Raw genomic sequence first — 57,671 nt, forward strand, 5'->3', positions numbered from 1 at the left:
CGCCTATAGAGCCTAAAAACCTGTGCCTAACGCCCAATTCAGCCCAAGGCCTGTTATCCATGCCCAAATCTGTTGAACGTACGCCGCCGATGCCGCGAATTCAGGCACTTGATCCAAAACGGTCCGAGCAGAGCTGGGAAAGCGCCCCGCAGTTGCTGGCGGCCCTCAACGGTGCTCGGCTCGGCGCCTGGTATTGGGACATCGAGCGCGGGCAAATCAGTTGGTCCCGGGGCACTCAGGCGCTGTTCGGCTTCGATCCCCGCCAGCCGTTGCCCGAAGACCTGGAATACCTCGACCTGCTGCCCCAGGAAGATCGGGCGAAAGCCATTCGCGCCTTCCACGCGGTAATCGCCGGCGCGCCGCTGGAACAGGCGATGCACCACCGCATCCGCTGGCCCGACGGCAGCCTGCACTGGCTGGAAATCAACGGCAGCCTGTTGCCGGACAAAAACGGCCGGCCGCGAATGATCGGGGTCATTCGTGAAATCACCCATCAGCGCCAGCGCGAACAGGCGCTGAGCAGCTCGGAAAAACGCTTCGCCACGCTGTTTCACTTGTGCCCGAACATGGTGCTGCTGACCCGCCAGGAGGACGGTCTGATCACTGAAGCCAACCAGTATTTCGAAAGCCTGTTCGGCTGGCCGGTGCAAGACGCCATCGGCCGAACCACGCTCGAGCTGGGCCTTTGGGTCAACCCGGAACAACGCACGCAGTTGGTCAAGGCCACCAAGGCCAAAGGTGAGCTGATCAACATGGAGGTGCAGTTTCGCGCCAGCAATGGGCAGGTTCACGACGGCATCCTCAGCGCGCAAAAGGTCGAACTCGAAGGCCAGCCCTATCTGCTGAGCACGTTCCTCGACACCACCGAACGCAAAATCGCCGAGCACGCCCTCAAAGACAGCCAGGAACGCCTCGACCTGGCCCTTGACTCGGCGCAACTCGGCACCTGGGACTGGCACATTCCCAGCGGCATGCTTTACGGTTCGGCGCGGGCCGCTCAACTGCATGGGCTGGAGCCCAAACCCTTCCATGAGTCCTTCGAGGCGTTTTTCGAAGGCGTGCCCGGCGATGAACGCGACACCATGCGCGACGCCTACCGCAGTTTGCGTGAAGGCCCGGCCGGCAATTATCAACTGACGTACCGCGTGCAATTGCAGGACGGCAGCTCGCGCTATCTGGAAAGCCGCGCCAGACTCTACCGCGACGAACAGGGCAACCCACTGCGCATGGCCGGCACACTGCTGGACATCACTGATCAGGTGGAACGCGAACAGCAACTGGTGGCCTCGGAAGAAAAATTCGCCACCTTGTTCCAGGTCAGCCCGGACCCGATCTGTGTCACGCGCCAGGACACCGGCCATTTCATCGAGATCAACTCCAGTTTCACTCAGACCTTCGGCTGGAGCGCCGCCGACGTGATTGGCCGCAGCGCCGACGAAATCGGCCTGTGGGACGCTTCGGCGAAAAGCCTGCAAAGGATCGAGCGGGTCATCCGCGAACAGGGCCTGAACAATGTGGCGATCATCGTTCAACACAAGGACGGGCAGTCCCTGACCTGCGTGATTTCCAGCCGCCAGATCAGCGTCGGCGACCAACCCTGCATCGTCACCACCCTGCGCGACATCACCCAGCAGCAACGCTCCGAAGCGGCGCTCAAGGCCAGCGAGGAGAAGTTCGCCAAGGCGTTCCACTCGAGCCCCGACGCCATCACCATTACCGAACGCGACACCGGGCGCTATCTGGAGGTCAACGATGGTTTCTGTCGCCTGACCGGCTACCGCGCCGACGAAGTGATCGGCCGCACGGTGTATCAGGTCGGCATCTGGGCCGAAGAGAAACAACGCTCGGCGCTGCTGGCGGAGCTAAAGATCAAGGGGCGGGTTCACCATCAGGAAATGCTCGGGCGCAATAAACGGGGCGAGTTGCTGACCGTCGAAGTGTCGGTGGAGCCCATTACCCTCAACGAAACCGCCTGCCTGCTGCTGACCGCCCGGGACGTCAGCCTGCTGAAAAACGCCGAAGCACAGATCCGTCACTTGGCCTACCACGACCCGTTGACCAACCTGCCCAACCGCGCCCTGCTGATGGATCGCCTGAGCCAGCAAATCGCCCTGCTCAAGCGCCACAGCCTGCGCGGCGCCCTGATGTTCCTCGATCTCGACCATTTCAAGCACATCAACGACTCCCTCGGCCACCCGGTGGGCGATACCGTGCTGAAGATCATCACCGCGCGCCTTGAAGCCAGCGTGCGCATGGAAGACACCGTCGCACGCCTGGGCGGCGATGAGTTCGTGGTGCTGCTCAGCGGCCTGGAAGGCTCGCGCAGCGACGTCAGCCTTCAAGTGCGGGAAGTGGCGGACACCTTGCGCGAACTGCTGTCCGAGCCGATGTTCCTCGACGGACAGCGCCTGCAAGTGACGCCGAGCATCGGCATTGCGCTGATCCCCGACCACGGCTCGACCCCGACCGACCTGCTCAAACGCGCCGACATCGCTCTCTATCGCGCCAAGGACTCGGGCCGCAACACCACGCAGATGTATCACAACACCATGCAGAAGGCCGCCAGCGAACGCCTGCGCATGGAAACCGACCTGCGCCTGGCCCTTTCCCGGGGTGAATTCAGCGTGCAATACCAACCTCAGGTGGACGCCCGCGACAACCGCATTACCGGTGCCGAAGCCCTGGTACGCTGGCAGCATCCAGAATTTGGCGCGCAATCGCCCACCGAGTTCATCAAGGTCCTGGAAGACAGCGGGCTGATTCTGGAAGTCGGTACGTGGATCCTCGACGAAGCCTGCGCGGCCTTCAAACACCTGATCGCCAAGGGCCTGATCGACCCGCTCGATTTCAGCCTGTGCGTGAACATCAGCCCACGGCAATTTCGCCAGAACGATTTCGTCGAACGTATCGAATACAGCCTCAGCAGCCACGGCCTGCCCTGTTCGTTGCTGAAACTGGAAATCACCGAAGGCATCGTCATCCAGAACCTGGACGACACCATCAACAAAATGCGTCGCCTGAAAAAACTCGGCGTGAGCTTTGCCATGGACGATTTCGGTACCGGTTATTCCTCACTGACCTACCTCAAGCGCCTGCCGGTAGACACCCTGAAAATCGACCAGTCGTTCATCCGCGACGCCACCACCGACCCCAACGACGCCGAAATCATTCGCGCCATCGTCGCCATGGCTCGCAGCCTGGCGCTGAACGTGATCGCCGAAGGGGTGGAAACCGCAGAGCAACTGGAGTTTTTGCAGGGGCTGGACTGCCATTTGTATCAGGGGTATTTGCACAGCCGACCGTTGCCGGTGGAGGAGTTTCAGAAGCTGCTTAAATAGTCGGTGTCACTGATGCACTGAGGGGGAGACGTTCCGTAACAGGCACTCCAATTGCCAGTTTTTCTCTCAACCTGTAGGGTCGCGTTTTTTTGCACTGCCTCAAAGAGATCAACCATGCAGGATGCAACCCTCCCCCGCCCGGCCTTGCTGGGTATCGACCTTGGGACCACCAATAGCCTGATCGCCGTTTGGCAGGAAGGTCGGGCACAGTTGATTCCCAATGCCCTTGGCGATGTCCTCACCCCCTCAGTGGTCAGCCTCGATGAGGATGACAGCATTCTGGTGGGCAAGGCCGCCCGCGCTCGCCTGACCACCCATCCGGAACGCACGGTGGCGGCGTTCAAGCGTTTTATGGGCAGCGACAAACAGTTCGAACTGGGCGCACGGCAATTCAGCCCGGAAGAACTGTCAGCGCTGGTGATCGGTTCACTCAAACAGGATGCCGAAGCCTGGCTGGGCCATCCGGTGCATGAGGCGGTGATTTCGGTGCCCGCCTACTTCAGTGACGAGCAACGCAAACGCACGCTGTTTGCCGCCGAACTGGCAGGCCTCACGGTGTCGCGGCTGATCAACGAGCCGACCGCCGCCGCCATGGCGTACGGGCTGCACGAGCAGAAGTTCGAGCGCACGCTGATTTTCGACCTCGGCGGCGGCACCTTCGATGTCACGGTACTGGAATACGCACTGCCGCTGATTGAAGTGCATGCCTCCACCGGCGACAACTTCCTCGGTGGTGAAGACTTCACCGCTGCGCTGTTACAGGCCTGCCTGAAAGACTGGCAACTCACTCCGCAGCTGATCGACGGCCAGGGGCTGGCCAGCCTGGGCGATGCTCTGGAGCAACTCAAATGCAAACTCAGTGAAGGCACTCAGCATCTGAACTGGAACGGCGCCGGCGTCTTGCGCGAGTGGTCGCTGGATGAGGCCGCCGCGCTGAAAATCTGGGAGCCGCTACTGGCCCGGTTGCGCGCTCCCATCGAACAAGCCCTGCGCGATGCACGGCTCAAGCCCCGGGATCTCGACAGCCTGGTGCTGGTCGGCGGTGCTACGCGGATGCCAGCCGTGCAGCAGATGGTCGCCACACTGTTCGGGCGCCTGCCCTATCGCCACCTCGACCCGGACACGATTGTCGCACTGGGCGCCGCCACCCAGGCGGCGTGCAAGGCCCGAGACAGCGCAATCGAGGAGCTGATCCTGACCGACGTCTGCCCATATACGCTGGGCATCTCGACCAGTCGCGGTGAAGACGTCAGCGGCGCCTTCTCGCCGATCATCGAACGCAACACCGTGATCCCGACCTCTCGGGTGCAACGCTTTTACACCACCCATCCGCAGCAAGACCACATCCGGATCGCGGTCTATCAGGGTGAACGGCCGTGGGTACGGGACAATATTTTCATCGATGCCTTCGACGTCGCGGTGACACCCGGCGACCAGACACAGGCTCTGGATGTGCGCTTCAGCTACGATATCAACGGCTTGCTTGAAGTTGACGTCACTCTGCTGGCCAGCGGCGAACGCCACAGCCACAGCATTGATCGCAGCCCCACCGGGCTCGACCCGCAGTCACGGCAAAACAGCCATGAACGGCTCAGCGCCCTGAAAATCCATCCACGGGATGCGCTGCCCAATCGCACCCTGCTGGCACGACTGGAGCGTGCGTGGACGCAAAGCCTGGGCGATGAGCGCGAACAAATTGCCGATTGGCTGGATGCCTTTACCGCCGTGCTCGGTGGCCAGCAATCGGTGGAGATTGCCAGCCATCGGTCACAACTCAATAAAGCGCTGGATCAACTGCGCCTTTAGCCGTTAAGCCGCCGCAGGGTCGCCTGCAAACCACCGGGCAGCGCGGCCTCGCCGGCGCTGTCCGGCGGCACACCATAGCGGTTAGGCAGCTTGTCGCCGGGAAAGCCGAACAACACCAGAGGCAGGAACGGCAATACCGGCGTCAGGCAGGCGATAATCAGCAGTGTGGGAATCCCGCGGCCGATATCATGCAGCCGGCGCAGAATTGCACTGAGCAACAATGCGATGCCCAGTAGCAGCATGACAATCCCCGAGATGGTGGTGCCGCTGAGCAGCGCCACGATCGGGGTGATCACCACACACCCCAGTACCTGCCCGATAAACGCCTTGCGCCCCAATCGCGTGCCCAAGCGCCAGACCGCAGCAGACGGCACCGGGCGAGTGTCGCTTTTAGCCAGGAGCAGGCGTTCACTCCAGGACAGCAAGGCAGTCAATGCCAGACGCAAGCCCACACTGTTCGCGGCGTCATCCTTGCCGCGCTGCAACTGTTGCAGCACCTTGGTCCTCGGCACTCCTGCCGCGCCATAACGAATCAGGCTTCTCAGCGTATCGAGGACTTCATAGACCAGCAGCTTGTCGACGTCGAAATCCGTCAGCACTTTGCGCGGTGGCCAAACAGGATCCCCCTTGATCAAACCATTACGGAACGCTTCGAACCAGTCATCTTCACAACTGATAGCGGCGATGGATTGCAACAGTGCGCGATGCTGCTCCGCGTCAAGGCTCGGATCGTGATACAGCACACCCCAGAGCAGCATCAACCCCAACAAATCCTCGCCACACGCATCAGGATCACTTTCAATGCAGGTATAGAGCTGCGCATTACCGGGCAGCGCTGCGCTGTCGAGGGCCTGTTGCACATTGAACAGCTGCTGCACGAGCAAGCCATGGACCGGATCGGTACCTTGCAGCCACCCCAGCAAACCGGTGCAGTTACCTTGCTCACGCTGCAAACGTCGCAACAACGGCTGGAGCCGACTCAGGGGATGAGCCGGGTTGACCTCCAGTCGCTCCAGGCATTGCGTATCGATCAACGTCAGCCAACGCTCAGGCTGTTCAAGCAATGCCAGCAGGAAGACCGTTTGAGCGTGCCATTGCCATGCTGCCTCGCCTTGGGCAATGTCCGGCAGGACTGCACCTCGCTGTCCCAATTGAACCAGCAGGCTCAAGCTCCGCAAGTTCGCGTCCGCTTCTGCGTCCAGCAAGTCAAATGCCTGATCGATCCGCACCAGGGCAGACGGGTCGTAAGCCCGCAGCCTGCCCAGCCATAGGCGACAAATCTTGTGCGGTTCGCCTTTTGTCAGTTCCTCGGCGAGTTGCGGCTCAGCTGAACGACTGTTGAGAAAGGCCTTCATTGCCAACGGAATCGGCGCCTGATTCAACCAACAGAGTTGCTGCTCTGCCTGATACTTGAACCCGCTCAGCACCAACCCCTCAAGGGCATCGAACGGATGCGGCTCCTCCAGTATTTGTTGCAACAACCCTGCATCGCCACGATGCAAGGCCCATGCATGCCGGTACAGACGCTGCAAGCGGGAATCCGCATGCTCCCCTAGAAGCAATGCCAGCAGAGGCAGTTCATCCCCCGTCATCCGCCAATCGACAAATGAGGCTGCCAAACCCTGCAGATTGAGTTGCCCGACCCCAAGCCAGCGAGCCAGCGTTTCGGGCCGCTGTGAAGGGCTGCCATATTCTTGAGTGACATCGTCGAGGTCATGGGACCAGTCACGGAAATTTTCCAGACGGTCAAATGCCTGAATCAGCAGCGGGAGGAAATCCGGCTGACGCTTGGCGCAAAGCTCCAGCAAGCAGCTCTCAGCCTTCGGGTGACGATGCTCCAGCCAAAGCCGGATCCAGCAGGGCAACGCCTGATCCTCAAGCCCCAACAAGTCGTTTTGACAAGCCAACAAATAAAGCCAATCGACATCGTCTGGCGCTTGGCTCTGTTGTTCGACACACAGCTGCTGCAGACCTGGACCACCGATACCCGCCTGAGTGAACTGCACCAGCAAACGCTCGATGAATGCTTCGTCCGCCGGCAGCGGCAAACAGGTGTGATGGCTGGCGAAGTCTTCAAACTCATGGAGCGGACGATGTTTGAAGAGGTAGTCGAGGCTGCGGGCATGCCACAGCGTTTCTATCTGCGCAGGCTCGGACCAGCCGCTCATCAGTGTCGTGTCGAACGGGTCTGGCGCCTTGATGCGTTGCAGGAACTGTTCGACTTTATTCGCCTGCTCGAACCCCAGATCCAACAGCTGGTGCTCCCACCCCATCCGTTGCGCCAGCAGATTTGCGCAGCGGTAAGACAGCGATCCGGCATTGGCCAATGCATGGAACAGCCCCCAACCGAGGTCATCAAAAGCGTCCAGAGGCAGTTGATCCAACGCTTTAACGAACGCTTGCCAGGCCTCTGGATTGAAGCGCCGGGCCGGATCTTCGAGCAACGCGTAAAAATCCACCAAGGTCTGCGGAACCTCGGGGGCACCAGCACCTTCATCTTCGATTTCGTCCTCTTCCTGACGAGCGAAGCGGGTGGCACTTTCATAGGCCTCACGCAGTGCCTGAAAGCCCTCAGGATCACTCTCCGGATGGTGCTCCGGCAGACGCGCGCGGTAGGCATTTCGAATGATTGTCTGGTCTTTGGTGGGTTCTATACCCAGGCGTATCCAGCAACTCATGACCAGTCGAACTCCTCAAGGGACGCCGGGCGTGGCGGTGGGTTGAGGTCCGTGTGCCAGGGCAGGTCTACCAGGAAAGAAGGGATGTCGCGCGAAAGACCACGCGCAATGAAAGCGCTACGGGAAAACTCCCCTTGCCGATCAAGCTCGTGAGCCATCTGTTCGTCACTGTTACCCAGACAGCTCCAGAACGCATGACCGGCCAGGAAACCATTGAAATAGGAGAACCAACTGCCGTAATGGTATTGCGCTCTTACGGCGAGTCGGCCATGTAGCCAAAGACTTTCAGTTAAATTGATCCACTCATTGCGCAAGCCGCAGCGCAAGAGAAACCCCATTCGCCCGAGATCCCAGGCCCTGATGCCACCCGGCCCGCATCCACCGAAGGTACGCCCGGCGAATTCGTGCAAGTCGCGTTCGCGGGGCGACAGTGCTTCAAGCAGTGCCTGCCATTCGCTCGGCAAGCAACGCTGCCACGACCGATATGCCCCATCGAGATGAGAGGCATGACCGTCGTCCGCCATCCCTTCGAGCATGCTTAATAGCTGCGGCCGGTCGCTGATGCCCCAGCTGCATTGCAGGTCGATAAATTGCGGATCGGAGTAGAAAGCAGGCTCGTCATAATGGGCGCGAGGATTGAGGGCCACCATCGGCGCAGAAAGACCGCACAGCCAACGCTGTTGTATCTCTTCCATGAAAAAAAGCTCCGGGCCGACCAGGCAGGATGGGGGTCGGCAAACTGGCGCGGATTGTAGAGAAACCGTCGCAGGGCGGCAAAGCTTGCATTGCTGTTTTTTGCCTGGAAACAAAAAGGCCCCGACAAGTCGGGGCCTTCATTCAGCGGGTTACAGACTGTTCAAACGAATGTATTTCTTCGAATGACTCAATGCTGCAGAGCCGGCTTCTGCGTCCCGTTGATCGGGATGCGTTTGGCTTTCGCTTCTTCCGGTATCACGCGCAGCAGGTCGATACTCAACAAACCGTTGCGCAGTTCGGCGGCCTTGATTTCGATATGGTCCGCCAGACGGAACGACAGTTTGAAGGCGCGTTGCGCGATGCCTTGGTACAGGTAAGTGACGCTTTCGTCCGCGTCACGTTTGCCGCCACTGATGGTCAGCACACCTTTCTCCACTTGCAGGTCCAGGTCTTCTTCCTGGAAACCGGCGGCCGCTACGACGATGCGGTATTGGTCATCACCGTATTTTTCAACGTTGTAGGGTGGATAGGTGCTGCCTGGCTCATTGCGCAGGGCGGTTTCGAACAGGTCGTTGAAACGGTCGAAACCTACCGAGGAACGGAACAGTGGGGCCAGGGAAAATGCAGTACTCATGATTCAAATCTCCTGAACATAATCAGCAAGTTTTTTGTCTCCGCGACCCGAATTCGGCATCGCGTAATCCTTAGATAAGGATCGCTGATTACTTTTCAAGAGATTATTTTCAGATTTTTTTCAAGCAGATTCAGGCTGTTTCAGACACCTGCAAACCCAGTAAACGCGAGACCTGATCCAGCTCGGTTTCTCGACGCAGGACGGTGAACAACTCTACCGCTTCGGGATAACTACGGGTCAGCATCGCCAGCCACTGCTTCAAGCGACCTGGCGATTGGCGTGGCGTCATCTGTGCCTTGGCTTGCAGCCAGAAGTCCTGAATCAGCGGCAGCAGCTCGACCCAGGTCATCTCGACGACCTCTTCACCGGCGCGGGCAGCGGCGATCTGCCGGGCCAGATCCGGGCGCGATACCAGACCACGACCCAGCATGATGTCCTCGACGCCGCTGATCTCGCGGCAGCGGCGCCAGTCCTCGACGCTCCAGATGTCGCCGTTGGCGAACACCGGCACCTTGACCACGTCCTGCACCCGCGGGATCCATTCCCAGTGAGCCGGCGGCTTGTAGCCATCAGTCTTGGTCCGTGCGTGAACCACAATGTGCGCCGCGCCGCCTTCGGCCAAGGCCGTGGCGCAGACCAGCGCACCGTCCGGGCTGTCGAAGCCCAGGCGCATCTTGGCAGTCACCGGAATGTGCGCGGGGACGGCACGGCGGACGTGTTCGACGATTTCGTTGAGCAGTTCAGGTTCTTTGAGCAGCACCGCGCCGCCACGGGACTTGTTCACGGTCTTGGCCGGGCAACCGAAGTTCAGGTCGATGACCTCGGAACCCAACTCGCAGGCCAGCGCAGCGTTTTCCGCCAGGCACACCGGATCGGAGCCGAGCAGTTGCACCCGCAGCGGAACGCCGGACGCGGTTCGGGCGCCGGTCAACAGTTCCGGGCCGAACTTGTGGTAATAGGCAGGCGTGAGCAGCTGATCGTTGATCCGAATGAACTCGGTCACGCACCAATCGATACCGCCCACGCGGGTCAGCACGTCCCGCAGGATGTTGTCGACCAACCCCTCCATGGGCGCCAAAGCAATTTGCATGAAAAACACACTCAACGAAAAACGTGCGGCAGTTTACTGGATTGCGCGAGGAATCTGCAGAACATCGCAGATTCCCTTGTGGGAGCCTGCCTGCTCGCGAAAGCGGTGTGTCAGTCGAAACATAAGTTGTTTGATACGCCGCCTTCGCGAGCAGGCTCGCTCCCACATTAGATTTTGGTCGTATCCAACATCTGCAACGCAGGGCCGTAGCCCTCGATGAACTCCGCCGGCATGCGCCTGGGCTTGCCAGTGGACAGTTCGATGCACACGAAAGTGGTCTGCGCCCGCAGCAACGTGGTGTTGTCGCTGGGGCGCGTCAACTGAAAGTGTCGGGTCATTTTCAGGCGTTGGTCCCAATCGACGATCCAGGTCGCCAACTGCAGCTCATCGCCTTCGTAGGCTGCCGCCAGATAATCGATCTCGTGCCGCACCACCGCCATCGCCCGGTCCAGCCGACGGTACTCGACCAGATCCAGACCAAGCCGTTGCGAGTGGCGCCAGGCGCAGCGCTCGAGCCAGGTCACATACACCGCGTTGTTCGCATGCCCCAGCCCGTCGATGTCCTCGGCGCCTACTTCCAGATCAATGATAAACGGCGTTGCCCGATCCCAGCCCATGCCCCACTCCCGGTCAGATGATTTCGACCGGGGCAGTGTAACGGATGCTCAGGCCGATTGGCGCGATTGCAGGCTTCGACCGGCCAGCAGCGAAAGAACGCCTTCGATCACCTGCGGATCAGCCAGCACCCGCTGATGACCGCCCTCTTCCAGGCGCAACAGACGACTGTCGAACCAGGCTTCGTGGATCAACTGCGATTCCTTGACCGAGACATAGTTGTCGTCTTCGGCATGGACAATCAGGCCGGGCATGTCGAGTTGATAGTGCGCGACATCCAGCAACGAAGCGCGCATGCCGACATCTTTCTCGACCTGACGAATGAACGCCGAACGGGCTTTGGGCGGCAACCGCACATAGCGCGCGAAACCGCGCAGCACTCCAAGAATTCGCGCTGGGGCGGCGATCGTGACCAGGGTTTCGGTACGCAGGCCCAACTGAACCGCAAGCATGGCGCTGGCGCCACCCATGGAGTGACCGATCACCGCTTGCAGCGGCGGTAATTCAGCGGCGGCCTCGAGCATGGCCCGAGCGAACAGCACCACATTGGCCTCGCGCCCAGGCGAGCGACCGTGAGCCGGACCGTCCAGGGCAACCACGGTGTAGCCGGCATCGACCAGCGCCGTAATCAGCGCGGCAAACTGCGTAGGCCGGCCTTCCCAGCCGTGCATCAACAACACCGCCGGACCCTGCCCCCAACGCAGTGCCGAGAGACCGAAGCGCAAGGTGATTCGTTCGGACTTAGCCAGCAGCGGCAATTCCCAGTCACGCGGTGGCAATTCCCGGGGGGTCATGAATGCCAGGCGCATCTTGCTCGCCACCAGCTTCGGTGCGAACCAGCCCAAGGTGCCATTAACGCCACGAACCCAGCTCAACGTGTTCATCGCTCATTTCCTCAGGCTGGATGCCTTTAGGTCACAGCACCGCCGATTTGGCGGCGCGCAGCAATCGATCGGACAACTCTCCAGGCCCCAGCGCCCGCGCCAGAGCCAAACCACCGACCATCAAGGCGATGTCGGCCAAGACTTTGTCGGTGTCTTCCGGGCTGGCCGCCAGCTGCGCGACCATCAACTCAACATGCTCATTCAACGCCACACGAAATTCGTCCGGCAGACGGCCCAACTCACCGACCGACGCCGGAATCGGACACGCCTGCTCGGTGGAATCACGGTGTTTACGCGACAGATAGAACGCAGCGACCAACGCGCGACGCTCTTCGCCGGTCAACTGCGCATCCATGTCGGCGATCAAGCCACGACGATGGCTGAGCAGCTGCTTGAACGCCTCCAGCATCAATGCGTCCTTGCTTTCGAAATGCGCGTAGAAGCCGCCGACCGTCAGGCCGGCCGCCCCCATCACTTCGCCCACGCTCGGCTCGGCCGGGCCGCGCTGGATCAGCGCTGCGCTGGCAGCCTTGAGGATGCGTTCGCGGGTTTGAGCTTTTTTATCGTTCATCGTTGCCTCCGAATATTACGACTAGAATATTATTCTCATAATAATTTTTCGCAAGTCGTGGATGTGACCGCTGGTCTGAAGAACAGTTTTGAGGAAAAAGGAGATTTGGCCAAACGCCAGACAAACAAAAGGGCCATTCAATAATTGAATGACCCTTAAAAATCCCGCAAAGCGGGTAATCGTGGCGTCCCCTAGGGGACTCGAACCCCTGTTACCGCCGTGAAAGGGCGGTGTCCTAGGCCACTAGACGAAGGGGACACAAACCCTTCTATACAACTGATCAGTGCTGAGAGCTGATCGATTCAAGGCCGGTGTGGCCAGACCTTGAACTGTAAAATTGGTGGAGCTAGACGGGATCGAACCGTCGACCTCTTGCATGCCATGCAAGCGCTCTCCCAGCTGAGCTATAGCCCCAGATTTTTCGCCTCGCGGCGGAGCGACATTTTGCAACATCACTTCTGTAAAACTGGCGTCCCCTAGGGGACTCGAACCCCTGTTACCGCCGTGAAAGGGCGGTGTCCTAGGCCACTAGACGAAGGGGACGCAAACCCTTCTATACAACTGATCAACGCTGAGTGTTGATCGCTTCAAGGCCGGTGTGGCCAGACCTTGAAGTGTAAATTGGTGGAGCTAGACGGGATCGAACCGTCGACCTCTTGCATGCCATGCAAGCGCTCTCCCAGCTGAGCTATAGCCCCTCATCGCTGAGGACGGGGCGAATCTTAATGGCGCATCGGAAAGCTGTCAAACTTATTTTTCAAAAAATTTAAAATTTTTTGCCGACATAACAAACACTTACCGCCCTCCCCCCGTAAATTCGGGAGAAGCGCCGAAGATCAGGATCAAAAGATCGCAGCCTTCGGCAGCTCCTACAGAGTCAAACGCAGTCAGGCAATCGCGCCTAGGAGCTTTTCCCACTCCTTGTTTTCCTTCTTCGACACGCCGCCCAACAGGTCGATGGCCTGGCGCAGACGGAAACGGGTCAGGTCCGGACCGAGAATTTCCATCGCGTCGAGCACCGATACCGAACTGGCCTGGCCCGTGATCGCGGCGAACATCAGCGGCATGGCGTCACGCAGCTTCAGCTCCAGGGATTCGACCACCGCCTGAATGGTCGCGGTGATGCTGTCCTTTTCCCACTGGCGCAGGCTTTCCAGCTTCCACAGGATCAACTGCATCAACTGACGAACCTGATCAGCCGAGAGCTTCTTGGATTCGAACAGCTTGGCGTCCGGGTTCACGCCACCGGCGAAGAAGAAACCGGCCAGCGGTGCGACCTGACTGAAGGTTTCAACCCGGCCCTGCACGTGCGGCGCGATCTTCATCATGTATTCAGGGTTCAGTGCCCACTTCTGCACGCGAGCGGCGAACTCCTCCACCGGCAGGTCACGCAGCCACTGGCCGTTGAGCCACGACAGTTTCTCGATGTCGAAAATCGGCCCGCCGAGGGAGACGCGACTCAGGTCGAAGTTGTCGACCATCTCCTGCAGGGAGAACTTCTCGCGCTCGTCCGGCATCGACCAGCCCATGCGACCCAAGTAGTTGAGCATCGCTTCCGGCATGAAGCCCATGCGCTCGTAGAACGTCACCGAGGTCGGGTTCTTGCGCTTGGACAGCTTGCTCTTGTCCGGGTTACGCAGCAGCGGCATGTAGCACAGCTGCGGCTGTTCCCAGCCGAAGTATTCGTACAAAAGGATCAGCTTCGGCGCCGAGGGCAGCCATTCTTCACCGCGCAAAACGTGGGTGATACCCATCAGGTGGTCATCGACCACGTTGGCCAGGAAGTACGTCGGCAGGCCGTCGGTCTTCATCAGCACTTGCATGTCCATGCGATCCCACGGGATCTCGACGTCGCCACGCAGCATGTCCGGCACCACGCACACGCCTTCGCTCGGCACTTTCATGCGGATGACGTGTGGCTCGCCAGCGGCCAGGCGGCGCGCGACCTCTTCCTTGGAGAGCAACAGCGCACGGCCGTCGTAACGCGGGGTTTCGCCGCGGGCCATTTGCTCGGCGCGCATCTGGTCCAGTTCTTCGGCCGTGCAGAAGCACGGGAAGGCATGGCCCAGTTCGACCAGTTGCTGGCAGTACTTCTGATAGATGTCGCCGCGCTCGCTCTGACGATAAGGACCGTGCGGGCCGCCAACGTCCGGGCCCTCGCTCCAGTCGATACCCAACCAGCGCAGGGCGTCGAAAATCTGCTGTTCGGACTCGCGGGTCGAACGCAGTTGGTCGGTGTCTTCGATCCGCAGGATGAACTCACCGCCATGCTGCTTGGCAAAGCAGTAGTTGAACAAAGCGATGTAAGCGGTACCTACGTGGGGGTCCCCGGTAGGCGATGGCGCGATGCGAGTGCGGACGGTGGTCATGGCATGTCTCGAAAAGAATAAAAGCGGAAATCAAACAAGAGGCGAATGGTAACAGGCGATAGCCGCCCGGCTCCAGTGAGTGGGGCATAGTAAGCCAGTATTGCATTGGGGGATCAGCTTGGTGGCGGTGCTGCCTACCAGAAGGTTGCAGGCAGGGCTGAAGGCCAGGGAAGCACGCTAATTGATATTTGTAGTGTTCCGACGGGCCTCATCGCGGGCAAGCCCGCTCCCACAGGATCCGTAGGTGGCCACATATTGTGTGAATACCCTCAATCCTTGTGGGTGCGGGCTTGCCCGCGATGAGGCCCGCCCATTCACTGCGCATCTCAAACCGTGATCAACCGCTCCCGCAATTTGCCGATTTCGTCGCGAAGCTGCGCCGCGGCTTCGAATTCCAGGTCGCGGGCAAGCTGGTACATCTTCTCTTCCAGCGCACGAATGCGTTTGGCGATCTCGCCCGGCGAGCGCAACTCCGCTTCGTATTTGGCACTTTCCTCGGCGGCCTTGGCCATGCCTTTGCGCTTCTTGCTGCGCGAGCCCGGCACGGTTGCGCCTTCCATGATATCGGCGACGTCCTTGAACACACCCTTCGGCGTGATGCCGTTGGCCAGGTTGAAGGCGATCTGCTTGTCGCGACGACGCTCGGTTTCGCCGATCGCCCGTTCCATCGAGCCGGTGATGCGATCCGCATACAGAATCGCCCGGCCGTTGAGGTTGCGCGCCGCCCGGCCGATCGTCTGGATCAGCGAGCGCTCGGAACGCAGGAAACCCTCCTTGTCCGCATCGAGAATCGCCACCAGCGAGACTTCCGGCATGTCCAGACCTTCACGCAGCAGGTTGATCCCCACCAGCACATCGAAGGTGCCAAGACGCAAATCACGGATGATTTCGACCCGCTCCACGGTGTCGATGTCCGAGTGCAGATAACGCACGCGAACGCCGTGGTCGGCCAGGTAATCGGTCAAGTCTTCGGACATGCGCTTGGTCAGCGTGGTGACCAGCACCCGCTCCTCCAGGGCCACACGCTTGGTGATTTCCGAGAGCAGGTCGTCGACCTGGGTCAACGCCGGGCGGATTTCGATTTGCGGGTCCACCAGGCCGGTCGGGCGCACCACTTGCTCGACCACGCGCCCTGCGTGTTCCGCCTCATAATTGCCCGGCGTGGCCGAGACAAAAATCGTCTGTGGGCTGATGTTTTCGAACTCGTCGAAACGCATTGGCCGGTTATCCAGCGCCGATGGCAGGCGGAAGCCGTATTCCACCAGCGTTTCCTTACGGGACCGGTCGCCCTTATACATGGCACCGACCTGGGGCACGCTGACGTGGGATTCGTCGATCACCAGCAAGGCGTCGGCCGGCAGATAGTCAAACAAGGTAGGCGGTGCCTCGCCGGAGGCACGGCCCGACAGGTAACGCGAGTAGTTTTCAATGCCATTGCAGTAACCCAGCTCGAGAATCATCTCCAGATCGAAACGGGTACGCTGTTCCAGTCGCTGGGCTTCCACCAGTTTGTTGTTGGAGCGCAGGTATTCCAGGCGCTCCTGCAACTCGACCTTGATCCCTTCGACGGCGTCGAGCAGGGTTTCCCGTGGTGTCACGTAGTGGCTCTTCGGGTAGAAGGTGAAACGCGGCAGTTTGCGGATGACTTCGCCGGTCAGCGGGTCAAAGGCGGACAGGCTCTCCACTTCGTCATCGAACAGCTCGATGCGGATCGCTTCAAAATCGGATTCTGCCGGATGGATATCAATCACATCACCGCGCACCCGGAAGGTCGCCCGGGCGAAGTCCATGTCGTTGCGGGTGTATTGCAGGTCAGCCAGGCGACGCAGCAGCGCACGCTGGTCGAGCTTGTCGCCGCGATCCACGTGCAACACCATCTTCAAATAGGTTTCCGGACTGCCCAGACCGTAAATGCACGACACCGTGGTGACGATGATCGCGTCCTTGCGCTCCAGCAGCGCTTTGGTGGCTGACAGGCGCATTTGCTCAATGTGGTCGTTGATCGAGGCGTCCTTCTCGATGAAGGTGTCCGACGACGGCACGTAGGCTTCAGGCTGGTAGTAGTCGTAGTAGGAAACGAAGTATTCAACGGCGTTATTCGGGAAGAACGCCTTGAACTCGCCATATAACTGCGCGGCCAGGGTCTTGTTCGGCGCCAGCACCAGGGTCGGGCGCTGTATCTGGGCGATCACGTTGGCGATGCTGAAGGTCTTGCCCGAGCCGGTCACACCGAGCAGCGTCTGGTGCGCCAGCCCGGCTTCAATGCCCTCGACCATCAGGCGGATGGCTTCCGGCTGATCGCCGGCGGGCTCGAAGCGGGTGACTAGCTGGAATTCAGACATACATACCTCTGGTTCACTCTTGCCCGGTTACACCGGACAGGAACGAGAAAGACCGCAAACGACCGATGTCGCCCGAGGAAAAAACTGGATTGTGCTCAATGTGGAGCCGATTGCCATCGCTTTCAAGGCAAACGTCCTACATCGGGTAAAACCTTTGACGACGTCACTTGACCAACGATCGAAAAATAATTGGAAAAACTTACCGTAAAAGCCGAATCGCCTGTCGCCATCAATCGCTGATGGCCTCTATACTAGCTCCCCGTTTGTGCACCGCTCTAGTGCATTCGGCTGGAGCGCGACACGTCCCTCCACACTCCATTCAGAGCCGCCGTAATAATGAGCCTGTTCTCCGCTGTCGAAATGGCACCACGCGATCCAATCCTGGGCCTCAACGAAGCATTCAATGCCGATACCCGTACCAACAAGGTCAACCTGGGGGTTGGTGTTTACTGCAACGAGGAGGGGCGAATTCCACTCCTGCGCGCCGTTGTCGAAGCCGAGACGATTCGCGCCGCTCAACACGCTTCCCGTGGTTACTTGCCGATCGACGGCATTGCCGCCTACGACCAGGCGGTGCAAAAACTGCTGTTCGGCAATGATTCACCGCTGATCGCTGCTGGCCGGGTCATCACCACCCAAGCCGTCGGCGGTACCGGCGCGCTGAAAATCGGTGCCGACTTCCTCAAGCAACTGCTGCCGAATGCCGTTGTGGCGATCAGCGACCCGAGCTGGGAAAACCACCGCGCACTGTTCGAAACCGCCGGCTTCCCGGTGCAGAACTATCGCTACTACGACGCCGCGACCCACGACGTTAACCGTGCAGGCCTGCTGGAAGACCTGAACGCCTTGCCGTCCGGCTCCATCGTTGTACTGCACGCTTGCTGCCACAACCCGACCGGCGTGGATCTGAGCCCGGCGGACTGGAAAAACGTCCTGGAAGTGGTGAAAGCCAAAGGTCACGTACCGTTCCTCGACATGGCCTACCAGGGCTTTGGCGACGGTATCGATGAAGACGCCGCTGCCGTGCGCCTGTTCGCCGAATCGGGCCTGACCTTCTTCGTCTCGAGCTCGTTCTCCAAATCCTTCTCGCTGTACGGCGAGCGCGTTGGCGCCCTGTCGATCGTCAGCGAGTCGAAAGAAGAAAGCGCGCGCGTGCTGTCGCAAGTCAAACGCGTGATCCGCACCAACTACTCCAACCCGCCGACCCACGGCGCTAGCATCGTCGCCGCCGTGCTGAACAGCCCGGTATTGCGTGCGCAGTGGGAAGAGGAACTGGCAGAAATGCGCCTGCGGATTCGCGGCATGCGCACCCAGATGGTCGACCTGCTGGCGAAAAACGCTCCGCAACGCGATTTCAGCTTCGTCGGTCGCCAGCGCGGCATGTTCTCCTACTCCGGCCTGACGGTTGAGCAAGTGACCCGTCTGCGCAACGAGTTCGGCATCTACGCCCTGGACACCGGCCGCATCTGCGTTGCCGCGCTGAACCAGAACAACATCGACGCCGTGACCAAGGCCATCATTCAGGTGATCTGAGTCTTTGTGTGATATGAAAACGGGAAGCCACATGGCTTCCCGTTTTTTATTTGTCTTCGATAATTCCCAGTTCGACGACCGGTCGCTCTAGACTGCACGCAGATCAAAAATGTGGGAGCGGCGGTGCGGCGATCCGACTTGCTCGCGAAAGCGGTCTATCTGTCACATTGATGCTGAATTTGCCGCTGCCTTCGCGAGCAAGCCCGCCCCCCCAAGTTATGAGTACACCCGAGAATTCTTGAGAGCCCACATGAAAAACGATGACCTACGCGCTGACCGCGACGAGCTGGACCACTTCGTGCCCCGCTCCTCGGCCAAACGCGGTAACAACCTGGTGCTGCAAGTGGCTGCAGGCGTGTTCCTTGGCGGCCTGGCATTGTGGCTGGTGCAACTGGCCGCCACGATGTTGTACGCCAAGCTGATGCTCGGCACCATTACCTTCGGCGGTTAGGCCAGTTCGGTCGCGCGCTGGCTGGCCGCGTCGTCGTAGGCGACGTAAAGCGACTCGGCCACCTGGCTTTTGATCGCCTTGGTGCTTTCCAGGCCCAGGACAAAACCTTCAGCCTTGCCGCCCGCGCGGTTCAATTCGTCAGCGGTGCTGGCCTGAGTGATTGCGTCGAACAGCTTCTCGGCGTGCGGGCCCACACCTTTGGGCAGGCTTATCTGAGCGATGCTCATACGAACACCTCGTTGTTTTGAGGTGTGAGGGTTGGATGATTCATGGCGCGTACCTTTTCGGCTGAGGGCCGGCAGCGCGTGTCACCACTTCCGGGCGGCCATGGTAGACCTCTACCGCAATTCTGGTAACCGCCAATAGCCGATAAACCACCCTCTGATCCGATGAAAATACCAAACTACCAACAGAGGCTTGACTTCTCTTTTTGAATCAGTAACATACACGTCATTCCGCGATAGCTCAGTTGGTAGAGCAAGTGACTGTTAATCACTGGGTCCCTGGTTCGAGTCCAGGTCGTGGAGCCAGACAGCAAAACCGAAAAGCCCCTGAATCGAAAGGTTCAGGGGCTTTTTTGTGCTTGCCATAAAGTCAAAAGATCGCAGCCTGCGGCAGCCCCTACAGAGGATCGCATCACACACGAATCATCTGTAGGAGCCGCCAAAGGCTGCGATCTCTTGATCTTCCGGCTATAAGCCGTCAGACATGCTCACTGCTTTTCGCATGCACCGCCCGCGGCTCGGCATGCCCATGATCCATCTCCACCACCGGGATCTCATTCCCGTCGCAGTCATGCAGCTTACCTTCGCTGAAGTAATCCCCTTCCCGCAACGCCGCCAGGTCCTGATAACGCAGGACTCGCTCGGTACCGGCTGCAAACACCGATTGCTGATCCGAGTTGCCGGCGGTGAGGTGGTTGAAAGTCAGGTTCAGCACGATGGCCATGATCGCCGAAGAACTGATGCCCGAGTGGAAAATCGTCGCAAACCAGCTGGGGAAGTGTTCGTAGAAGTTCGGTGCGGCGATGGGGATCATGCCAAAACCGATCGAAGTGGCGACGATGATCAGGTTGACGTTGTTGCGGTAGTCGACCTTGGACAGCGTCCGAATGCCGCTGGCCGCCACGGTGCCGAACAACACGATGCCGGCGCCGCCGAGTACGGAGGTCGGCACGGCGGCGATGACCCGCCCCATGAACGGCAGCAATCCGAGCACCACCAGGAACACACCGCCGGTGGCCACCACGAAACGGCTCTTGATCCCGGTCACCGCCACCAACCCGACGTTCTGGGCGAAGGCGCTCTGGGTGAAGGAGCCGAAGATTGGCGCGACCATGCTCGACAGCATGTCGGCGCGCAGACCATTGCCCAAGCGCTTGGAATCGACTTTGGTGCCGATGATTTCACCGACGGCGAGGATATCGGCCGAGGTTTCCACCAGAGTCACCATGATCACGATACACATCGACAGAATCGCGGCGAAGTGGAAGGTGGGCATGCCGAAATGAAATGGTGTCGGGAAGCCGAACATCGGGCCTTGGGTGACAGACGAGAAATCCGCCATGCCGAGGAACACCGCGATGACTGTGCCGATGACCATGGCCAAGAGGATCGACAAACGGGAGATGGTCGCACTGCCGATCTTGCTCAGTAGCAGGACCAGCACCAGCGTCACCGCCGCCAGACCAATGTTTGCCATGCTGCCGAAGTCCGGAGCATGGCTGTTGCCGCCCATGGCCCAGCGCGCGGCCACCGGCATCAGCGTCAGGCCGATCGTGGTGATCACAATGCCCGTCACCAGCGGCGGAAAGAACTTGGTGATTCGCGAGAACACCGGCGTGATCAGCAAGCCGATCAGCGACGCGGCAATCACCGCTCCGAGAATCGACTGAAAGCCGCCCTCCCCACCACTGCTGACAATCGCCACCATGGTCGCAACGCCGGAGAACGACACGCCCTGTACCAGCGGCAACTGACAACCGAAAAACGGCAAACCCAGGGTTTGCAGCAATGTCGCCAGCCCCCCTGAAAACAACGAAGCAGCAATCAACAAACCGATGTCCGCCGGTGAGAGCCCGGCCGCCTGGCCGATGATCAAAGGCACCGCGACGATACCGCCGTACATGGTCAGAACGTGTTGCAGTCCGTAAGCCATATTCGCGCCGATCCCGAGATTTTCATCCTCGGGCCGTTGGTGTGAAACATGGGGTGTTTTCATGGCTGGGGGATTCCCTGGTTTTTTGTTGTGCGCACACTGTATTCAACACTCAGGACAAATGTCCATATAATTGTATACAGTTATTCATCAAGACAAAGAACCAAATAGTCCAGAAATCGTCCGCAGAACCTTAAAGCCCCACCAACTCAGAAAGCTCTGGACGGTCAGATTTTGCGCGTGGGGATTCGGAAATCACAGGCGTCAGAGGAAGTCCATGACTCTCCCCGCACTTGCAACAGGTCGTCACCCCCTTGATTACAGACGTCGAACTCGTAGCACGATCATCCACACGCTCAGCGATGACATCCCAGATTTGTCGAAGCCTTTTCACATGCAGATCGTCCCTGATGATAGACACCAATGCTTCAGCATGGTCGGAGTGCCTCAGGTCAACCTCGCTATTGGAAAAAAGCCGAAAACGCTCGATGCCTACGTCATTACCCGGATCCGCTGACTCACCGAGCGCCAACACCGTCATCAACCGGTTCTTCAATGCAGGGTTATAGATCATTCTTTCCAGATCAAAGATCGTGCGGATGTTCATCTCGCGCAACTTCAACGCCTTTTCGGGGCCTACGGCGAGAATAAGCTGGGCCTGAGCGACCCAGTCAATCACCTCATAGAGCCCGTAAGGTGTCTCTACAAAAATCTGAATGGGGTTGATCGTCGCAAGGTTTTGTACGTCCTCGATTTCAAACTCGGCAAGTCGGAACTTCATGAACGCGTCGATCCCCAGAATGACGTCCAGCGGCAATTCTTCCTGAAGTGCCTTGCTGTAACGCGAAACACGCTTCAACCTGGCCCATGGGAATTTGGCGATAATGACATTCATGCATAGCGATGGGTACAACCCGACCAGCAATGCGACCGCTGCGATTCGGCGATCCATCGCCAAGAACAAGCCACTGTAATAAATAGCGAACATGACAAACAAACCAAATAAAATATGCATTAACGAACGATAAAAGGACACTGGAGACAGATCAAAATTTGCCACCCTACGCAGGAGATATTGAACACTCCACAAATAACCGCCCAAAAATGTAAAAGAGAATACCGCCAGAAAGTTCAGATTTTGCGGCGTCTTTTCTATACCGACAGCCCATCCAAAAGCGCCATCTGATTCTATTCCACCAATCGTCAATAAAACGGCCAAAAAACCGACCGTCGACATCAAGGCGTAGAGAAACACCGGAATCATGTAATAGAGAACCGAATGGGCTTGATCAGCTCGACTCTGGATCTCCGAAGCGGGCCTGTATTTATATTTCACCAATTCAAAGGAAGGGATTATCAGCGGCGTTCCGCCCGCTTTCGTTGCGAATCCGAACAGTTTTTCCAGGTCTGCCACAATTTCGTATCGACTTGCTCGAATATTACTTCTTCCGACAAAAATACCTATCGGAAAAATCACGCCAAAAACCACCGCAACAAAGTACGACACATAATTCAGATTGGCCATGACGCGAACCTCCCAGTCTAACTTCCTACCCCGTCCCTATTGCAACATTGCTGGCCTGACTATGTTACGGCATGACTGCTCGACCCCGCTTGTGACAAACGCACCATTGACTGCATCTATAAAAGCGCCCCAACTTAAACGTGCCTGACTTAACTTGTAGTTGAACGCGCGAGGACCGCCAAACAAAACGAAAACTCTTTTATAATATAAATAACCGACATTATGGCAATTTGACATAAGCGCAAACGAAAGCAACTACGCAGGGACAATACAATCGTTTCACCCGATGTTCGCTTCAGCGACATCGGGTCGCGATGGCTATTATTTTCGACTGGTAATTAATTGATTTATAACGCGCTCCAACTCTGGGTGCTGTGGTACGCGTATATCAAACTCACTTTTCAGCAACCCGATCAACTCATCCACATCCACCACCTGCCGCCGCTCGCTCTCACTGCCCATGCGATGAATGGCAAAACTGCCGTTGTTCAGCGTGCGTCGCCATCCCTCCCCCGTCCGCGCCACCATCAGTTGCGTCACGAAGGGTGATTCGGGATGAGTCGAGACGTACCAGTTGCCGAGGTCATAGTCGATGTCCTCCTGACGTTGCAGGTCGAAGATGTACATCGCTCGCCATTCACCGCAAACGTTGGCACGCAGGGTATAGCCGTCCGCATGCTGTTCGATGCGATAGGGTTCGTGGGGGGTGAGCTGTTCGGCTTCGGTGTCGAGCATCAACGGTGCGGTGGGCACCATGCCGCCGAAGCCGACGTCGGTGATGTAGCGCACGCCATCAAGGGTCACCAGGCTCAAACGGTGAGTGCGTGCGGTCCACGCGCCTTCGGGCTGGTTCATGACCACGCGGCCGGTGATGCCGCGCGCCTCGAAACCCAGCGTCTGAAGCAAGGCCAGGAACAGGTTGTTGAGTTCGTAGCAGTAACCGCCGCGACCGTCGTGCAGGACTTTCTGCTCGATGGACGGCAGGTCGATGAGCACCGGCTGCCCCAACAGCGTGGCGAGGTTTTCGAACGCAAAGGCACCGGTGTGGCGCAGCTGCAATTGCCGCAGGGTTTCCAGGGTTGGCGCCGGCGGGGCGTCGATGCCCAGGCGTTGCAGGTACAGGGCAAGATTCGTCAGTCGTGGCTCGCTCATCGCTCAATCCTTATGCAAACCTTCATCATGCAAATCTCAGTGATCAAAATTGACAGGATGGCGTATCCCGATCCGATCTATCCAGAAATTCATCACTGATCCGCTTGGATAGTGTGACCTCACTCCATCCCGCAAGTGAGAGGTGTGCGCTGACGCCAGCACTAAAATCATTCGCCCACTGCCTCCCAACGCCACCATTTTGCGGCTATTGTCGAGACTCCTCACGGAAGACAAAACAATATGCCGACGCGCGATGCTTCATCAGCACTCTTTGAGCACGAGTCGCGGTAGGGATGGCAGTAACCTGCCCCCCCCACACAGGTCCGTACGTGCGGAACTACCGCATACGGCTCCAGCCTCAGGTACGTGATGCGAAGCGTTCCTCTGGGTAAGGACGAACGGTTCTGGGCCTTGGTATATAGAGGTCGGCAGGCTTTTACCTACTCGCCGGATCGCAAGGGGCAGCATCCCCGCGCTCATCTCAATAGTTTCAGCGGCATCTTGCAGGCGGACGGCTACGCCGGTTTTGCTCAGCTGTATGCCACGGACAGCATTCAGGAAGCCGCGTGCTGGGCTCACGCCCGGCGCAAGTTCTACAACGTCTATAAAGACCAGGCTTCACCGCTCGCCGCCGAGGAGGCTGCTGACCCATGGCCAAAAATGTACGTTTGCTAAAACCCGAGCCTGATTTGTTGCTGTTACACATTGAGTTGAAGTGGGTCGAACCCACCATCTGGCGCCGCATAGCAGTACCCGAAAACATCACGTTGGGCACATTGCATACGGTGATCCAGTTCGCGATGGGCTGGGAGGGCGGGCATATGCATGAGTTTGAAATTGCCGGTGAAAACTACGGCATTCCCGATTCCGATGGATGGGGCCCACGCGTCAACTCGGAAACCCGCCAAACCCTGATCAAAGCGTTGTACGGGAAAAAGACGTTTAGCTATCTCTACGACTTTGGCGACGGCTGGGATCACCGGATCGAAGTCGAAAAGAAACTGCCTGCTGGGGCCTGCCCTCAGGTGCCGTACTGCGTCGACGGCGCCAATGCTTGTCCGCCGGAAGATATCGGCGATGCGCCGGGGTATGCCGAATTTCTTGAAGCGATTGCTGATCCCGATCATCCAGAGCACGACAACATGGTGGAGTGGCATGGGGATAGCTTCGACCCAACGGTTTTCGAGTGGGAGCGCGCCAATGAGCGGCTGAAGGACATTAAGGTCTGAGTTTCAAGGCGGTGTAGTTCGGACGATTACGGTACTACAACAGTGTATGAAGCCCAGGAAGTCAAATGTCTCCGGTTTCCCTAACCCTCGCCTCCTACGATTTCTCGCAGCAAAACGCTCGCACAAAAACAAACGTCCCGTACAAGTCGGGGCGTTTGTTGGGCTGGCCTTCAGTGCGTTTTCATATGGTCTGCAAAGCAGCCTTTCGAGTGGGTGGCCCCATCCAATACTTGAGCGTTCCAAAAGGATGTTCAACGGTCTGTCGACGACCCCTCATCATCGCTGGATCATCTTCTAGCCGAACCTGCCATCGCGTCGAATATCGCTTCATGCTCCCAGCGCCTCACACGGCGCTCCTTGCCCGTCGTACACGGCCTCTGCATTGCGCAGGACTGGCAGCCCCATCGTCGGCGACTCAGCGCCGATCTCTTTACGCGCCTGGTTCGCCATATTGCTGAGCTGCGTCTGGTCATGACCAACATTGGTCACCTCATGGGCAATGATCATGCTCCGTAAATGTGTCGGCGCTTCGTAGCGAGCGATCAGGTAGCGGCCCTGGTGACGCGGCCTCGCTCAACCAGTTGAAGGTAATTGGCTAACATCGCCAGGCCTTGTTGCGTCATCAATGACTCTGGATGAAATTGCACTCCATAGATCGGCAATTCTCGGTGCCGCAGCGCCATGATCTCCCCCGGCATGCCGTCTTCGTCCAGAACATGCGCCGTGGCAACTAATTGGCTGGGTAAGACACCGGCCACTAACGAGTGATACCGTGCTACTTGCAATCCGTCAGGCAGGCCGTCGAACAAGTCACGTCTGTCGTGACGGATACGTGAAACTTTTCCATGAAGCACCTCACGGGCCCTGCGCACCTCACCGCCAAAAGCGGCGGTTATGCACTGATGACCAAGACAGATGCCTAATATAGGCAAACGGCCCGCAAAATGATTGATTGCTGCGAGGGAAATACCCGCTTCGGCTGGAGAACACGGCCCAGGAGAGACAATCAAGGACTCTGGCGCCAGTTCGTCTATTTCTGCCAAGGTAATTTCGTCATTACGACGCACTTCAATATCAGCCCCTAGAACTCCCAGGTACTGCACGATGTTGTAGGTAAACGAGTCGTAGTTATCGATCATTAAATGCATACGCCACCTCCTGGCGTTGCGCGACAGTTCTACACCGGCTGGCTGCAACCCAAACCAACTGGCTTTTCTCTATCGTTTCCTGCCACTCGCGATCTGCTACCGAGTCCTGCACCACTCCGGCGCCTGCCTGAACGTAGAGACGAGCGTCTTGAAGCAGTCCGGTTCGAATGGCGATAGCCAAGTCGGCACGGCCGCTCCAATCCAAATAGCCGATGGCACCGCCATAAACCCCGCGAGAATGGGGTTCCAGTTCGGCAATAATCTCAAGCGCACGCACCTTCGACGCCCCACTCAGCGTGCCTGCAGGGAACATGCTTTTGAGCAGCTCCAAACCACTGACGTGGTCAGGTATCTGGCCGGTAACAGTAGAGACGATGTGCATGACATGGGAAAAATATTCCACATTCAGCAATTGGGTCACTTGCACACTTCCAACGTTGGCCAACCGACCGAGGTCATTTCGCGACAGATCGACGAGCATCATATGCTCGGCGATTTCCTTCGGATCAGCGAGCAGTTCTTCCTTGAGCCGATTGTCTTCGGCCACCACACTGCCCCTACGGCGTGTACCTGCCATCGGCCGGGTTGTAACCATTTGCTCTTCCTGACGAAACAACATTTCTGGAGATGCGCCGACCACTTGGCAGTCGCCCAGGTTCAGTAAGTAGCGATAGGGTGTGTGACCCAAATCAGCCAAGGAACGGTACAACGCGACGGCGTCTTCTTCGAAAGGAAGGCTCATGCGTTGGGATAAAACGACCTGCATCACATCGCCAGCAGCGATATAGTTCTTGATGCGTGTCACTGCCTTAACAAACGCTGGCTGCGGGAAGGCCGACTCGGCGGCAGGGGTTGTAGCCTCAACCACGTGCCCGCAGGGCGCGGATGGTACGAGCAATGGGCGCAAATGCGCGACTAGTCGGTTGAGTCTGTCTTGGCCGCACTGGTAATCGCCCAGGGCCTTCGGGCTTTCATGCACGATGCAATAGGCCAGACGTGCGCGGTGGTCCAGCACGACCAGATCAGTGCTGATCAATTGCAATACGTCAGGGAGCTGAAAACCGGAGGGCTTGCGGGGTACGCGACGTAAACGAGGCTCGATCAGCCGAGTCGTTTCGAAACCGAAATAGCCGAAGAACCCACCGCTGAAGGAAGGGAGGCCGGGGCACTGCGGTATACGAAAGTCCTTTTGCAGCCTGGCCAGTTCTGCCAACGGATCGTCGCAGTCAATCTTGGCTGACATCTGGCCGTCGCGATACAGGCGCAAGACGCCCTCATCGAGCTCGATTCGTTGACTGCAAGGCAGACCAATCGCCGAGTACGCCTGTTCGAACACGCCATCGTGCCAGTGCCCCGTTTCGAACAGGTAGTCTTGCCCGCAGTTGGCTAACCCTTGGTACAGCGAAAGTGCTTCGACCCCTGGCGGCAACGGCAGGCTCTGCCAAAGCGGAACATGGGTATACCCCGCTTCGCCGTAGGCAAAAAAATCTTCTAGACTCAACATTCTTGTGTCTCCTGTGAATCACGCAATAACAGAGTTGCCTCGTCTATAGGGTCTCGCCCTTCATCGACAAACCAGTCCAAGGTTTATGCAACTAAAACCCGCCCCTACACTGGAGGGGCAGGGACAGAGTTTATTTAAGTGGTGTATCGACGAACTCCGGCAGTTGCTCGATCTGGTCGGAATAGGCGGCAAGCGCGGTATAGCTTTTGACATCGACCAGGTTGGACACCCTGAATTGCGTGAAACGCCAAGCTGCGGCCACAGTCACATCGGCCTGAGACACTTGCGCGGTTGCAAGCCAAGGATTGGCGCGAACCGCAGCTTCTTCCAGAAGTGCCAACGCGGCATGCAATTGCTCGGCGATACGAGTTAGCCAAGGCTCATAGTGATATTCGACCGGCTTGTTGTGCTCATACTCGAGTTGGACAGCTTTTTCGCAAACAGCGAGGCCGAGCCCAATGAGCGAAAGCACCTTTTGATGCTGCCTCGAGTCTTTTGGCATCAAACTGTGTTTTGGTTCGACCAGCGACTCCAGATAATCAAGGATCATCGACGAGTCCATGATCATTTCGCCATTATCGCAAATTAGAGTGGGTGCCTTGACTACCGAATTGATCGCTCGGAATTCATCAGCATCGCGAAACACCGAAATCTGCCGATGCTCATGCTCCACGCCCATCAGCCGTAACGAAATTGCCACGCGCCGAACATAGGGTGATCCCATCATGCCAACAAGTTTCATCACTTTCTCCTAAAGTCTTAATCGTCCGTTTTATCTACCACTCCACTCTGTGCGCCATAAGCGAACAAAGAGTGAAACTTACACACATGATTGCTACAAGCAACTACGCATCTATTCTCGAAAACTCCACCCTTGACCCGTAGAACAAAGATGCTCGCTCTGAAACTGTTTTGACATCGCCTGTCGTAAAGAACTTATTATCTCCCACTCTTGCATTAGAGAAGCGAGGGTTACTTTTTAGGTATTCAACCAGACTCTGTGCGCAAGCATCGGACTGGGAAATTATACGCATTGAGCCCGGGAGCTCCGTTCGCCATATATGCTCAACTATCGGATAATGCGTACATCCCAAAATGCAAACATCTGGAGTTTGCGCAGCGGCATTCAGAAGCGCTTTAACATTTTTACGGATTTCGGCGCGCACTCTATCCTCAGGTGCGTCTTGCTCAATGAGCAAAGCGAGACCAGGGCATGCTTGTTGGTACACGTTTATTCCAGGACGTCTGTTATTGATTTCCACAGCAAAGGCATTTGATTGAACCGTGTGCTGAGTAGCGAAAATGGCGACGCTCTCCACAGGGTAATCAGAGTGATCATGCGTGGCAGCGGATGTCGGATTCCAAGGCGCTCCCGTAATCGCTTCAGCGACAGGTGCGATCACGCCAATCACCCTCCGACCTGGATACACTTCTGGAAGCCACGCCTGCTGTAATTTCCGCAGACTAATTGCCACCGCAGTATTACAGGCGATGACTACCAGTGAGCAGCCATACCTGAAAAGGCGATCAAGGGCGGCTTGTGTCAGATCATGGATATCGTCGGATACATTATTGCCATAGGGCGCGTTTCCATGATCACCCAAATAGACGAATTTTTCATTTTGCAAGACGGATTCAAACGCGCGCATCACCGTTAATCCGCCGCTACCGAAATCAAATACGCCAATCAAAATGAACCTCACTTGAATGCTGGTGATACCAAGCTGTCACAATCACTCAGATCGTTGTCGCAATAGCAGCAGCGACGCCGACATATAAAACGCCCGTCACCACACTCATTTGGCGTTTGGTTCGAAAAATCTTCGCCGCATGGCGAGCCAGAAGCATATACATGGAATACACCGACGTAGAAATGAATATTGCCGTCGCCACCAATGCAATGCACTGCGGGACATAAGGCAAAGTCTTATCTATGAATGTCGGAAATAATATTATATTCGTCAATATACCCTTAGGGTTTGTGAATGAGACAATTATCGCCCCCGTGAACATTTGAAGCGGTGTACGCTTGCTTGATGTCGCAACAACTACTTGGGAGTGCGAGCGCAACGATTTCAGCGCAAGATAGAACAGGTACGCAACGCCCACCCATTTAAGCCAAAACAAAATGTCAGGATTATTACTGACGAGTATACCGAGCCCCGAAAGAACAATAACTGCGTGCCCCCCGCTCGCCAACCCGAAACCAACAGCGCCCGGAAATGATTCCTTGAAACCATGATCCAGTGCTTGTGCCATAGAGAAGGCAACATTCGGCCCCGGAAGGATCGCCGCTGAAAGAAATACGACGCAAAACAATATCCAAAGTTGAAAGTCCATACTGCACTATCCCTGTATAAGTGTCGAAGCCCGTATGTTTCCGCACTGACTGAAGTTATTAGTCCGAATCTCGATACCCAGTCACTCAAATGGTTTAAGCAGGCGTTTCTATCCATTTTGGAAGAAACGCTTTGATCCAGGTTGCGACCGCGGAGTCATATAGATGCCAGCCAGCAATATGCTCATCTGCGGGCTTCGTACCAGGCGCTTTGAGCCGTTCGGTACCCCGCATTGCCCAGCGATTGATCGTCTCGTAAGTTACTTCGGGGTGAAATTGCAAAGCGTAGGCGTTACCTGCATATCGATAGGCTTGAACTGGAAAGGTCGAACCTTCGGCGAGCTGCGTAGCGCCATTGGGCAAATCGAAGCCTTCGCTATGCCACTGATAGACATGGTCTGGAAAGGGTGCGCATGCGTCAGCGGTTATCTCGTGAGCAGCAGCAAGCGGTGTTATCGGATAATAACCCGCCTCAGTTCCTCCGTTATCGAGTCGGTAGACGCGCGCACCCAAGTGCCGAGTCAGCATTTGCGCGCCTAGACAAAGACCAAGCAATGGTTTCCCTTCCTTCAACGGCTTGGCCAACCAGTTGATTTCTTCGCGAATATACTCGTCGTTGTCATTAGCACTCATCGGACCGCCGAAAACGACCACACCTTCGTACTCCCTCATACTCTGCGGAAGAGGATCACCAAATCGCGGCCTACGGATATCAAGCTCGAATCCCAGTTGACGCAGCAGGAAGCCTACTCGGCCAGGCGTAGATTGCTCCTGATGTAAGATAATCAGGATCTTCCGTATTTGACCCATTGCACAACTCCATGTTTTCAGATTAGCAACTTAATCGTGGACTGGTTCAAATCGACGCTGCGAATGGAGGATTCCCGACCCATAGTTCTGCGAAATTTTGCGCTGCGGGGCCAGACCCGAGAATACGATCAAGTTCAGCTATCTGAAGTCGTCTATGGAAATGAGAGTTGTCGTCGAAACGATGTAGCAACATGGCCATCCAGTGGGAAAACTGTACATCCCTCCACACCTGTTTCAAGGCGATGTCGGAATAAGACAGCAGGAGCTCATCCTTGTCGCTGGCATAAAATTGTTCAAAGGCGCGAGCAAGAATATTAGCATCGGAAACTGCGAGATTAAGCCCTTTTGCGGCAGAAGGCGGCACGATGTGTGCAGCATCTCCCGCTAGAAAGAGCCTTCCCTTTTGCATTTTTTCGGCAACAAAACTTCTAAGCTGCACAATACTTTTTTCGATAATCGTCCCACCATTAACTTTCTCAGGCCTACCCTCTATACGTAATTGCAAAAGATCCCAGATTCGCGAACCAGACCACTCATTGATATCTTCGTCCGGAGAACACTGCAAATAAATTCTTGAAACATTTGGGGAGCGCATGGTGAATAATGCAAGCCCGGTTTCGTGGCTGGAAAAAATGACATCCTCTGAAATGGGTGACATTTCGGCGAGAACCGCTAGCCAAGCAAAAGGATAGGTGTGCGAAAAGTGGGTAAGAGAGTCAGCGATATGCGGACGACAAATGCCATGAAAGCCGTCGCAGCCGACGACAAAGTCGCACTCTAGAGTCTGTTGTGTGTCGCCGTGCCTAAAAGAAACAGAAGGCGCATTTCCATCGGTATTATGAATCTGAACATCTGCAGCGTCGAACAAAAGTGGGTAATCTGTTTTTAAACGTGCTGCAATCAGATCCTTGATAATTTCCTGTTGACCATAAATGGTAACCGTACGCCCGGTGAGTGCTTGAAAATCCAATTCGCGCGTCGATCCATCATAATGGAACTGCAACGCAGAATGTATCATTCCTTCAGATTGAATCCTCGACCCAACACCACTTTCAGTAAGAATCTGGACCGTAGCAGGGGTGATCTGGCCTGCGCGACTGCGGCCCTCAACGTAATTTCTTGATCGACTCTCAACAACCACGTTGCTGATATTCATAAGAGAAAGAAGCTGCCCCAACATTAATCCAGCCGGGCCGGCTCCAACAATTGCAACCTTTGTCCGCATGGGTTTGTCCCTCTGAGTTATAAGGTTTTAAGAGAATTCAGCGACAGCTACTGTCCATGACTAATACTCCATCAGCTCTTCGTTGAATGATTTGTTTGCAACCGACCCTGAAATGGCTCTTGGATTTCTGTGCCCGCCTCTCATCTCAAGATCATCGTTTTTTTGAAATTACACCACTCATGTATTGATGTAGATCGCGCAGATCATTAACACTCCAAGCGTGCGGCGGTATCTTTACACCGTTCTCTCGCAAAACTTTTGGAATCAAGTTCCCACTTGGGCGGAGTATTATCGATGACACAATAACGCCCGGATAATCATTTAGTCGCTTCTTGAAAGCGGAGGTTGTAAGGTCAGGTGTTGGAGGATTGCTTTTATTAGCCAATGGCCCGGTTCCTTTGATATCTGCTCCATGGCACACGGCGCACCTCTGCAAATAGAGATTCTTCCCATTGACATCATCCGCAAAGGACAGTGATGTTTGAATAAGTGATAAAACCCCTAGTAAAGCGATGAATGATATTTTCATTTTCATGTGGCCTTGTTGGATAAATTGGTTCTGAATCAAGGGTAAACCCCAGCAGTGCCACTGCAACACTCAATTCTTTCGATAACATTTGAACCGAAATTATTCATTAGCAATGTACTCGCGAGAGATCGACTGGCTCACCGACATTGCCCCATAAGCCCTCAAACCACGGTCGTCGTTTTCACGCCACGGCCAGGCGCAAGACTGGCTTGACGTTTCTTGCATCGTCATCCCACAGGGCGCCCACGGCCAGTACCTGATGGTGAAGCGTGGACAGGGTGTGATGCATCTTCTAACGCACCACTGCATGGCGAAACACGCTCATCAGGTTGCGAGCGGGCATCGCCACGCCCAGCGCTGCCTCCGTGGCCCAGAAATCGCGTAACACAAACATTACATGCCTCCAATAGACCACGCGTTCAATAATGGTCGAGCGTGCAGGAAATGGTGGTTAATACCTGTTGACAGTGCGCGAGTTACTCAATGTATCGATATCGATTTATTCCGGCCGATAAAGTTCTTCGCACATTTCAGAGGCGAAAGCGAACGACGTCGAACATAACTAAAAGTTATGTCGTAGATGCTTTCTTCATATCGAGCGATCGCCAGCCGGCGAGGGACTAGCTCGTGCCGAAGACGTAATTACACCTATCGCCAGAACGGCGTTGAGAGGAAACTGATAATGCGCGGAGTGCCTTGGAGGAAAAGACAAGTGGAGGAGAAGACGTATTTATAGCTGCGGTATGAAACATGCCAATCCCTTGAGCGTATATAATTCTATTGATTACAATGAGTACGATCCTTACTCACGACCAATACCTTCACACTTGTTTCTGGACATGTCAATATCAAAAAAATAAATTGACAAACTTATTACTAGGAGAGTGTGAACAAAATCAGACCGTAAGTCGACGCACCAGCAATCGCGCTACTGCCAGCCACACTCAAGCTTCACTCACGCCGTGTAATCGGTGCTGCGATCACCGCGCATGACGTTGAAGGTGGCGATTTTCAGGTTCTTCATGGTCCGACACTCGCAACGGATGGACGGTATCCAGTTGTGACCGAGGGCTGCCACGGCAGTTGCCGTGACGAACGAAACAGGCGACTAAAGGTGCGCGCCCTGCTGCGGAAAATCTTCCTGCGAGGCATTGAGCAACGGCAGCAACGCATACCTGTCCACCGGACGACTGAGGTAGAACCCCTGCACCTCATGGCACTGATCCGAGATCAGAAAATCCAGCTGCTCCAGCGTCTCGACACCTTCAGCGGTCACCGTCAGGCCCATGGCCTTGCCCAGGTTGATGATCGCCTGCACCACGGCGCGATCATTGCTGCCATTGCCCATGGACGAGATGAAGCGCTTGTCGATCTTGATCCCGTCGAACGGATACGTGCGCAAGTAACCCAGCGAAGAATATCCGGTGCCGAAGTCGTCCATGTTCAGCCGCACGCCCAGCTCCTTGAGCGCGTTCATGGTCGCCAGGGCACCATCGACGTCGTTGAGCATCACGTTTTCAGTGATCTCCAGCTCCAGCCGACTGGCGGGCAAGCGGGTCTGAATCAACACTTCCCGGACGTCCTCGATCACATCGCTACGGGCAAACTGCACCGGTGACAGGTTAACCGACACCATCATCGCGCCGGGCCAGGTCAGGGCCGTCTCGCACGCCTCGCGCAGCACCCAACGCCCCAACGGCACGATCAGGTCGGTCTGCTCGGCCAGCGGAATAAATGCATCGGGGCTCAACAAGCCTTGCACCGGGTGCTGCCAGCGCAGCAGCGCTTCGACCGAAACGATCCGTTTGCCATCGACGTGATAACGCGGCTGGTAATGCATCACGAATTCGTTGTGCTTGATCGCCTGACGCAGGTCGGTTTCCAGTTGCCGACGATGCTGGATCTGATCGTTCATGTGCGTTGCAAAGTAGCACCAGGTCTTCTTGCCGTCGGATTTAGCCTGATACAACGCGATATCGGCACACCGAATCAGCTCCTGCGGAATATGCCCCTGGCGCCGACTCAAGGCGATTCCGATGCTCGCGCCGATGTGCAGCGTGTGATGGTCGTAGTGAATCGGTTGATGCAGGCTGTCGAGCAAGCGCCCGCAAAACCGGTCGATTTCCGCGTGACTGTCCATGCCATGGAGCACCAGCACGAACTCGTCGCCACCCAATCGGGCGACCAGATCAATGTCCCGCGTGCTCTCACGCAAACGGGCAGCCACTTCCAGCAATACCGCATCGCCGGCCGGGTGACCGAGGGAATCGTTGATTGGCTTGAAGTTGTCCAGGTCGATCATCAACAGGGTCAGCGCCGTTGACTGCTCTTTCAGCGCCAGCGCCTCTTCGAGGTAGCGCGCCAGTTTGTTGCGGTTCGGCAAACCGGTCAGGGCGTCGTGCAACGACAGATGCTGGATCTGCGCATGGGCGGCGACCTCATCGGTGATGTCGTTGGCCGTCCCGCGAAAACCCAGTACCGCGCCCTTGCGCCGGATCGGTCGCGCCGACACCCGGCAGACTCGTTGTTGCCCCGACTGATCGCGGTAGGAACAGCGCAAGTGGCTGACAGCCTGCTCTTCATCGAGCTTGTTCAGCCACAGCGACAAGGGTGTGGTATCGCAGTTGAGCAGTTGCCCGATGTTCTGCCCCAGCCACTGCTGATCGGAGAACCCGGTAACAATGCTGAAGCGTCCCGACAAATAGGTGATGCAATGCTGGTCGTCGACTTCCCAGATCCAGTCGGACGCGGCCTCGGCCACGGCACGAAAACGTTCTTCACTGGCCTCCAGCGCCTGGTTTGACAAATCGAGGCTGGTGTAACTGGCATCCACATGCCCGGACGTGCGCAAGACATACCGAAAGAAGTAGGCCGTCAACAACGCCAGAATCAGCAGCGCTCCGCCCAGTGGCGGCAGCAGCGACCAGAGCAGTTGATGACCCGGCTGCTCGAGCCGGGAGACCAGGCTGTAACCGGTGCCTGCGAGTGCGACGGCCGGCAGACCGGGAGCGATGGCGTCGTCGGCCGCCAGGCTCAAGTCATGCAAACCGTAGTCGGCACTCAAGACACTGAGCTTCTCGGGGTTCAATTCGTCGACGTATATCAGCACCGAAGTGCTTGTGGGATCGACCGCCGGACGCTCGTCATTGGGCACGATCGCGGCAGCCGTCAACAGCGCCGGCTTACCCTCGAACAAGGTGTACTGGCTGACGGGTTTGATGAGGCTTTCCTGACGCTGAACCGCCTCAACGAGCGGCGCCATCGATGTCGACAGATATACCGCGGCCTCGTCCTGTACCTGAAGCCCGCGCACCACGGCGTATTTGCTTCGCTGAAGATCGACCACGAAAACACCATCGTAGTGGTCCATGGTGAACAGGGTTTTACCCATGTTCTGCTCGACGTAGGCCCACTGCACATCGACCTCACCGTTCAGATGGTCGTAGGCCGTCGTCCAGTTCGCATAACTGGCGATGTAGTTTTTCGTGGCGGTGATGCGGTTTTCCAGAGCGCGCTGGGTATAGAAAGTGGTCTTGGCCAAGTCCTGGGCATCGAGCCGTCCGGCAATACTGAACAGGGCGATCAGCGCGGTCAGCACTCCAACGACAAACAGCAGACCGACAACGAATATCAGGTTGCGGGTAATTGGGGTATGGCGCGCAGGTGCGACGGTGGTAACGGCAGACAAATCCATGCATTTATCCTGTCAATCGATCGCCTGATCAGGTGAGACCGGCGAGGCCTGGTCTGTCGTGCATGACCGCCAGGCTCTCCACTGACCATAGCAGTCATGCTCGATCATCGCCCCTGGATAACACAAGTCATTGCCACACTTGAAGAAGTGATCAGAGGGCCATTGCCAATCGACGGCCGCAAGCTTCATCGATCCGAACGCATCAGTGCCTCGACGCCCCCTTCCATCGACAACACCGCCGCGCGATTGCGCCCCGAGTGCTTGGCTTGATACAGCGCCGCATCCGCGCGCTCGATGAACATATTGGTGCTGTCGTGCCCCGTCGGCACAAACGAATAACAGCCAAGACTGATCGTCACGCAACCCGTGGGCGAGCCGCTGTGGATGATGTTCTTGTCCATGACGCTGCGACGGATCTGTTCGGCGATTGTCAGCGCACCATGAATGTCGGTGTCCGGCAGCAGCACCGCGAACTCTTCACCGCCATAGCGCACCGCCAGATCGGCTTTGCGGTGACAGCAGCTCTTGAGTGCCCGCGCCACTTCGGTCAGGCAATGGTCCCCGGCCACATGGCCGTAGGTGTCGTTGTAGCGTTTGAAGTAATCGATATCGAGCATGATCAGGCTCAGCGGGCTCGACCGCCGGGCACCGCGCCCGAACTCGACCTCCAGCGCCCGCTCGAACAATCGACGGTTGGCCAGACCGGTCAGGCTGTCGTGGGTGGCGATCAATTCGAGCGTTTTCTGTGCCTTGCGCAAATCCGCCTCGATGCGCTCACCCGCACGCACCTGATGAATGAACACCCAACCGAACAACCCCACACCGAGGACGACCAGAGCGACAATGAGACTGGATTGAATCGCCGTGTCATACCAGTCCTTGAGGATCGCGTCCCTGGACGACGCCGCTGCGACCACCAGAGGATAGGCTTCGAGCTGATGATAGCCATACAGCCGGACGATGCCATCCACCACTGAGTCGATCATGGCGTTACCGGAAGTCGCGTGGGGCAAGAGCATTTGAAAGATCTCCCCTTGAGCCAGCGACGTGCCGATCTGCGACTCCACAAACGGCCGTCGCGCCAGCAGTGTTCCGTCAGTCGACGCCAAAAACATCGCACCGTTGCTATCGATGCTGAAGCTTTTGAAGAACTGATCGAAGTACGACATCTTGATCCCGGCCAGCAACAGGCCCTGAAAATTGCCGTTCTTGTCGTTTATCCGTTTGGAAACAGGAATGATCCACTCACCATTCTCCCGACTGCGAATCGCCGGCCCAATGTGCGCCACGGAAGACGCGTTCTGCTGATGGAACTGGAAATACTCGCGGTCCGCCACACCTGGGCCACGGGGCAGATTCTTGAACGAAGTCACGACCCATTGCCCCTGCTTGTCGAACAGAAATATCCCGTGCAATTGATGCAGCGCCTGCACCCGCCGGGCGAAGGTTTTCTGCAAGCGTGGCGTCTGGGCAGCGTCGAAACCATCGGTCTGGATCCAGTCCACCAGACTGGTCAATACCAGATCGGCCTTCATGAACGTGTCTTCGGCCTGCTGCGCCATGGCCCGGGTCAGGTTCGACGACGACACCTCGGCCAACGCCAGGTCGTGCCGGCGCGACTGCTCCAGTTGCAGATACAGCAGACCACAGAGACAGAGGCACACCGTCGCAATAAACAGCACCGCCGCCTTGAGCAAAGGCAGCCGCTTCAAGGCACCGCCGGGCACCTGGTGCGGATCGTGAATGGGGATAGGCAAAAGTGAGTCCTGAAAGGGTAAGGCATGGGCAACGGCCCAAAACCCTTAATTTTTGTGAGCTTAGTCTAATGGGTTGTGCGGGGTAAACGGAGGATTGGGGGATCAGTGGTCGTGACGCCATGCCTTTTAGCGACTCAATGAAAATCGCTGCATCGATGGGGACTCAATCGACCTGGGGAATTGAGTCTGTCCGCTGGCTTTGGGTCGTGCAAAAAGCAGCCCCCCCCCCTAAAGGCGCGGAACCTGTGGGAGCGGGCTTGCGCTGAACTGACGGGCATTAACCTCCGATGTTTCACACCAGTGTTTCAACCCCATGACGCAGAGCAAAACCCGCATGACGCTGAAAGAGCTACGATTAACTGACACCACGACAGGAAATCGAAATGAGTAAAGCAGACGAGCTCGCCGCGAAGCTGAAACAATCCTGGCAAACAAGTGCCGACGCGACCTTCGCCGATCAGGCCATCGACAGCTGGCCCGCCCAGGTCTACGAGCTGTATCACCAGATCGAAACCTGGTTGCAGCCACTGATCGAAGTGGGCCTGAAGCTGCGACGCAATTCCACTCACGTGTTCGAGAGCGCTCCGGACGGTGCGACCTACGATTACGCCATCGACCAACTGCTGATCGAAGGCAACCACCACAGCATCACCTTCGATCCTGTCGCTCGCTTCACCGCCGACGGTGCCGGGCGGATCGAAATCCACGCGACAGGCAAGGAACTCGCCCTGTTACGCACCGTGAACGAACACGGCGAGACACAGTGGTGGCTTCAGGCAATCGAGCAACCCGGACAACAACCGGATGCGATCGCACTGACGGAACACAATTTGCTGCTGGCTGTGCAAGAAGGCTTGGGGCTTTAAGGCCTACAACTTACTCTGCTCCGCTGCCACCGAGGGAGGCGCCGCTCGCCTCCCGTCCAGCGCCGGCCGCTCCGAAGGCCGATTCAACGCCCGCAATACCGGGGAATCGTACCCATACACATCGGGCTTGAATGTCACGCGTCCATCAAGACTCAGGTCCACCGTCCAGTAGGCCAACAGCACCGGCACTTTCACCGGGAGTCTGATGTTCTCTGTCTTGCCGCTGGCTAACTGCTTTTGAATCCCTTCGCTGTTCCAGTGAACCGGATCGTTGAACAACAGCTCCACCAATTGCAGCGGGTTTTCTACCCGAATACAGCCGGAGCTGGTCGCGCGATTGGATTTCGCGAACAGCTCACGATGCGGCGTGTCGTGCAGATAAATCGAATACTCATTGGGAAAACGAATCACCACCTGCCCCAGCGAGTTATCCGACCCCGCATCCTGACGCAGGGTAAGGCCGCGCGGGTTGTCCCAATCGACAGTCGACGGATCGAGCACATTGCCATCTCGATCGATCACGCGAATCCGGCTCGCCTCAAGGTAGCCAGGATTGTCGCGAATCTTCGGCAGCATGTCCTTGAGCAGAATCGTCGGTGGCACGGTCCAGGTGGGATTGAATGTGATGTAGGTGATCGCGGATTGAAAAATCGGCGTGCTGCGAAACGGCTTACCGACCTGCACCCGTGAGCGCCAGATCGGTTTGCCATCGCGATAGAACGCGACTTTGTACCCGGCGATATCGACAACAACGAAGGTGCCTTGAAGTTTGTACAGCAGCCATCGAGCTCGCTCCATGTTCACGCGAACCTGGTCGATGCGTGCCTCGACCGACACATTCAGTTCCGCGAGTGTCGCTGGCCCCGCGACACCGTCCGCCCCCAGGTATTGCTCGGCTTGATACTTTTTCACCGCCGCGGTGACGGTGTCGTCGTAGTCGGTACGAGCAGTCGCTTGCACGAGATAACCGCCCGCCGCCAGACGGGCTCGCAACTGCGCGACCGAGGCGTCGTCCATGCCGGGCCTGAGCGTTTGCCCTTCCGGGATCTTTGGCCAACCGCCCCTGTCGCGAACCTTGCGCAGTTGCGCCAGGCCCTGTCGCAAGGTGCCGTAAACCGCTTCTTGAGGCGGCGCCTGAGCGAAGGCGCGCGCAATGTCATGGCTGTCGAGGGCGGCTAAAAATTTGTTGACGTCCTCCCGAGGATCGACGCCAACGGGGTCGAAGTTCCAGTGGATGTCCAGCCGCGAAGGGTCGACCTTGCCGCGCCGCAACTGCAGCAGCGCCGTGATGAACGTCTGGGTGGCGGAGATATCAAAAGCTGCCCGTTGCCCGGGGGTTGGGGTGGTTGTCTGCATCAACGCGTGGGCCTCGGCCAACTCGGCGATCCGGAAATCCGCGGGGTTCAGGCCATCGGTCTGGGTATCGCCCAAGCTTTTCAATAACAGGGCGACATCGTCATCGTCCGTCCAGGCGGCGCGATAGCCACGATGACTATAGAAATCCATCACCACTCGGTTCACATCAACGCGCTGATGGCCCGGTGACGTAAGCAGCGGCGGAAACGCCGAACTCAATGGCGCCAATTCAGCCTGAATCGCTTGGCCGACATAATCGCCGGGGGCCGCTTCAGCCGCAGCGCTAACGGGAGATACCGGCTCAATCGGCGAATTTTGTGCGATCGCCGTGCCGCTTATCAGAAAGCCCATAAAAAAGATGCGGCTTATGACGAATAACCTTGTTAACTGCCCCATGGATAATCCTTAATCTCCCGTTTTCAACCGGCTAGCGTCGTGCGCGCTGCTAGACTCGAAATATTCAGATGAGACTTGCATATGGCCCCACACCGCTTTGGCTGCTTAATGACGGCCCTGCTGCTGACTGCATTTTTTACATTACCGGCAGCCTACGCCGATTCGCTTGAAGCTGCCTTGGTCAAAGCGGCCCCTGATGCCAACGCCAAGGTCATTGCCCTGGCCGTACGCGCCTTCCAATGCAGCCGAGCCCAAGACGCGGTCCCGGTGCAGAGACTCGCAGTGATCGATTATTCCCTGCCCTCGACCATGCAACGTCTTTGGGTATTCGACCTTAAACAACGCAAATTGTTGTTCCATGAACTGGTCGCCCATGGCCGCAACAGCGGCGAGAACATGGCCAGCCAGTTCTCCAATCAGAATGCCAGCTACGCCACCAGCCTGGGTTTGTACCGCACCCAATCCAGCTACGTCGGGCAGAACGGTTATTCCCTGCGCATGGAAGGTCTGGAACCGGGTTTCAACGACAACGCTTTCGAGCGAGCGATCGTCATTCACGGCGCGCCTTACGTCAGCCCAGACCTGGCGCGGGCCAATGGCCGGATCGGCAGGAGTCTCGGTTGCCCGGCCGTGAGGCCTGCGATTGCACATCGACTGATCGACTCGATGAAAGATGGGCAGTTGTTATTTTCTTACTATCCGGATCAGCGTTGGTTGAAGTCTTCTTCGTATATCAATTGCGGTAATACCACCGTGGCGGATTCGTCCAGGTCCAACAGCAGTCCTTGAACATCGTGTGAAACTGTCAAAACTGTAATCTTGGCCTCAGCCTGCTGAAAGGCACTGCCCGTTAGCCTTCTCCTCATCAAGCTCTCTGCCCTCCGCTCAGGATGGACCTGAGGGCTTCATCAGGCTGACCGGACGGGATAAAACGGCATGCATTCCAACACCTCAAGACGCACCTTCGTGAAGGGCCTGGCCGCTGGCGGGGTGCTCGCTGGCCTCGGACTGTGGCGCACGCCGGTCTGGGCGGTCACCAGCCCCGGCGAACCGAATGTGCTGGCCGGTACCGACTTCGACCTGTTCATCGGCGAAACCCCGGTCAACATCACCGGCAACCCTCGAACCGCGATGACCATCAACGGCGGTATTCCCGGCCCTCTGTTGCGCTGGCGTGAAGGTGACACCGTCACGCTGCGGGTGAAGAACAAACTCAAGGACAGCACCTCCATTCACTGGCACGGCATTTTGCTGCCGGCCAACATGGACGGCGTGCCGGGTTTGAGCTTTCACGGCATTGAACCGGGCGGAATGTACGTCTACCAGTTCAAAGTCCGGCAGAACGGCACTTACTGGTACCACAGCCATTCGGGCTTTCAGGAACAGTCCGGGGTTTACGGGCCGTTGGTAATTGATGCCAAGGACCCGGAGCCTTTCCAGTACGACCGCGATTACGTGGTGATGCTCACCGACTGGACCGACGAAGACGCAGTCGGCCTGATGAAGAAACTCAAGAAACAATCGGACTACTACAACTACAACAAACGGACGGTGGGGGACTTCATCCACGACGTCAGCGAGAAAGGCTGGGGCTCGACAGTCGCCGATCGCAAGATGTGGGCCGAGATGAAGATGAACCCTACCGATCTGGCCGATGTCAGCGGCGCCACCTACACCTACTTGATGAACGGCCTGGCGCCGAACATGAACTGGACGGGCCTGTTTCGGCCGGGCGAAAAGTTGCGATTGCGCTTTATCAACGGCTCGTCGATGACCTACTTCGACGTGCGTATTCCGGGCTTGAAAATGACCGTGGTCGCGGCGGATGGTCTGCACGTCAAACCGGTGAGCGTCGACGAATTCCGCATCGCGGTGGCGGAGACGTTCGATGTGATCGTCGAGCCGACCCAGGACGCCTACACCCTGTTCGCGCAATCGATGGATCGAACGGGTTATGCGCGAGGCACCCTGGCGGCGAAGGCCGGGTTGTCGGCGCCGGTTCCAGCGCTGGATCCGCGACCGCTGGTGACCATGGATGACATGGGCATGGGCGGCATGGATCACGGCAGCATGGGCGGCGACATGGCGGGGATGGATCACGGTGCCATGCAAGGCATGGACGGCGGCGACATGCAGGGCATGGACAACATGACCGGAATGGATCACAGCAGCATGGCCATGGGTGGCATGGCCGGTATGCAATCCCATCCCGACACGGAAAAAGACAACCCGCTGGTGGACATGCAAGCCATGAGCACCGTGCCAAAACTCGACGACCCGGGCATCGGCCTGCGCGACAACGGCCGCCGTGTACTGACCTACTCCGACCTGCGCAGCACCTTCGAGGACCCGGACGGCCGCGAGCCCGGCCGCACCATCGAACTCCACCTCACCGGCCACATGGAGAAGTTCGCCTGGTCGTTCAACGGCGTGAAGTTCTCCGACGCCGAACCGCTGCGCCTCAAGTACGGCGAGCGGGTTCGGGTGGTGCTGGTCAATGACACGATGATGACTCACCCCATTCACCTGCACGGCATGTGGAGCGACCTCGAAGACGAGAACGGCCAGTTCATGGTGCGCAAACACACCATCGACATGCCACCGGGATCAAAGCGCAGCTATCGAGTCACCGCAGATGCGCTCGGCCGCTGGGCCTACCACTGCCATCTCCTGTACCACATGGAAATGGGCATGTTCCGTGAAGTTCGCGTGGAAGAATAAGGCGCTCCCCATGACCAGACTCACTCCGTTCTCTTTGGCCCTCGTTACCGTGGGCCTGACGCTCTCTTCGGCCATGGCCGCCACCGACGACATGCAGGGCATGGACCATAGCCAGATGCCAGGCATGGATCACAGCCAAATGCAGAGCATGGACGATGGGCAAATGCAGCCCGCCGCGCGGACCCAAAGCCGCACGCCGATCCCGACATTGACCGACGCCGACCGCGCCGCCGTATTCGTCAGCCCCGCCGGCCATGACATGCACGACAGTGCGCTCAACTATTACTTCCTCGCCGACAAACTCGAATGGCAGGACGCCGACGACGGCAGCGCATTGGCGTGGGATTTGTCCGGCTGGATCGGCGGCGACATCGATCGCCTGTGGTTGCGCTCCGAAGGCGAACGCGTCAATGGCAAAACCGAAGACGCCGAAGTCCAGGCGCTGTGGGGTCATGCCATCTCCCCGTGGTGGGAGGTGGTGACCGGCGTGCGCCAGGATTTCAAACCCGGCGACCCGCAAACCTGGGCCGCGTTCGGCGTGCAAGGCATGGCCCTGTACAACTTCGAAACCGAGGCCACCGCGTTCATCGGCGAAGGCGGCCAGACCGCTGCACGGCTGGAAGGCGACTACGACATCCTGCTCACCAACCGGCTGATTTTGCAGCCGACCGCCGAGCTCAACGTCTACGGCAAAAACGACCCGCAGCGGGGCATCGGCTCCGGGCTGTCCAACACCGAAGCCGGCCTGCGACTGCGCTATGAAATCCGCCGGGAGTTCGCGCCCTACATCGGCGTGACCTGGAACCGCACCTACGGCAAAACCGCCGACTACACCAGGGACGAAGGCGAGGACCGCAGCGAAGCCCGCCTGGTCCTCGGCGTTCGGCTGTGGTTCTAAACGCTTCAACTCAAAACCTAAAAACCAACCGCTTGAAGCGGTAAGAGGCCTTGCATGCGCATCATCAAAACCACTGCTGTCGTCATCGCACTTTCCACCGGGCTGCTCATGAGCGCACTGGCTCAAGCCCACCCGAAACTGCTCTCCTCCACCCCGACCGAAGGCTCGGATGGTGCGGCGCCGAGTAATATCGAACTGCACTTCTCCGAAAACCTCATGACCCAATTCTCCGGCGCCAAACTGGTCATGACCGAAATGCCCGGCATGGCCCACTCCCCCATGCCCATGAAAGCCAAAGTCTCCGGTGGCAGTGACCCGAAAACCATGGTCATCACCCCGCTCTCACCCCTGCCCACCGGCAGCTACAAAGTCGAATGGCGCGCCGTGTCTTCGGACACTCACCCGATCACCGGTAATGTTACGTTCAAAGTGAAGTGATTGATGAGCGACTCGGTCGGCATTGCCCTGCGGTTTGCGTTGTATGTGGATTTGATGCTGTTGTTTGGAGTGGCGCTTTTTGGGCTGTACAGCCTCAAAGGGCAGGAACGGGTGTCGGGAGCAGTGTTGCCGTTCCGGTCGATATTGGCGGGAACGGCGGTGCTTGGCGCGGTGTTGTCCGTCGCCACCATGGTGATGATGGTGAGCGCCATGAGCGGGGAATCGGACTTTGCCGAGTTGCGTCCGCACATCGAGATGATGGTGTTGGAGACGGACGTCGGGTTGGCCTGGACGGTTCGCATCGTTGCGCTGGTTGTCGCTGGTTTAGCGGTGATGCTCCGTGCGCCGGGTGTCGGCTTGTTGGTCGCCGTTTTTGTCGGCGGCATCGCCCTCTCCAGCCTGGCCTGGAGCGGGCATGGGGCGATGGATGAAGGCAGTCGTCGTTATTGGCATTTCGCAGTGGATATTCTGCATCTGCTGGCGGCGGGGGCTTGGCTTGGGGCGTTGATGGCGTTTGCGTTGATGGCGAAAATCAACGCCCTACAAACTGAAGTGCGCCTCCGGTTGTTGGTCCGCGCTGTTAATCGGTTTGAGGTTGTTGGCGCGGCCATCGTATTGGTGATCACGGTAACGGGGGTTGTGAATTATCTGTTCATCGTTGGGCCGAAGCTCGATGAGGTGTTTCTCAGCACTTACGGGATTTTGCTGTTTATCAAAGTGATGCTGTTTGCCGGCATGCTGGTGCTCGCCGCGTTGAACCGGTTTCACCTTGGGCCGTTTTTGCAGCGATCGTTGCGGGACGGGCAATACGCGGTCGCCGCCAATGCGCTGCGGCGCAGCGTGGTGGTGGAGCTGGCAGCGGCGGTGTTGATTGTGGGGTTGGTGGCTTGGCTGGGGACGTTGAGTCCGGAGATGGACGCACTGTAGAGAATGTATATCTGCAACATCCGATGACCGGCCAGGCAGTCGGTGGACAGGAAGAGGGTCCTTTACTAGCGTCTAACCACACCAGATTTCAAGCCAAAGGGTTCAACACCCAAGCGCCAAGGTGAAAAAGCGGCGCAATTATCGAAAGGAGTTCGAAAATGGCTGAAGTAATGAAAGTAGTGGATGTCGACTTAAAAATACTTAAATCAAACCCACCGCAGCTACACATATCGGCAATTGGCTTGGTGAGTTCTGGTGGATGGACAAACCCGAGACTGGAGCCACGGGTTTATATCCAGTTCCCGCCTGACGGCATTCAAGACTTCGATTTTGTTGCTGATCCGCCCCAAGGGGCTGCTATACAGGTCATCCTTCCCATTGACGCATCAAAACTTTGGAAAGAGCCGCCACTCGATAAACTCAAGGGAGTAAGAGTCCACTCTGCCAGCAACTCGATTGAAGCGCATCTTAAGAGTTCGAAGTCCGTGGCTTGTGGATAAACAACTCATGTGAAGGGATACGTGTCGGGCCTTGCCTGACACGTATCGCGCATTGGAATGATCGGGATGCTGGGACACTGGAGAAGCGCTTTCACTCCACTGATTCCCGCTTGCCCCCCTCCATCACAAAAGCCTGATAACCATAAAAAGCACAATGATGCTCTGTGGGCGTCGTTTGATATGGATCAACAACGCCCTCCAACCGTGGCGTAAGTTCAAGATCACTCCCTCTAACGGGAACACGACATACTCTGGTTCGCAGCCATCCGACGCTGCCGATCCGCGCTATCACTGTGGAGATCGCCATGCACATCTACATCAAACCCCTCCTGGCCGCTCTGCTCATGAGCGGCCCATTGCTGGCACTGGCTACCGAATACCCCGAAACGGCGCCCGCCGCCCCCGCCAATGACGCAGCCCAAACCATGCCCATGCCCATGCAAGACAAGGCCATGAGCGAACAGATGAAGAAAATGCAGGCAGCTCACGACAAAATGATCGCCGCCAAAACTCCGGCCGAACGCCGGGCGGCGATGCAGGAAGCCATGATTACGATGAGAAACAGCCTCGGCATGATGCATGACCATTGCCCAGGTATGGGTATGGGGATGGGCAAAGGCATGTCCGGCGGCAAGAACGGCTCGGATACAGCGATGATGGACATGATGATGAAAATGATGGATCAACAATCCAGCATGATGAAGATGCCGATGGGTCAATAAACATCACGCCATAGCCCCCCGTCGCGGAGGTTCGCACTGGCCGGCATGGCAGGACGCCCCTCAGGACACTTACCTCAGGACGGAGCTAGTCACATGAACCATTCATCGCCCTCGACGCCGCCAGCCCCCTCTTTCTGGCGCAGCAAACCCGGCATCGCGCTGGGCATGCTGCTGGTGATCGGGATGTTCTACCTGGCTCGTGAGCACTACGGCCATATCTACCCGATTCTGCCCTACCTGATTCTATTGCTGTGCCCGCTGATGCACCTGTTCGGGCATCACCACGGCGGCAGACACTGACCCATGCATCGCCATCTGGATCACCTCAAATCACCTGCTTTGGCGCAGCAGGCAGCGGAGCCGACGACCGAAAAAGAGTACACCTGCCCCATGCACCCGGAAATACGCCAGCGCGGTCCGGGGACATGCCCCAAGTGCGGCATGACCCTTGAGCCGGTGTTGCCCGAACTGGAGGAGTCGGACAACCCTGAGCTCGCGGACTTTTCCCGGCGCTTCTGGTGGACCCTGCCGCTGACCCTGGCAGTGACCGCGCTGGCGATGGGCAGCCATGGCTTGAGCCTGTTTCACGGCGCCACACAGAACGCGGTCGAACTGGTGCTCGCCACGCCCGTCGTGCTTTGGGCCGGCTGGCCGTTCTATGTGCGTGGCGCGCGCTCCGTCATCCAGCGCAGCCCCAACATGTGGACGCTGATCGGCCTGGGCACTGCGGCAGCCTTCCTCTACAGCCTTGCCGCCACCCTGACACCCGGCCTGTTTCCAGCCACCTTCATGATGGACGGCCGGGTTGGCGTGTACTACGAAGCAGCGGCGGTAATTATTTCCCTGACGCTGCTCGGACAGATGCTGGAACTCAAGGCGCGCTCGCAAACCTCGGCCGCGATCAAATCACTGCTCGGCCTGACGCCCAAGACCGCGCGCCGGATCAACGCCGACGGCAGCGAAGCAGACATTGCACTGAGCCATGTGCACAGCGGCGACACCTTGCGCGTGCGCCCCGGCGAGAAAGTCCCGGTCGACGGTGTGGTGCTGCAGGGCGAAAGCGCGGTGGACGAGTCCATGCTCACAGGCGAGCCGGTCCCCGTGATGAAACGGCCCGGGGACGGGCTGATCGGCGCCACCCTCAATACCCACGGCAGCCTGGTGATGCAGGCGCAGAAAGTGGGCCAAGCGACCGTGCTCGCGCAAATTGTGCAGATGGTGGTCCAGGCACAACGCTCCAAGGCCCCGATGCAACGGCTGGCAGACGTGATTGCCGGCTACTTCGTCATGGTAGTGATCGCCATTGCCGCCCTGACTTTTGTCGGATGGGGGTTGTGGGGGCCGCAACCTAGCTGGGTGTTCGGCCTCATCAATTCAGTGGCCGTGCTGATCATCGCCTGCCCGTGTGCCCTCGGTCTGGCCACACCCATGTCGGTAATGGTCGCCACCGGCAAGGCGGCCGGCAGCGGCGTGCTCTTCCGGGATGCGGCGGCGATCGAGAACCTGCGCAAGATCGACATCCTGATCGTGGACAAGACCGGCACCCTCACCGAAGGTCGTCCGGCGTTCCACAGCGTCGAACCTGCGCCTGGTTACAATGCTGACGAGGTACTGCGCCTGGCCGCCAGCCTTGACCAGGGCAGCGAACACCCGTTGGCCCATGCCATCGTCGAACGTGCTCGCGCCAATGGCTTGGTGTTGAGCACACCGCAGACGTTCGAGTCGGCGTCAGGGATCGGCGTGCGCGGCCAGGTCGACGGGCACAGTGTTCAACTGGGCAACACCGCACTGATGGCGGAAGCCGGCATCGCCCTGGAAGCCCTGCAACCCCACGCCGAGCAACTGCGCAGCGACGGAACCAGCATCATGTACCTGGGCGTGGATGGCGTGCTCGCGGGGTTACTCGCCGTCGCCGACCCGATCAAACCCACCACCCGGCTGGCCGTAGAGCGTCTACAGGCCAATGGTGTGCAGGTGATTATGGCAACCGGAGACGGCCTCACTACCGCCCGCGCCGTCGCCCGCCAACTGGGTATCGAAGACGTCCATGGCGAGGTCAAGCCGCAGGACAAGGAGCGCCTGGTCGCCGGATTGCAGGAACGCGGGCACCGTGTGGCAATGGCCGGCGACGGCATCAACGACGCCCCGGCCCTGGCCCGTGCCGACGTCGGCATCGCTATGGGCACCGGCACCGATGTCGCCATGAACAGCGCTCAAGTCACCCTGGTCAAGGGCGACCTGCTCGGCATTCTGCATGCCCGTAAGCTGTCGGTGGCAACCGTGCGCAACATGCACCAGAACCTGGCTTTTGCCCTGGCCTACAACGCCATGGGCATCCCCCTCGCCGCCGGGTTGTTCTACCCATTGACCGGGCATCTGTTGTCCCCGTTGGTGGCTGCACTGGCCATGAGCGTGAGCTCCGCCTCGGTGGTGTTCAACGCCTTGCGCCTGCGCCGAGCCGCGATTGACTGAGCACATTGAACCAGAGCCGGGGAGCATCACATTCAGCGTGGATGACAGCCAAGAAGCGCTTTCACTACACTGATCCCGCCTTGCCCTACTCCATCACAAAAGCCCGAAAACAATGAAAACCATAAAAAGCACAATGCTGCTCGGTGGCCTGCTGGCTCTATCCTGCGGCGCTCAGGCAGAACAGAGCCCTTCGCACCTGGACACCGTCTTGCAACAAGGCCAACTTCGCGTTTGCACCACAGGCGACTACAAACCCTATACCTTCAAAGGTGAAGACGGCGAATACTCGGGAATCGATATCGCCATGGCCCGCTCACTGGCCGACAGCCTGGGCGCGAAGGTTGAGTGGGTCCAGACCACCTGGAAAACCCTGATGCCCGACATGCTCGCGGGCAAATGCGACATCGGTGTCGGCGGCATCTCCGTCACCCTGGAACGCCAGAAAAAAGCCTTCTTCAGCACCACGCTGGATGTCGACGGCAAAATCCCGCTGGTGCGCTGCGAAGATCAGGCGCAATACCAGACCATAGAACAAATCAACCAGCCTTCGGTTCGCCTGGTCGAACCAGCCGGCGGCACCAACGAGGCTTTCGTTCACGCCTTCCTGCCCAAAGCGCAACTGCAGCTTCACGACAACGTGACCATCTTCCAGGAACTGCTGGACAAGAAAGCTGACGTGATGATTACCGATGCGTCGGAAGCGCTGTATCAGCAGAAACTCAAACCGGGTTTGTGTGCGGTTAACCCGACGCAATTTATGCAGTATGGGGAGAAGGCTTACTTGCTGCCGCGTGATGACATTAGCTGGAAGTTGTATGTCGATCAGTGGCTGCACTTGGCCAAGGTGACGGGGAGTCACCAGAAAATTTTGGGGCAGTGGATCGCGACGCCAGAGGCTAAATAGCCCATTAGTTGCCGCTACACACTTCCTGTAGCAGCTGGCGAAGCCTGCGTCCGGCTGCTCAGCAGTCGTCGCGGAGCATCAGGCAGATCACGCAACGGCGGAAATACCCAAGCCGTTGCGTCATTCCTCAGTCGTGCAGCAAACCTGAGCTGTACTCATTAAAGCTGTTCCCGATCGCGCTCCCACCAACGTTCACCTTGTTGGCACCATGGCCATCGAATGATTGGCAGCCTTCTGAAAAACACGTGCTGGTGCTCACACCCGAACAGGCGCTCAAGAGCAAAGCACCGGTGATCAGCATGGCTTTGAAGAGGTTCGAGATCATTTTTCTGTTTCCTATAGGGTGGAAGCATGGCGACAGGTGGTCATCCTATACCGCAAAATCGCCAAACTTGATGAAACATTGATGAGTGACAGCGTTGGTTCAGCATCCTTGTTTTTTCTGAAGCGACCCGCCTGTAGCGCCTGTAGGACGCTCGTTTGTGTCCGCTCAATGGCGGCTTTGTGCGGGAGACCTTCGGGTCTGCCGGGTTCCCGGATTCCCGGTCTTGCAGACCCGCGCACAGCTGCCACCGCGTCGATTTGGGCGCTGCTTTTTCCTTCCGTTTTCGCTGGCGGAGATCCGGCAGATCAAATAGTGCATATAAACATACACTTGATATTTCAATTTTTTCCAAGGGCGGCAAATTTCCTGGGGTGAGAGCTTTTTGCTCGCCTATACTAAAAAGGTTAAATAGTGCAGGCGAATGCGTTTGACAAGATACTGAAATTATTGAACTTTCAAAGTTTAGGTATCCTTCGGAGTTACTGGTTAAAAACATCTTTCTGTGATGATTTGGCGTCGTGACGAGGATTTGATATGAACGTCTTGTTGAAAGAACTTCTGGCCTATCATCATGAAGTGGCTATGAAAATCACTCAGATCAAAGAGTTGCTGAGAAAGATGAGACATGAATCCGATGGGGCTGATGACTGTAAGCTGTTGTTCAAGATGCTGGAAGCCTTGCATGGTGATGCAGAGCGACACCACCATGAAAATGAAGAGCTTATTCGGCTGGCCTTGCTAGAAACTGAGGCGCCGATCCACCAACGGGTCAAGGATATCGAGCGAGATCATCAGGCGTTTGGGCGCATTGCTGGACAGCTGAAGATGTTGGAGGACACAACTCAGGAAACGAGAGTAATTGCAGACACTATCGATGACTTCATTAAAAAATATTACGATCATATGGACGCTGAAGAAAATATTTTCTTTCCGGCGGCAGATAAGTGGCTGTCAGACGACCAGTGGCAGGAAATCAAGAATCAATGGCATTAATTGGAGGTCGCCGTATACCTTCAAAATTTAGCTACTACTTAGTACTGACCTCACTAAGTAATTAGGCGGACACCACGTATTAACTTACAGGGTTGTCCGTGTATCGGCGGCCCCTCGTTGCAAGTCCCTTCGCTTTGGCGCCTGTTTCACGATTGGCCGATTGCCTGCTGAGTTTGTTTTTGGCGATTGAACCGGTGACAAGCTGACGTTTACGACCCTTTGCCGAATGCCTGATGCAGTACAAATGGATGAAGTGCGGAGCGCTTTGGGTCATCTCGATCCGACCTAGTGATTTCGGTGAGGACGATGCCAGGGCATGGAGGTTTTTGTAGCCAAGTGTGTGCGTCGTTGCGGTAGAGGTCCCGGTTACGCACTCGCCCCACGTAATACCAGCCTTGCGCCTCGACGGCTTTGATCCATGGCCGGCGAAAACCTGCACCAGCTACAAGGATCGGAACACAGTCTTTGGGGGGCATTTCGGCCAGCGTTTGCAGCAACCGTTTTTGATATTTCGGACAACCCTCGCGCTCATGAACGCTCTCATAAATGGGGAACGAACGTCCTGCCAAAGGAATGGCCGCGCGCAACAAAAAGAACTCTCCAGCCGCATCGATCGGTGACCAATCGACCTGGATCAATGGATGTCTCAGCGACCCCAGCAAGTCTCGCAACATGACCCAGTAAAACAGCGAGCGCTCGGTTTGCAGATATCGATTACCCAGTAACCGATCGACTCGTTTGATGGCGTGTTTGGGGTAGGCCTTGCCTGACATGAATCGGCCAAGCCCCGCCAGAGTGAGCCGACGCCCTTGGAGTAATGCGCTGACACAACACATCAACGTTTTCAGACGACGAGAATGGACAGTGGACAGTGGGAAGTGCTTGGGCGAGCGCGCTGTGTAAGAATCGGATGGCCTGCATAAGATCGGGGTCTTGTTTTTGTGTGGTGCAATACAAGCTGCCGACCCATGCAGGTCTCCTCAATTCCTAACTTATTGATTTATTGTAAGAAAAATCGGGGATTTCTCAGGGACAGACTTCTTTTCTCTGCAGTGGTCTAATTTCCCCGGACACCTCGATAGGTGGAGAATGCATCTATCGAGGATTTTTTCATGACTGGCAAACGCAGAACATTCGACGACAGCTTCAAACTGCAAGTGGTAAAGATGATCAAGGACCAGGGACTGGCCGTTCCGCAGGTCTGCCGCGACCTGAATATTGGTGAGACCGCCGTCCGGCGCTGGGTGCAGCAGTACGAGGCTGAACAGCTGGGAGATGTCGGAATCGGCAAACCGTTGACTGCTGAGCAACAACGTATCCGGCAGTTGGAGCAGGAAAATCGCCAGCTCAAGATGGATAACGATGTATTAAAAAAGGCTACCGCCTTCTTTGCCCGCGAGCTGAAGTAACGTATCGCTTGGTTCGGCAGCTGCAACAGAAGGCTTATTCGGTGGCGCATGTCTGTCGGCTGCTGGGCATCAGTCGATCCGGGTTCTACGAAGCCAACAAGCGTGCTGAAGTGCCAACATCAATTTGTCCCATGGCTCTGCAACTCAAGGCATCGTTTGCCGCAAGTGGCGGCTGTTATGGCAGTCGTCCGTTGCGTAAAGTGTTGCACGCCAAGGGCATGGAAATAGGCCTTTATAAAATTCGTCGCTTGATGCGTGCCAACGGTCTGCGTTCGGCTTGGAAGCGTAAGTTTGTGCATACGACAGATAGCAACCACGACCTGCCGATTGCTGAAAATGTGTTGAATCGCCAATTTGAACCCGACGCAGTAAACAAAGCTTGGGTGGCAGACATTACCTACATCCGGACCCGAAGCGGCTGGTTATACCTGGCCGTGGTGCTGGACTTGTTCTCACGCAAGATAGTCGGCTGGTCCATGGCCCCGAACATGCCGGCTGAGCTGGTGTGTAGTGCAATGCAGCTGGCGATTGCTCAACGTCAACCACCACCGGGTCTGGTCGCCCACTCGGATCGTGGCAGCCAATACGCGAGCGCAAGCTACAGAGCGCTGTTGGCAAGAAATGAAATGCAGCAAAGCATGAGCCGTAAAGGTAATTGCTGGGACAACTCAGTGATGGAGCGCTTCTTCCTGAGTTTGAAAATGGAGCGGGTATGGCGGCGCGATTACGCCAACCACGCCGAAGCGATACGTGACATCACTGAATACATCGTTGGGTTTTACAACAACGAGCGGCTGCACTCGAAACTGGGATATCTGCCACCGACCGTTTACGAACGGGCAATGGCGTCTAAACCTCCTATCGAGGTGTCCGGAATTAGTTGACCACTACACATAAACATAACCGTTTGCCTATCCCTTATCGTAAGGGGGAAACGGTGTCCTGTCTTTCATGGGGCTCGTTCAAGAAGCGATCCCCAGACTCGTCCGCAAAAAGGGCTGTGAATTTATAGAACGATCATCTTGGGGAGCACATAAAGCAAAAGGCGAAATGGTCGATGACTGGGACTACTCGATGATTGCACTTCACCATGCAGGTAGAAGTGTTGGCTGTGGTGCCGGCGCAGGACAGATGCGTGCGATTCAGAGCGAGCACCAAGCCAAGTTCGATGACATTGGTTATCACTACGGCATCGACTGTACAGGTAAAGTATTCGAAGGACGCGACATCCGATTCAAAGGCTCAAGCGTACATAACTACAACACAGGCGTAATTGGCATCGTTTTGCTGGAAAATTTGACAACCGCCGATGAAGGTGGCGATATGGTTGCCGTTGCACGCCAGGCTCTTGAAGCCATCAACGGCAATATGGACCAGAAAATCCCAGCCATACAAATCGACACCCTACTTAACTTAATTCAAGCCCTGACCAGCGTTTTTAGAGTGACGACTTTGGGTGGGCACCGGGAATTTCCCATGCAAGCCGGCGAAGGAAAGATTTGCCCTGGTAACATTGGGATGGAGCTGGTGAGAAACCTTCGAATCAAAAAAAACTATTGCGACCAACATTATCATGAAATCGCTGCTTATCATTTCCCCGATCATACTCGTCGCCTTTCTCTACATCGGATTCTACGAAAAGATGGAAGACGCCGACCCGGAAAGAGTATTCTTCATCAAGAAAATTCCGACATTTCAAATTAAGTTTGAAAATATTTTCGCGTATGAATCAGATGATAAAAAACTGAGTGAGTTAAGCGACACGGAGCGACAGCTGGTCATCCAGTACTGTAAATATCGGTTAGGCATGACTACTACATTGAAAAGCCAAAACGAGCTTGAAGAATGCAAACAAAGGTAAGATCAGACAACCGCCAGCCAAATACCTAAAAAAAAAACACAAAGGAGCGGATCTATTTTTTTCGTAGAAACAAATCCGTCCCTTTCAGTTTCAATTGACCCGCCATTTACGATCAATCTGGTGAGAAATAGTTAAAATCGGCAGTCTCACCCTGGTACAACTTCACTTTTGAAGGGAAAATAAATCCGTCCACTTTCCCCATCTTAGTGGAAAACAATCCGCTCCCATTCTTCTCCTTGGCAACGGGACGACTAAGCTAAGGGGGCGGCAAGCCGTCCCCGTGAGTTAAATGAGAGTCTTTAGTGATTTGTTAGGCAGCTAACGCCCGACAACAATTGAGTCGGCCCATCGCCAGCCGTAGTAAAGCTGTGCCGGTGTATTTGGGCCCGTATACCCATTTGCCGGATCAGAGACGATGATGTTACCTGCAGGATCAATGCCTTGAAGCACAATATAGTGCCCCACGGGACCATTTGTTGGTGTTACAAAAGCTATTAGCTTCCAGCCCGACATTAGAGTGTTGTAAAGCTCTTGCGGGCTTCCTGGTCGACCTGCCTGCCAAGCTCTAAGCCCATATGACCTCACGAGAAAAACAAGCTCGTCTATTCGTGCAGGGCGATTCTGGGGCCAGCCCGTCAATCTTGCCACCACCTGTGACTGCCGCTCGTAGTAACCTGTTTGAGCTACAACATCCTGAACACTAGCCGCCCAACACCAATTATCGTATTCCTGTTGCTCAATGGCTGATGCATTTGTGGTGAAAAATATGCAAAGTGAGAATATCGATGCCCTGGTGATCATAAGGAACCTCCATATTGCCTAACTACTATTAGGCGACACTCCATCGCGTTTCCAGTTACGATGGCTTGTCAGATAACGCTCCTTGTCGTCCTGTAAGTACTTGTCTAGCTTTTGAGGTTGTCGCGTAAATGCGACATCGCCCAGAGCAAACCACGACACGGGTGACGGCAAGACCTGCGGCCTTCTAGATTAGAAAGCAGCATTAGTGACATTAGCCATTTGCCATCACTATGTCCAACGTCTACTCCCGGACCGGAGCGTGTAAAAATGCAACCGGTGTGACGTACTCGCATGGTTGCCTGCATCGGTGCTTCAACAGGCCCGGTCGAAAACTGTCATCGTCGTTAAAATTTCTGCCTTTACCAGATAGTAACCGTCCAAACCTTGTGAGTTTATTGAACGAGGGCTCGAACATCTTTCGTTATTAGCAGGCCAACTTTAATTTCGATACAATATTAATCGTACCAATTTTATACATTGCGGCCTGACTCTTCCCTGCCTAAGGTAAGTAACAAGGCCTCGCGCCTATAGCTTTCAAAATTCAATCTCCTCGGTTTTTTCGGTTATTCAGGTGCGCCCATGGACCCAAATGCAGTCGATCCTCCAGGAAAATTATCACCACAAGTGATTTTGGCGTTTCTTTTTGGAGTTGTTTTTATATCAATAATTCTATATGTAGCAATGAATGTACCAGAATCTGAATCCTTCAAAAAAATGGTCATTCTTGTAATCCTCAGTCTAGCAGCAGGCGGTATAGGCGGAATTCTTCCCGGCTATATAGTCACAGGAGCACCAAATAAACTGGTCCGCGCAGGCGGTGCACTGGCAGTATTCCTCGTTGTGCTTTACTTTGGATCAAGATACATTCAAGACCCAATAGACCCAGATCCTTACAAGCCTTCAACTGATCCGTCGGTTGTGGCGAACATGTTCGGATCCTACCTCGACACTAATAAATATGATCAAGCTTATGAACTGACGTCATCCTCATTTAAGGCTGGAATAAATAAGTATCCATTTACCGAAACATCCAAACGGATTGAAAAAAAGCTTGGCCCCGCAAATGAGCGCTCCATGATTTTTCAGAATGTAGTCGAATCCCCACCCGGCTTACCAAAAGGTTACTACTGCTTTACTAATTACGTTGCAAAACACGGCAATAGCGCCCGAGACATCTACACTAATGTTGTACTGATTGGCGAACAGGAAGTTAGCGATTGGCGTGTATCCAGTATTTTTTACGCCATAAAGGACAACAATGGCAACTTCATACCAATTGACTTCACTTCGTCAACTCCCCCCTGATCGGTATGCGGCGTAACTGCATTGGTATTTGACTTTTCAAAATTCATGACTGCGGCACAAATGCAATAAATTTTTGGGTATTCACATTGTATCGTTGACACTCTAGATAGCCGCTTTGGGTTGAATGCCGGCATCCTTTACATTCGATCCAGTCCGCCATGTAGAGCATCGGTACACCCTTATAGTCCCGCCAAACTGCAGACCTTAACTGCACGATAGGTGACAGTTCGACGCGGATCATCCTCCGGAAAAATACTGTGATGTCTAGTCCTGAAATAGGTGTAAACCTTATTCAGGACGGAACAGTGTAGTGGTCAACTAATTCCGGACACCTCGATAGGAGGTTTAGACGCCATTGCCCGTTCGTAAACGGTCGGTGGCAGATATCCCAGTTTCGAGTGCAGCCGCTCGTTGTTGTAAAACCCAACGATGTATTCAGTGATGTCACGTATCGCTTCGGCGTGGTTGGCGTAATCGCGCCGCCATACCCGCTCCATTTTCAAACTCAGGAAGAAGCGCTCCATCACTGAGTTGTCCCAGCAATTACCTTTACGGCTCATGCTTTGCTGCATTTCATTTCTTGCCAACAGCGCTCTGTAGCTTGCGCTCGCGTATTGGCTGCCACGATCCGAGTGGGCGACCAGACCCGGTGGTGGTTGACGCTGAGCAATCGCCAGTTGCATTGCACTACACACCAGCTCA

The 57,671-nt window shown here is 56.6% G+C and carries 48 protein-coding genes, 5 tRNA genes and 3 pseudogenes (1 of these 56 only partly in view); 22 read left to right on the plus strand and 34 right to left on the minus strand.

Annotated features, from left to right (window positions below; translation table 11 throughout):
* The first annotated feature begins 59 nt into the window (after positions 1–59).
* Both QMK51_RS17485 and QMK51_RS17490 read left to right on the plus strand, forming a co-directional pair.
* Positions 60–3,338 (plus strand): PAS domain S-box protein, encoded by a 3,279-nt coding sequence (locus QMK51_RS17485; protein WP_320391051.1) that lies wholly within the window; start codon positions 60–62, stop codon positions 3,336–3,338.
* Between the two features lie 114 nt (positions 3,339–3,452).
* Positions 3,453–5,144, plus strand: coding sequence for a molecular chaperone HscC (locus QMK51_RS17490; RefSeq protein ID WP_258696385.1), 1,692 nt, complete (start codon positions 3,453–3,455; stop codon positions 5,142–5,144).
* Here the strand turns inward: QMK51_RS17490 and QMK51_RS17495 are convergent.
* The 13 genes from QMK51_RS17495 to uvrB all read right to left on the minus strand — a co-directional run bounded on the left by QMK51_RS17495 (position 5,141) and on the right by uvrB (position 17,023).
* Entirely contained in the window at positions 5,141–7,822 is a 2,682-nt protein-coding gene (locus QMK51_RS17495; protein ID WP_320391052.1) for a DUF805 domain-containing protein, read from the minus strand. The genes QMK51_RS17490 and QMK51_RS17495 overlap by 4 nt on opposite strands.
* Complete coding sequence (locus QMK51_RS17500) at positions 7,819–8,517, minus strand: DUF1266 domain-containing protein (RefSeq protein ID WP_258696387.1); 699 nt, start codon at positions 8,515–8,517, stop codon at positions 7,819–7,821. Before QMK51_RS17500 ends, QMK51_RS17495 begins: the two co-directional genes overlap by 4 nt.
* 188 nt (positions 8,518–8,705) lie before the next feature.
* On the minus strand, positions 8,706–9,152 hold the full coding sequence (locus tag QMK51_RS17505) for an Hsp20 family protein (protein WP_007905974.1): 447 nt from the start codon (positions 9,150–9,152) through the stop codon (positions 8,706–8,708).
* 130 nt (positions 9,153–9,282) lie between these two features.
* A complete protein-coding gene (locus QMK51_RS17510; protein ID WP_320391053.1) occupies positions 9,283–10,242 on the minus strand; it encodes a tRNA-dihydrouridine synthase in 960 nt (319 codons plus the stop codon).
* Between the two features lie 167 nt (positions 10,243–10,409).
* Positions 10,410–10,859: a thioesterase family protein gene (locus tag QMK51_RS17515; protein WP_320391054.1), complete on the minus strand. Its 450-nt coding sequence runs from the start codon at positions 10,857–10,859 to the stop codon at positions 10,410–10,412.
* 48 nt (positions 10,860–10,907) lie between these two features.
* Positions 10,908–11,741, minus strand: a complete 834-nt coding sequence (locus QMK51_RS17520; RefSeq protein ID WP_320391055.1) for an alpha/beta fold hydrolase — start codon at positions 11,739–11,741, stop codon at positions 10,908–10,910.
* 31 nt (positions 11,742–11,772) lie between these two features.
* Positions 11,773–12,312: a TetR/AcrR family transcriptional regulator gene (locus tag QMK51_RS17525; protein WP_320391056.1), complete on the minus strand. Its 540-nt coding sequence runs from the start codon at positions 12,310–12,312 to the stop codon at positions 11,773–11,775.
* Positions 12,313–12,494: 182 nt separating this feature from the next.
* Positions 12,495–12,570: transfer RNA gene (locus QMK51_RS17530), tRNA-Glu, on the minus strand.
* Between the two features lie 80 nt (positions 12,571–12,650).
* A tRNA-Ala gene (locus QMK51_RS17535) sits at positions 12,651–12,726 on the minus strand.
* Between the two features lie 53 nt (positions 12,727–12,779).
* Positions 12,780–12,855, minus strand: a tRNA-Glu gene (locus QMK51_RS17540).
* A 79-nt stretch (positions 12,856–12,934) separates the two neighbouring features.
* Positions 12,935–13,010: transfer RNA gene (locus tag QMK51_RS17545), tRNA-Ala, on the minus strand.
* Positions 13,011–13,199: 189 nt separating this feature from the next.
* Positions 13,200–14,681, minus strand: coding sequence for a glutamate--tRNA ligase (gltX, locus tag QMK51_RS17550; RefSeq protein ID WP_320391057.1), 1,482 nt, complete (start codon positions 14,679–14,681; stop codon positions 13,200–13,202).
* Between the two features lie 326 nt (positions 14,682–15,007).
* A complete protein-coding gene (gene uvrB, locus QMK51_RS17555) occupies positions 15,008–17,023 on the minus strand; it encodes an excinuclease ABC subunit UvrB (RefSeq protein ID WP_258696392.1) in 2,016 nt (671 codons plus the stop codon).
* A gap of 336 nt (positions 17,024–17,359) precedes the next feature.
* On the opposite strand from uvrB, the gene QMK51_RS17560 reads away from it, so the two are divergent.
* Positions 17,360–18,556, plus strand: coding sequence for an amino acid aminotransferase (locus QMK51_RS17560; RefSeq protein WP_320391058.1), 1,197 nt, complete (start codon positions 17,360–17,362; stop codon positions 18,554–18,556).
* A 250-nt stretch (positions 18,557–18,806) separates the two neighbouring features.
* The gene (locus QMK51_RS17565) at positions 18,807–19,007 is read left to right on the plus strand and encodes a hypothetical protein (protein WP_007935214.1); all 201 of its coding nucleotides are present in this window, start codon (positions 18,807–18,809) and stop codon (positions 19,005–19,007) included.
* On the opposite strand, the gene QMK51_RS17570 is transcribed toward QMK51_RS17565, so the two are convergent.
* On the minus strand, positions 19,004–19,234 hold the full coding sequence (locus QMK51_RS17570) for a hypothetical protein (RefSeq protein WP_008007186.1): 231 nt from the start codon (positions 19,232–19,234) through the stop codon (positions 19,004–19,006). The genes QMK51_RS17565 and QMK51_RS17570 overlap by 4 nt on opposite strands.
* Before the next feature lie 227 nt (positions 19,235–19,461).
* On the opposite strand from QMK51_RS17570, the gene QMK51_RS17575 reads away from it, so the two are divergent.
* Positions 19,462–19,537 (plus strand) — tRNA-Asn (locus QMK51_RS17575).
* 172 nt (positions 19,538–19,709) lie between these two features.
* On the opposite strand, the gene QMK51_RS17580 is transcribed toward QMK51_RS17575, so the two are convergent.
* From QMK51_RS17580 to QMK51_RS17590, 3 genes are all read right to left on the minus strand, one after another.
* Complete coding sequence (locus tag QMK51_RS17580; protein WP_320391059.1) at positions 19,710–21,227, minus strand: nucleobase:cation symporter-2 family protein; 1,518 nt, start codon at positions 21,225–21,227, stop codon at positions 19,710–19,712.
* A 130-nt stretch (positions 21,228–21,357) separates the two neighbouring features.
* On the minus strand, positions 21,358–22,689 hold the full coding sequence (locus QMK51_RS17585; RefSeq protein WP_320391060.1) for a hypothetical protein: 1,332 nt from the start codon (positions 22,687–22,689) through the stop codon (positions 21,358–21,360).
* A 321-nt stretch (positions 22,690–23,010) separates the two neighbouring features.
* Positions 23,011–23,841 (minus strand): arylamine N-acetyltransferase, encoded by an 831-nt coding sequence (locus tag QMK51_RS17590; protein WP_320391061.1) that lies wholly within the window; start codon positions 23,839–23,841, stop codon positions 23,011–23,013.
* A 333-nt stretch (positions 23,842–24,174) separates the two neighbouring features.
* Between QMK51_RS17590 and QMK51_RS29010 the strand changes: the two are divergent.
* Together QMK51_RS29010 and QMK51_RS17600 are read left to right on the plus strand one after the other, a co-directional pair.
* A pseudogene (locus QMK51_RS29010) lies at positions 24,175–24,477 on the plus strand (IS66 family transposase); the annotation flags it as partial.
* A 14-nt stretch (positions 24,478–24,491) separates the two neighbouring features.
* Complete coding sequence (locus QMK51_RS17600) at positions 24,492–25,070, plus strand: plasmid pRiA4b ORF-3 family protein (protein WP_320391062.1); 579 nt, start codon at positions 24,492–24,494, stop codon at positions 25,068–25,070.
* Positions 25,071–25,287: 217 nt separating this feature from the next.
* Here the strand turns inward: QMK51_RS17600 and QMK51_RS29015 are convergent.
* The 12 genes and pseudogenes from QMK51_RS29015 to QMK51_RS17665 form a co-directional block, all read right to left on the minus strand.
* Positions 25,288–25,577: pseudogene (locus QMK51_RS29015) on the minus strand (hypothetical protein); the annotation flags it as partial.
* Between the two features lie 35 nt (positions 25,578–25,612).
* Positions 25,613–26,218: an aminodeoxychorismate/anthranilate synthase component II gene (locus QMK51_RS17615; RefSeq protein WP_320391063.1), complete on the minus strand. Its 606-nt coding sequence runs from the start codon at positions 26,216–26,218 to the stop codon at positions 25,613–25,615.
* Positions 26,199–27,722, minus strand: coding sequence for an anthranilate synthase component I family protein (locus QMK51_RS17620; protein ID WP_320391064.1), 1,524 nt, complete (start codon positions 27,720–27,722; stop codon positions 26,199–26,201). Before QMK51_RS17620 ends, QMK51_RS17615 begins: the two co-directional genes overlap by 20 nt.
* Before the next feature lie 130 nt (positions 27,723–27,852).
* Complete coding sequence (locus tag QMK51_RS17625; protein ID WP_258696407.1) at positions 27,853–28,464, minus strand: glutathione S-transferase family protein; 612 nt, start codon at positions 28,462–28,464, stop codon at positions 27,853–27,855.
* 103 nt (positions 28,465–28,567) lie between these two features.
* Positions 28,568–29,413: a glutamate racemase gene (locus QMK51_RS17630; protein WP_320391065.1), complete on the minus strand. Its 846-nt coding sequence runs from the start codon at positions 29,411–29,413 to the stop codon at positions 28,568–28,570.
* A 46-nt stretch (positions 29,414–29,459) separates the two neighbouring features.
* The gene (locus tag QMK51_RS17635; RefSeq protein ID WP_320391066.1) at positions 29,460–30,062 is read right to left on the minus strand and encodes a LysE family translocator; all 603 of its coding nucleotides are present in this window, start codon (positions 30,060–30,062) and stop codon (positions 29,460–29,462) included.
* 94 nt (positions 30,063–30,156) lie between these two features.
* Positions 30,157–30,870 (minus strand): glutamine amidotransferase, encoded by a 714-nt coding sequence (locus QMK51_RS17640; protein WP_320391067.1) that lies wholly within the window; start codon positions 30,868–30,870, stop codon positions 30,157–30,159.
* A gap of 46 nt (positions 30,871–30,916) precedes the next feature.
* Positions 30,917–32,095, minus strand: a complete 1,179-nt coding sequence (locus QMK51_RS17645) for a 4-hydroxybenzoate 3-monooxygenase (protein WP_320391068.1) — start codon at positions 32,093–32,095, stop codon at positions 30,917–30,919.
* Between the two features lie 151 nt (positions 32,096–32,246).
* On the minus strand, positions 32,247–32,630 hold the full coding sequence (locus tag QMK51_RS17650) for a cytochrome c (protein ID WP_258700749.1): 384 nt from the start codon (positions 32,628–32,630) through the stop codon (positions 32,247–32,249).
* Between the two features lie 949 nt (positions 32,631–33,579).
* Positions 33,580–33,702 carry a hypothetical protein gene (locus QMK51_RS17655; RefSeq protein ID WP_258696412.1) on the minus strand — a complete coding sequence of 41 codons (123 nt, stop codon included), beginning with the start codon at positions 33,700–33,702 and terminating at the stop codon, positions 33,580–33,582.
* 30 nt (positions 33,703–33,732) lie between these two features.
* Entirely contained in the window at positions 33,733–36,318 is a 2,586-nt protein-coding gene (locus QMK51_RS17660) for an EAL domain-containing protein (RefSeq protein WP_320391069.1), read from the minus strand.
* A gap of 185 nt (positions 36,319–36,503) precedes the next feature.
* On the minus strand, positions 36,504–38,075 hold the full coding sequence (locus tag QMK51_RS17665) for a diguanylate cyclase (protein WP_320391070.1): 1,572 nt from the start codon (positions 38,073–38,075) through the stop codon (positions 36,504–36,506).
* A gap of 383 nt (positions 38,076–38,458) precedes the next feature.
* On the opposite strand from QMK51_RS17665, the gene QMK51_RS17670 reads away from it, so the two are divergent.
* Positions 38,459–38,941, plus strand: a complete 483-nt coding sequence (locus QMK51_RS17670; protein ID WP_320391071.1) for a hypothetical protein — start codon at positions 38,459–38,461, stop codon at positions 38,939–38,941.
* 3 nt (positions 38,942–38,944) lie between these two features.
* Here QMK51_RS17670 and QMK51_RS17675 read toward each other — a convergent pair whose 3' ends face one another.
* A complete protein-coding gene (locus tag QMK51_RS17675; RefSeq protein WP_320391072.1) occupies positions 38,945–40,693 on the minus strand; it encodes a L,D-transpeptidase family protein in 1,749 nt (582 codons plus the stop codon).
* A gap of 81 nt (positions 40,694–40,774) precedes the next feature.
* Between QMK51_RS17675 and QMK51_RS17680 the strand changes: the two genes are divergently transcribed.
* The 10 genes from QMK51_RS17680 to QMK51_RS17725 all read left to right on the plus strand — a co-directional run bounded on the left by QMK51_RS17680 (position 40,775) and on the right by QMK51_RS17725 (position 50,275).
* Positions 40,775–41,482 (plus strand): murein L,D-transpeptidase catalytic domain family protein, encoded by a 708-nt coding sequence (locus tag QMK51_RS17680; RefSeq protein ID WP_320391073.1) that lies wholly within the window; start codon positions 40,775–40,777, stop codon positions 41,480–41,482.
* A gap of 147 nt (positions 41,483–41,629) precedes the next feature.
* Entirely contained in the window at positions 41,630–43,414 is a 1,785-nt protein-coding gene (locus QMK51_RS17685; RefSeq protein WP_320391074.1) for a copper resistance system multicopper oxidase, read from the plus strand.
* Positions 43,415–43,424: 10 nt separating this feature from the next.
* Entirely contained in the window at positions 43,425–44,312 is an 888-nt protein-coding gene (locus QMK51_RS17690) for a copper resistance protein B (protein ID WP_320391075.1), read from the plus strand.
* 54 nt (positions 44,313–44,366) lie between these two features.
* Entirely contained in the window at positions 44,367–44,750 is a 384-nt protein-coding gene (copC, locus tag QMK51_RS17695) for a copper homeostasis periplasmic binding protein CopC (RefSeq protein WP_258696420.1), read from the plus strand.
* A gap of 3 nt (positions 44,751–44,753) precedes the next feature.
* A complete protein-coding gene (gene copD / locus QMK51_RS17700) occupies positions 44,754–45,677 on the plus strand; it encodes a copper homeostasis membrane protein CopD (RefSeq protein ID WP_320391076.1) in 924 nt (307 codons plus the stop codon).
* Positions 45,678–45,835: 158 nt separating this feature from the next.
* A complete protein-coding gene (locus tag QMK51_RS17705; protein ID WP_320391077.1) occupies positions 45,836–46,177 on the plus strand; it encodes a hypothetical protein in 342 nt (113 codons plus the stop codon).
* 305 nt (positions 46,178–46,482) lie between these two features.
* Complete coding sequence (locus tag QMK51_RS17710) at positions 46,483–46,899, plus strand: hypothetical protein (protein WP_320391078.1); 417 nt, start codon at positions 46,483–46,485, stop codon at positions 46,897–46,899.
* 93 nt (positions 46,900–46,992) lie between these two features.
* Positions 46,993–47,199, plus strand: coding sequence for a DUF2933 domain-containing protein (locus QMK51_RS17715; RefSeq protein ID WP_258696423.1), 207 nt, complete (start codon positions 46,993–46,995; stop codon positions 47,197–47,199).
* Between the two features lie 90 nt (positions 47,200–47,289).
* Positions 47,290–49,371 carry a copper-translocating P-type ATPase gene (locus QMK51_RS17720; RefSeq protein WP_320391079.1) on the plus strand — a complete coding sequence of 694 codons (2,082 nt, stop codon included), beginning with the start codon at positions 47,290–47,292 and terminating at the stop codon, positions 49,369–49,371.
* Positions 49,372–49,483: 112 nt separating this feature from the next.
* On the plus strand, positions 49,484–50,275 hold the full coding sequence (locus QMK51_RS17725) for a transporter substrate-binding domain-containing protein (protein ID WP_320391080.1): 792 nt from the start codon (positions 49,484–49,486) through the stop codon (positions 50,273–50,275).
* Between the two features lie 127 nt (positions 50,276–50,402).
* Here QMK51_RS17725 and QMK51_RS17730 read toward each other — a convergent pair whose 3' ends face one another.
* Complete coding sequence (locus tag QMK51_RS17730) at positions 50,403–50,600, minus strand: hypothetical protein (RefSeq protein WP_258696425.1); 198 nt, start codon at positions 50,598–50,600, stop codon at positions 50,403–50,405.
* Between the two features lie 534 nt (positions 50,601–51,134).
* Between QMK51_RS17730 and QMK51_RS17735 the strand changes: the two genes are divergently transcribed.
* Complete coding sequence (locus tag QMK51_RS17735) at positions 51,135–51,593, plus strand: hemerythrin domain-containing protein (protein ID WP_320391081.1); 459 nt, start codon at positions 51,135–51,137, stop codon at positions 51,591–51,593.
* A gap of 142 nt (positions 51,594–51,735) precedes the next feature.
* On the opposite strand, the pseudogene QMK51_RS17740 reads toward QMK51_RS17735, so the two are convergent.
* Positions 51,736–52,514: pseudogene (locus tag QMK51_RS17740) on the minus strand (IS4 family transposase); the annotation flags it as partial.
* Positions 52,515–52,705: 191 nt separating this feature from the next.
* Here QMK51_RS17740 and QMK51_RS17745 point away from each other — a divergent pair.
* Positions 52,706–53,886, plus strand: a protein-coding gene (locus tag QMK51_RS17745; protein WP_258696059.1) for an IS3 family transposase whose coding sequence is annotated in 2 segments (ribosomal slippage) — positions 52,706–52,970 and positions 52,970–53,886 — 1,182 coding nt in all. Because the reading frame shifts where the segments join, the coding sequence is not laid out codon by codon here.
* A 67-nt stretch (positions 53,887–53,953) separates the two neighbouring features.
* Positions 53,954–54,706 carry a peptidoglycan recognition family protein gene (locus QMK51_RS17750; protein WP_320391082.1) on the plus strand — a complete coding sequence of 251 codons (753 nt, stop codon included), beginning with the start codon at positions 53,954–53,956 and terminating at the stop codon, positions 54,704–54,706.
* Between the two features lie 475 nt (positions 54,707–55,181).
* Here the strand turns inward: QMK51_RS17750 and QMK51_RS17760 are convergent, their stop codons facing one another.
* The gene (locus QMK51_RS17760) at positions 55,182–55,664 is read right to left on the minus strand and encodes a papain-like cysteine protease family protein (RefSeq protein WP_320391084.1); all 483 of its coding nucleotides are present in this window, start codon (positions 55,662–55,664) and stop codon (positions 55,182–55,184) included.
* A gap of 579 nt (positions 55,665–56,243) precedes the next feature.
* On the opposite strand from QMK51_RS17760, the gene QMK51_RS17765 reads away from it, so the two are divergent.
* Positions 56,244–56,969, plus strand: coding sequence for a DUF4019 domain-containing protein (locus QMK51_RS17765; protein ID WP_320391085.1), 726 nt, complete (start codon positions 56,244–56,246; stop codon positions 56,967–56,969).
* Positions 56,970–57,283: 314 nt separating this feature from the next.
* On the opposite strand, the gene QMK51_RS17770 is transcribed toward QMK51_RS17765, so the two are convergent.
* Positions 57,284–57,671 (minus strand): IS3 family transposase gene (locus QMK51_RS17770; RefSeq protein ID WP_258696059.1); it runs 793 nt beyond the window's last position. Within the gene, positions 57,284–57,671 belong to an annotated coding region that runs on past the window's edge; the region does not span the whole gene.

This window comes from Pseudomonas sp. P9_31 (genome assembly GCF_034008235.1).
GTDB lineage: Bacteria > Pseudomonadota > Gammaproteobacteria > Pseudomonadales > Pseudomonadaceae > Aquipseudomonas.

What these genes read in the sequence shown, in the direction of transcription:
- QMK51_RS17760 (WP_320391084.1), bottom strand. Translation starts at nt 55,664, where the DNA reads ATGATCACCAGGGCATCGATATTCTCACTTTGCATATTTTTCACCACA.
- QMK51_RS17715 (WP_258696423.1), top strand. Translation starts at nt 46,993, where the DNA reads ATGAACCATTCATCGCCCTCGACGCCGCCAGCCCCCTCTTTCTGGCGC.
- gltX (WP_320391057.1), bottom strand. Translation starts at nt 14,681, where the DNA reads ATGACCACCGTCCGCACTCGCATCGCGCCATCGCCTACCGGGGACCCC.
- QMK51_RS17620 (WP_320391064.1), bottom strand. Translation starts at nt 27,722, where the DNA reads ATGTTGAGTCTAGAAGATTTTTTTGCCTACGGCGAAGCGGGGTATACC.
- QMK51_RS17645 (WP_320391068.1), bottom strand. Translation starts at nt 32,095, where the DNA reads ATGCGGACAAAGGTTGCAATTGTTGGAGCCGGCCCGGCTGGATTAATG.
- QMK51_RS17725 (WP_320391080.1), top strand. Translation starts at nt 49,484, where the DNA reads ATGAAAACCATAAAAAGCACAATGCTGCTCGGTGGCCTGCTGGCTCTA.
- QMK51_RS17710 (WP_320391078.1), top strand. Translation starts at nt 46,483, where the DNA reads ATGCACATCTACATCAAACCCCTCCTGGCCGCTCTGCTCATGAGCGGC.
- QMK51_RS17505 (WP_007905974.1), bottom strand. Translation starts at nt 9,152, where the DNA reads ATGAGTACTGCATTTTCCCTGGCCCCACTGTTCCGTTCCTCGGTAGGT.
- QMK51_RS17730 (WP_258696425.1), bottom strand. Translation starts at nt 50,600, where the DNA reads ATGATCTCGAACCTCTTCAAAGCCATGCTGATCACCGGTGCTTTGCTC.
- QMK51_RS17490 (WP_258696385.1), top strand. Translation starts at nt 3,453, where the DNA reads ATGCAGGATGCAACCCTCCCCCGCCCGGCCTTGCTGGGTATCGACCTT.
- QMK51_RS17580 (WP_320391059.1), bottom strand. Translation starts at nt 21,227, where the DNA reads ATGAAAACACCCCATGTTTCACACCAACGGCCCGAGGATGAAAATCTC.
- QMK51_RS17565 (WP_007935214.1), top strand. Translation starts at nt 18,807, where the DNA reads ATGAAAAACGATGACCTACGCGCTGACCGCGACGAGCTGGACCACTTC.
- QMK51_RS17705 (WP_320391077.1), top strand. Translation starts at nt 45,836, where the DNA reads ATGGCTGAAGTAATGAAAGTAGTGGATGTCGACTTAAAAATACTTAAA.
- QMK51_RS17690 (WP_320391075.1), top strand. Translation starts at nt 43,425, where the DNA reads ATGACCAGACTCACTCCGTTCTCTTTGGCCCTCGTTACCGTGGGCCTG.
- QMK51_RS17635 (WP_320391066.1), bottom strand. Translation starts at nt 30,062, where the DNA reads ATGGACTTTCAACTTTGGATATTGTTTTGCGTCGTATTTCTTTCAGCG.
- QMK51_RS17520 (WP_320391055.1), bottom strand. Translation starts at nt 11,741, where the DNA reads ATGAACACGTTGAGCTGGGTTCGTGGCGTTAATGGCACCTTGGGCTGG.
- QMK51_RS17570 (WP_008007186.1), bottom strand. Translation starts at nt 19,234, where the DNA reads ATGAGCATCGCTCAGATAAGCCTGCCCAAAGGTGTGGGCCCGCACGCC.
- QMK51_RS17720 (WP_320391079.1), top strand. Translation starts at nt 47,290, where the DNA reads ATGCACCCGGAAATACGCCAGCGCGGTCCGGGGACATGCCCCAAGTGC.
- QMK51_RS17735 (WP_320391081.1), top strand. Translation starts at nt 51,135, where the DNA reads ATGAACGTCTTGTTGAAAGAACTTCTGGCCTATCATCATGAAGTGGCT.
- QMK51_RS17560 (WP_320391058.1), top strand. Translation starts at nt 17,360, where the DNA reads ATGAGCCTGTTCTCCGCTGTCGAAATGGCACCACGCGATCCAATCCTG.
- QMK51_RS17685 (WP_320391074.1), top strand. Translation starts at nt 41,630, where the DNA reads ATGCATTCCAACACCTCAAGACGCACCTTCGTGAAGGGCCTGGCCGCT.
- copC (WP_258696420.1), top strand. Translation starts at nt 44,367, where the DNA reads ATGCGCATCATCAAAACCACTGCTGTCGTCATCGCACTTTCCACCGGG.
- uvrB (WP_258696392.1), bottom strand. Translation starts at nt 17,023, where the DNA reads ATGTCTGAATTCCAGCTAGTCACCCGCTTCGAGCCCGCCGGCGATCAG.
- QMK51_RS17675 (WP_320391072.1), bottom strand. Translation starts at nt 40,693, where the DNA reads ATGGGGCAGTTAACAAGGTTATTCGTCATAAGCCGCATCTTTTTTATG.
- QMK51_RS17680 (WP_320391073.1), top strand. Translation starts at nt 40,775, where the DNA reads ATGGCCCCACACCGCTTTGGCTGCTTAATGACGGCCCTGCTGCTGACT.
- QMK51_RS17600 (WP_320391062.1), top strand. Translation starts at nt 24,492, where the DNA reads ATGGCCAAAAATGTACGTTTGCTAAAACCCGAGCCTGATTTGTTGCTG.
- QMK51_RS17515 (WP_320391054.1), bottom strand. Translation starts at nt 10,859, where the DNA reads ATGGGCTGGGATCGGGCAACGCCGTTTATCATTGATCTGGAAGTAGGC.
- QMK51_RS17640 (WP_320391067.1), bottom strand. Translation starts at nt 30,870, where the DNA reads ATGGGTCAAATACGGAAGATCCTGATTATCTTACATCAGGAGCAATCT.
- QMK51_RS17615 (WP_320391063.1), bottom strand. Translation starts at nt 26,218, where the DNA reads ATGCATTTAATGATCGATAACTACGACTCGTTTACCTACAACATCGTG.
- QMK51_RS17485 (WP_320391051.1), top strand. Translation starts at nt 60, where the DNA reads ATGCCCAAATCTGTTGAACGTACGCCGCCGATGCCGCGAATTCAGGCA.
- QMK51_RS17660 (WP_320391069.1), bottom strand. Translation starts at nt 36,318, where the DNA reads ATGGATTTGTCTGCCGTTACCACCGTCGCACCTGCGCGCCATACCCCA.
- QMK51_RS17590 (WP_320391061.1), bottom strand. Translation starts at nt 23,841, where the DNA reads ATGAGCGAGCCACGACTGACGAATCTTGCCCTGTACCTGCAACGCCTG.
- copD (WP_320391076.1), top strand. Translation starts at nt 44,754, where the DNA reads ATGAGCGACTCGGTCGGCATTGCCCTGCGGTTTGCGTTGTATGTGGAT.
- QMK51_RS17670 (WP_320391071.1), top strand. Translation starts at nt 38,459, where the DNA reads ATGAGTAAAGCAGACGAGCTCGCCGCGAAGCTGAAACAATCCTGGCAA.
- QMK51_RS17650 (WP_258700749.1), bottom strand. Translation starts at nt 32,630, where the DNA reads ATGAAAATGAAAATATCATTCATCGCTTTACTAGGGGTTTTATCACTT.
- QMK51_RS17765 (WP_320391085.1), top strand. Translation starts at nt 56,244, where the DNA reads ATGGACCCAAATGCAGTCGATCCTCCAGGAAAATTATCACCACAAGTG.
- QMK51_RS17625 (WP_258696407.1), bottom strand. Translation starts at nt 28,464, where the DNA reads ATGAAACTTGTTGGCATGATGGGATCACCCTATGTTCGGCGCGTGGCA.
- QMK51_RS17495 (WP_320391052.1), bottom strand. Translation starts at nt 7,822, where the DNA reads ATGAGTTGCTGGATACGCCTGGGTATAGAACCCACCAAAGACCAGACA.
- QMK51_RS17525 (WP_320391056.1), bottom strand. Translation starts at nt 12,312, where the DNA reads ATGAACGATAAAAAAGCTCAAACCCGCGAACGCATCCTCAAGGCTGCC.
- QMK51_RS17585 (WP_320391060.1), bottom strand. Translation starts at nt 22,689, where the DNA reads ATGGCCAATCTGAATTATGTGTCGTACTTTGTTGCGGTGGTTTTTGGC.
- QMK51_RS17500 (WP_258696387.1), bottom strand. Translation starts at nt 8,517, where the DNA reads ATGGAAGAGATACAACAGCGTTGGCTGTGCGGTCTTTCTGCGCCGATG.
- QMK51_RS17510 (WP_320391053.1), bottom strand. Translation starts at nt 10,242, where the DNA reads ATGCAAATTGCTTTGGCGCCCATGGAGGGGTTGGTCGACAACATCCTG.
- QMK51_RS17750 (WP_320391082.1), top strand. Translation starts at nt 53,954, where the DNA reads ATGGGGCTCGTTCAAGAAGCGATCCCCAGACTCGTCCGCAAAAAGGGC.